Annotated in this window: 50 protein-coding genes and 2 tRNA genes (2 of these 52 running past the window's edge); 23 read left to right on the forward strand and 29 right to left on the reverse strand. The window is 62.1% G+C overall.

Annotated elements, in window-relative coordinates:
• Nucleotides 1–395: the 3' end of an aminotransferase class V-fold PLP-dependent enzyme gene (locus CEW89_RS00260; protein ID WP_096804471.1), read on the forward strand. The gene continues 736 nt to the left of window position 1, outside the view; 395 of the gene's 1131 nt are visible here — the last part of the coding sequence; its start codon lies off the left edge, out of view; its stop codon occupies nt 393–395.
• A gap of 100 nt (nt 396–495) precedes the next feature.
• Here CEW89_RS00260 and CEW89_RS00265 read toward each other — a convergent pair whose 3' ends face one another.
• The 3 genes from CEW89_RS00265 to CEW89_RS00275 all read right to left on the reverse strand — a co-directional run bounded on the left by CEW89_RS00265 (nt 496) and on the right by CEW89_RS00275 (nt 2890).
• Nucleotides 496–1710, reverse strand: a complete 1215-nt coding sequence (locus CEW89_RS00265) for an FAD-dependent monooxygenase (RefSeq protein ID WP_096804472.1) — start codon at nt 1708–1710, stop codon at nt 496–498.
• 119 nt (nt 1711–1829) lie between these two features.
• On the reverse strand, nt 1830–2060 hold the full coding sequence (locus CEW89_RS00270; protein ID WP_066705460.1) for a hypothetical protein: 231 nt from the start codon (nt 2058–2060) through the stop codon (nt 1830–1832).
• A gap of 176 nt (nt 2061–2236) precedes the next feature.
• On the reverse strand, nt 2237–2890 hold the full coding sequence (locus CEW89_RS00275) for a pyrimidine 5'-nucleotidase (protein WP_096804473.1): 654 nt from the start codon (nt 2888–2890) through the stop codon (nt 2237–2239).
• Between the two features lie 130 nt (nt 2891–3020).
• Between CEW89_RS00275 and CEW89_RS00280 the strand changes: the two genes are divergently transcribed.
• The gene (locus tag CEW89_RS00280) at nt 3021–3665 is read left to right on the forward strand and encodes a GntR family transcriptional regulator (RefSeq protein WP_066705458.1); all 645 of its coding nucleotides are present in this window, start codon (nt 3021–3023) and stop codon (nt 3663–3665) included.
• A gap of 124 nt (nt 3666–3789) precedes the next feature.
• Here the strand turns inward: CEW89_RS00280 and CEW89_RS00285 are convergent, their stop codons facing one another.
• Nucleotides 3790–6285: a glycosyltransferase family 2 protein gene (locus tag CEW89_RS00285; RefSeq protein WP_096804474.1), complete on the reverse strand. Its 2496-nt coding sequence runs from the start codon at nt 6283–6285 to the stop codon at nt 3790–3792.
• Between the two features lie 254 nt (nt 6286–6539).
• Nucleotides 6540–7709, reverse strand: a complete 1170-nt coding sequence (gene carA / locus CEW89_RS00290) for a glutamine-hydrolyzing carbamoyl-phosphate synthase small subunit (protein ID WP_096804475.1) — start codon at nt 7707–7709, stop codon at nt 6540–6542.
• A 199-nt stretch (nt 7710–7908) separates the two neighbouring features.
• Between carA and CEW89_RS00295 the strand changes: the two genes are divergently transcribed.
• Nucleotides 7909–8367 (forward strand): GatB/YqeY domain-containing protein, encoded by a 459-nt coding sequence (locus CEW89_RS00295; RefSeq protein ID WP_066705454.1) that lies wholly within the window; start codon nt 7909–7911, stop codon nt 8365–8367.
• A gap of 86 nt (nt 8368–8453) precedes the next feature.
• Here CEW89_RS00295 and CEW89_RS00300 read toward each other — a convergent pair whose 3' ends face one another.
• A complete protein-coding gene (locus tag CEW89_RS00300; RefSeq protein ID WP_096804476.1) occupies nt 8454–8978 on the reverse strand; it encodes a DUF2244 domain-containing protein in 525 nt (174 codons plus the stop codon).
• Between the two features lie 7 nt (nt 8979–8985).
• Here CEW89_RS00300 and CEW89_RS00305 point away from each other — a divergent pair, with 7 nt between their 5' ends.
• From CEW89_RS00305 to CEW89_RS00315, 3 genes are read left to right on the forward strand one after another with little or no spacing between them, the layout of a single operon-like run.
• Nucleotides 8986–9333 carry a hypothetical protein gene (locus CEW89_RS00305; RefSeq protein ID WP_096804477.1) on the forward strand — a complete coding sequence of 116 codons (348 nt, stop codon included), beginning with the start codon at nt 8986–8988 and terminating at the stop codon, nt 9331–9333.
• Nucleotides 9314–9559: a hypothetical protein gene (locus CEW89_RS00310; protein WP_157779717.1), complete on the forward strand. Its 246-nt coding sequence runs from the start codon at nt 9314–9316 to the stop codon at nt 9557–9559. The genes CEW89_RS00305 and CEW89_RS00310 overlap by 20 nt, the downstream gene beginning before the upstream one ends.
• A gap of 20 nt (nt 9560–9579) precedes the next feature.
• Complete coding sequence (locus CEW89_RS00315) at nt 9580–9774, forward strand: hypothetical protein (RefSeq protein ID WP_096804479.1); 195 nt, start codon at nt 9580–9582, stop codon at nt 9772–9774.
• On the opposite strand, the gene CEW89_RS00320 is transcribed toward CEW89_RS00315, so the two are convergent.
• The 6 genes from CEW89_RS00320 to lipB all read right to left on the reverse strand — a co-directional run bounded on the left by CEW89_RS00320 (nt 9771) and on the right by lipB (nt 16403).
• Nucleotides 9771–10220, reverse strand: coding sequence for a hypothetical protein (locus tag CEW89_RS00320; RefSeq protein ID WP_096804480.1), 450 nt, complete (start codon nt 10218–10220; stop codon nt 9771–9773). The two genes, CEW89_RS00315 and CEW89_RS00320, sit on opposite strands and share 4 nt — an antisense overlap.
• A 164-nt stretch (nt 10221–10384) precedes the next feature.
• Complete coding sequence (ctaD, locus tag CEW89_RS00325) at nt 10385–12076, reverse strand: cytochrome c oxidase subunit I (protein WP_066705432.1); 1692 nt, start codon at nt 12074–12076, stop codon at nt 10385–10387.
• 257 nt (nt 12077–12333) lie between these two features.
• Nucleotides 12334–12975, reverse strand: a complete 642-nt coding sequence (locus CEW89_RS00330; RefSeq protein ID WP_096804481.1) for a hypothetical protein — start codon at nt 12973–12975, stop codon at nt 12334–12336.
• Between the two features lie 239 nt (nt 12976–13214).
• Nucleotides 13215–13724 (reverse strand): c-type cytochrome, encoded by a 510-nt coding sequence (locus CEW89_RS00335; RefSeq protein ID WP_244906121.1) that lies wholly within the window; start codon nt 13722–13724, stop codon nt 13215–13217.
• Nucleotides 13725–13896: 172 nt separating this feature from the next.
• Nucleotides 13897–15576, reverse strand: coding sequence for a hypothetical protein (locus CEW89_RS00340; RefSeq protein ID WP_096804482.1), 1680 nt, complete (start codon nt 15574–15576; stop codon nt 13897–13899).
• Between the two features lie 104 nt (nt 15577–15680).
• Nucleotides 15681–16403: a lipoyl(octanoyl) transferase LipB gene (gene lipB / locus CEW89_RS00345; RefSeq protein WP_274377274.1), complete on the reverse strand. Its 723-nt coding sequence runs from the start codon at nt 16401–16403 to the stop codon at nt 15681–15683.
• Nucleotides 16404–16528: 125 nt separating this feature from the next.
• Here lipB and CEW89_RS00350 point away from each other — a divergent pair, with 125 nt between their 5' ends.
• On the forward strand, nt 16529–17848 hold the full coding sequence (locus CEW89_RS00350; RefSeq protein WP_244906122.1) for a peptidoglycan-binding domain-containing protein: 1320 nt from the start codon (nt 16529–16531) through the stop codon (nt 17846–17848).
• Nucleotides 17849–17994: 146 nt separating this feature from the next.
• Nucleotides 17995–18081, forward strand: a tRNA-Leu gene (locus CEW89_RS00355).
• 49 nt (nt 18082–18130) lie between these two features.
• On the opposite strand, the gene CEW89_RS00360 is transcribed toward CEW89_RS00355, so the two are convergent.
• From CEW89_RS00360 to CEW89_RS00390, 7 genes are all read right to left on the reverse strand, one after another.
• Nucleotides 18131–18403, reverse strand: a complete 273-nt coding sequence (locus CEW89_RS00360) for a hypothetical protein (RefSeq protein WP_096804483.1) — start codon at nt 18401–18403, stop codon at nt 18131–18133.
• A gap of 162 nt (nt 18404–18565) precedes the next feature.
• Complete coding sequence (locus CEW89_RS00365) at nt 18566–19555, reverse strand: formylglycine-generating enzyme family protein (RefSeq protein WP_096804484.1); 990 nt, start codon at nt 19553–19555, stop codon at nt 18566–18568.
• On the reverse strand, nt 19552–21375 hold the full coding sequence (locus tag CEW89_RS00370) for a hypothetical protein (RefSeq protein WP_096804485.1): 1824 nt from the start codon (nt 21373–21375) through the stop codon (nt 19552–19554). The genes CEW89_RS00365 and CEW89_RS00370 overlap by 4 nt, the downstream gene beginning before the upstream one ends.
• A complete protein-coding gene (locus CEW89_RS00375; RefSeq protein ID WP_157779718.1) occupies nt 21372–22388 on the reverse strand; it encodes a DUF4123 domain-containing protein in 1017 nt (338 codons plus the stop codon). The genes CEW89_RS00370 and CEW89_RS00375 overlap by 4 nt, the downstream gene beginning before the upstream one ends.
• A 296-nt stretch (nt 22389–22684) precedes the next feature.
• Entirely contained in the window at nt 22685–23716 is a 1032-nt protein-coding gene (locus CEW89_RS00380; RefSeq protein ID WP_096804487.1) for an Ldh family oxidoreductase, read from the reverse strand.
• 406 nt (nt 23717–24122) lie between these two features.
• A complete protein-coding gene (locus CEW89_RS00385) occupies nt 24123–25052 on the reverse strand; it encodes a dihydrodipicolinate synthase family protein (RefSeq protein ID WP_066705408.1) in 930 nt (309 codons plus the stop codon).
• 284 nt (nt 25053–25336) lie between these two features.
• Entirely contained in the window at nt 25337–26053 is a 717-nt protein-coding gene (locus CEW89_RS00390; RefSeq protein ID WP_066705406.1) for a GntR family transcriptional regulator, read from the reverse strand.
• 170 nt (nt 26054–26223) lie between these two features.
• Here CEW89_RS00390 and CEW89_RS00395 point away from each other — a divergent pair, with 170 nt between their 5' ends.
• The 10 genes from CEW89_RS00395 to CEW89_RS00440 all read left to right on the forward strand — a co-directional run bounded on the left by CEW89_RS00395 (nt 26224) and on the right by CEW89_RS00440 (nt 39806).
• Nucleotides 26224–27471 (forward strand): NAD(P)/FAD-dependent oxidoreductase, encoded by a 1248-nt coding sequence (locus CEW89_RS00395; RefSeq protein ID WP_096804488.1) that lies wholly within the window; start codon nt 26224–26226, stop codon nt 27469–27471.
• The gene (locus tag CEW89_RS00400) at nt 27468–28481 is read left to right on the forward strand and encodes a 4-hydroxyproline epimerase (protein WP_096804489.1); all 1014 of its coding nucleotides are present in this window, start codon (nt 27468–27470) and stop codon (nt 28479–28481) included. Before CEW89_RS00395 ends, CEW89_RS00400 begins: the two co-directional genes overlap by 4 nt.
• A gap of 48 nt (nt 28482–28529) precedes the next feature.
• Nucleotides 28530–30044: an aldehyde dehydrogenase (NADP(+)) gene (locus CEW89_RS00405; protein WP_096804490.1), complete on the forward strand. Its 1515-nt coding sequence runs from the start codon at nt 28530–28532 to the stop codon at nt 30042–30044.
• A 197-nt stretch (nt 30045–30241) separates the two neighbouring features.
• Nucleotides 30242–31993, forward strand: a complete 1752-nt coding sequence (locus tag CEW89_RS00410) for an ABC transporter substrate-binding protein (protein ID WP_198403469.1) — start codon at nt 30242–30244, stop codon at nt 31991–31993.
• A gap of 127 nt (nt 31994–32120) precedes the next feature.
• Nucleotides 32121–33986, forward strand: a complete 1866-nt coding sequence (locus CEW89_RS00415) for a dipeptide ABC transporter ATP-binding protein (protein ID WP_096804491.1) — start codon at nt 32121–32123, stop codon at nt 33984–33986.
• Entirely contained in the window at nt 33983–34969 is a 987-nt protein-coding gene (locus tag CEW89_RS00420; protein ID WP_096804492.1) for an ABC transporter permease, read from the forward strand. Before CEW89_RS00415 ends, CEW89_RS00420 begins: the two co-directional genes overlap by 4 nt.
• Nucleotides 34966–35919 carry an ABC transporter permease gene (locus tag CEW89_RS00425; RefSeq protein ID WP_096804493.1) on the forward strand — a complete coding sequence of 318 codons (954 nt, stop codon included), beginning with the start codon at nt 34966–34968 and terminating at the stop codon, nt 35917–35919. The genes CEW89_RS00420 and CEW89_RS00425 overlap by 4 nt, the downstream gene beginning before the upstream one ends.
• Nucleotides 35920–35926: 7 nt before the next feature.
• Nucleotides 35927–37210, forward strand: coding sequence for an alpha/beta fold hydrolase (locus CEW89_RS00430; protein WP_096804494.1), 1284 nt, complete (start codon nt 35927–35929; stop codon nt 37208–37210).
• Entirely contained in the window at nt 37207–39024 is a 1818-nt protein-coding gene (locus tag CEW89_RS00435; protein ID WP_096804495.1) for an aminopeptidase P family protein, read from the forward strand. The genes CEW89_RS00430 and CEW89_RS00435 overlap by 4 nt, the downstream gene beginning before the upstream one ends.
• Nucleotides 39025–39416: 392 nt before the next feature.
• A complete protein-coding gene (locus tag CEW89_RS00440; protein ID WP_244906123.1) occupies nt 39417–39806 on the forward strand; it encodes an acyl-CoA thioesterase in 390 nt (129 codons plus the stop codon).
• 10 nt (nt 39807–39816) lie between these two features.
• Here the strand turns inward: CEW89_RS00440 and CEW89_RS00445 are convergent, their stop codons facing one another.
• From CEW89_RS00445 to CEW89_RS00490, 10 genes are all read right to left on the reverse strand, one after another.
• Nucleotides 39817–41688: an FUSC family protein gene (locus tag CEW89_RS00445; RefSeq protein WP_096804496.1), complete on the reverse strand. Its 1872-nt coding sequence runs from the start codon at nt 41686–41688 to the stop codon at nt 39817–39819.
• A complete protein-coding gene (locus CEW89_RS00450; protein ID WP_066705822.1) occupies nt 41685–42146 on the reverse strand; it encodes a MarR family winged helix-turn-helix transcriptional regulator in 462 nt (153 codons plus the stop codon). Before CEW89_RS00450 ends, CEW89_RS00445 begins: the two co-directional genes overlap by 4 nt.
• 100 nt (nt 42147–42246) lie before the next feature.
• A complete protein-coding gene (locus CEW89_RS00455; protein WP_096804497.1) occupies nt 42247–44880 on the reverse strand; it encodes a Hint domain-containing protein in 2634 nt (877 codons plus the stop codon).
• A 280-nt stretch (nt 44881–45160) separates the two neighbouring features.
• Nucleotides 45161–46099 carry an AEC family transporter gene (locus CEW89_RS00460; protein WP_096804498.1) on the reverse strand — a complete coding sequence of 313 codons (939 nt, stop codon included), beginning with the start codon at nt 46097–46099 and terminating at the stop codon, nt 45161–45163.
• Nucleotides 46099–46899 carry an MBL fold metallo-hydrolase gene (locus CEW89_RS00465; protein ID WP_425321015.1) on the reverse strand — a complete coding sequence of 267 codons (801 nt, stop codon included), beginning with the start codon at nt 46897–46899 and terminating at the stop codon, nt 46099–46101. The genes CEW89_RS00460 and CEW89_RS00465 overlap by 1 nt, the downstream gene beginning before the upstream one ends.
• The gene (locus CEW89_RS00470; RefSeq protein WP_096804500.1) at nt 46896–47684 is read right to left on the reverse strand and encodes a TatD family hydrolase; all 789 of its coding nucleotides are present in this window, start codon (nt 47682–47684) and stop codon (nt 46896–46898) included. The genes CEW89_RS00465 and CEW89_RS00470 overlap by 4 nt, the downstream gene beginning before the upstream one ends.
• Nucleotides 47685–47729: 45 nt before the next feature.
• Entirely contained in the window at nt 47730–48890 is a 1161-nt protein-coding gene (locus CEW89_RS00475) for a DNA polymerase III subunit delta' (RefSeq protein WP_096804501.1), read from the reverse strand.
• Entirely contained in the window at nt 48887–49498 is a 612-nt protein-coding gene (gene tmk, locus CEW89_RS00480; RefSeq protein ID WP_066705376.1) for a dTMP kinase, read from the reverse strand. Before tmk ends, CEW89_RS00475 begins: the two co-directional genes overlap by 4 nt.
• A gap of 30 nt (nt 49499–49528) precedes the next feature.
• Nucleotides 49529–50698, reverse strand: coding sequence for a D-alanyl-D-alanine carboxypeptidase family protein (locus tag CEW89_RS00485; protein ID WP_096804502.1), 1170 nt, complete (start codon nt 50696–50698; stop codon nt 49529–49531).
• A 74-nt stretch (nt 50699–50772) separates the two neighbouring features.
• Entirely contained in the window at nt 50773–51618 is an 846-nt protein-coding gene (locus CEW89_RS00490) for an SPOR domain-containing protein (protein WP_096804503.1), read from the reverse strand.
• A gap of 285 nt (nt 51619–51903) precedes the next feature.
• Between CEW89_RS00490 and CEW89_RS00495 the strand changes: the two genes are divergently transcribed.
• The 5 genes from CEW89_RS00495 to CEW89_RS00515 form a co-directional block, all read left to right on the forward strand.
• Nucleotides 51904–51991, forward strand: a tRNA-Ser gene (locus CEW89_RS00495).
• A gap of 451 nt (nt 51992–52442) precedes the next feature.
• Nucleotides 52443–52817 (forward strand): hypothetical protein, encoded by a 375-nt coding sequence (locus CEW89_RS00500; protein WP_096804504.1) that lies wholly within the window; start codon nt 52443–52445, stop codon nt 52815–52817.
• 248 nt (nt 52818–53065) lie between these two features.
• A complete protein-coding gene (locus tag CEW89_RS00505) occupies nt 53066–54976 on the forward strand; it encodes a hypothetical protein (protein WP_096804505.1) in 1911 nt (636 codons plus the stop codon).
• 246 nt (nt 54977–55222) lie between these two features.
• Entirely contained in the window at nt 55223–55897 is a 675-nt protein-coding gene (locus tag CEW89_RS00510) for a BapA/Bap/LapF family prefix-like domain-containing protein (protein ID WP_096804506.1), read from the forward strand.
• 20 nt (nt 55898–55917) lie between these two features.
• On the forward strand, nt 55918–56433 hold the 5' end (the start) of the coding sequence (locus CEW89_RS00515; protein WP_096804507.1) for a TolC family protein. The gene runs 750 nt beyond the window's last position; only the first 516 of its 1266 coding nucleotides appear in the window; it begins with the start codon at nt 55918–55920; the stop codon falls past the right edge of the window.

Raw genomic sequence — 56433 nt, forward strand, 5'->3', positions numbered from 1 at the left:
CCTATCACGCCACCATGCCGACCGATGCGCTGCGGGCCTTCCGGGACGCGATGCTGGAGACCAAGGATTACGGCTTTGCCAAACTCTCCGAGGCGCAATGGGAACTGGGACGCCGGGTGCGTCACCTGTTGGCCGGGCGTGGGTTCAAATCCGTCGCCGCCGAAGGCGTCGAGGCGCCCGGCGTGGTGGTCTGCTACACCGACGATCCCATGATCAGGACCGGCGCGGCCTTTGCTGCCCATGGGGTGCAAATCGCCGCCGGAGTGCCGCTGCAATGCGATGAGGGCGAGGGGTTCTCGACCTTCCGTCTCGGCCTGTTCGGTCTCGACAAACTCTACGATGTGGACGCAACCGTCGCGCGCCTGGAGGCTGTTCTGGACGACGTTCTCGGCTGAGTTTCCTCCGATGTTTCCTTTGCTGCCCCAAATACTCAAAACGGCGCACGGATGATCGCCCGCGCGCCGTGAGTATTTAGAGGCACAAAGGAAACGGCGATCAGATCGGTCCCAGCCCGGCCTGCATGACCTTCATCCGCACGGGTTTGACGTCATGGACGGCCTTGAGCCCCCAGAGCCGCACCATTTGCAGGATGTCGCTTTCGGATCGCGTCACCCGGTTGAACAGATCGACCACGCGGGCGCGTTTGGAAATGTCGTTCAACCGGGTGCGCGCGTAGGTGTCGAGCATGGCTTCGGTGCCGGGGTCAGAGCGATGCGCTTCGGCAAGTGCCAGCAGTTCGGCCAGATCGTTGAGCGAGGTGTTCAGCCCCTGCGCGCCGATGGGCGGCAGGGCGTGGGCGGCTTCGGCGATGATCGCGACGCGCTCGGAGGCGAGGCGCTCGGCGACGCGGGTGATGATCGGGAAGATCGCGCGCCCGGAGGCCAGTTTCATCTCGCCAAAGAGGCCCGCGGCGCGTTCGGTCATCACCGCGTTGAACGCCTCGGGCGGCAGATTGAGAAGCTCGGTCGCATAGGCGCCCTTGTTCATCCAGACGATGGCGGAGGCCGGTTTGCCGTCGATATCCGGCAGCGGCACCATCGTGAAGGGGCCGCCTTCGCGGTAGATCTCGGTGGAGACATTGTTGTGCGGCAGGTCGTGGGTGGCGGTGAAGGCCAGAGATTTTTGGCCGTAGCGCGTGGTTTTGACGCCGATTCCGGCGGCCTCGCGTACCGGGCTGTCGCGCCCGTCGGCAGCCACCACGAGTTTCGCGCGCACCATCGTGCCGTCGGTCAGGGTCACCATCGCCTCGGAAGAACGTGTCAGCAGGCTCTTGAAGCCGACGCCATAGCGCAGCTCGACATTGGGAATGTCCGGCACGGCACGGGCCAGTTCGCGACGGATCACCCAGTTGAGGAAGTTCCAACCGAAGGGCTCGTCGCCCGTCTCCCGGCCTTCGAATTGCCGTTCGGTGCGGATTGTCGCGGGGCGACCCACGGTGTCGACGATGCGCAGGGCTTCGAGCGGGGTGGCATGGGGCGCGAGCGCCTCCCAAATGCCGATTTTCTCGAAGAGGTCGCGGGCCGGGCGCAAAAAGGCGGTGGAGCGCAGGTCCGAACTCGCTTCGTCGCCGGTGACAACCGGCGGGGTCGGATCGACCATCAGGGTGCGAAAGCCCGAGGCGCCAAAGGCCGCAGCCGCGATCAGACCGGCGATGCCGCCGCCTGAAACGAGGATGTCAACGGTCTGCGGGGATGTGCTTGGATCGGACATGAGACCTCCTTTGCGCTGCGGTCGCTTTTCAAGCGTATCCAAGAGATAGGCGCAAAGGAGGGGAATGTCCAAGGGGCAGGCTGTCTCAGGCGTTTTCCGGGCGCCGGGACAGCGCCGCTTTATTTTCCGACGGTGAGGACGAGCAGGACGATGTAGATCAGCGGCACGGTGGCCACGGCGGTGACGCCCAGCACCCAGGGGCCGATGGCGAACATGCCGTAGATCACGGCGGCGATCACGACGACGACGAACAGAAGGAAGAGGACGACGCCACGGGTGGTGGCAAGGCCTTCTTCGTGGTGGTCGTGAGTGTCGATAGCGTTGGTCGTGTCGAGGGCGGCGTCGGTCATGTGCGTGCTCCGGCTGTGAGGTCGTGTGTGATCTGTAGAAGTCAGTGCGAAAGGTTTGTGCGTGGGGCTGCGCGGGTTTGTGCGCATTTGTGTACCGGAGACAGATACAGGGCTGTGTGCGCTTCGGTCACGGCGGCGATTTGTCGCAGTTTGCGTTAACCGTCGCCCGCCGGGTTTCAGCCCGTCACGGCCCTCAGGAAGGCCGACAGATCGTCGGTGTGATGATGGATATGCGGGGCGGGCGGATCGAGCGGCAAGGGCGCGACATGCACGGTCTTCATCCCGAGCGCATGCGGCACTTCGAGATTGCGCGGATCGTCCTCGAACATGGCGGCGGCTTGCGGGTCGATCCCATCGCGACCGAGTACGGTATCGAAGGCGGCCGCCTGGGGCTTGGGGTGGAAATCCGCGTGTTCGATGCCGTAGACTGCGTTGAAAATCCCGGTCAGCCCGCGCGCCTCCAGCACGCGCTCCGCATAGGGCGCGGAACCGTTGGTGAAGACGATCTTGCGCCCCGGCAGGGCCGTGATCGCGGCTTTCAGCTCGGCATCGCGCGACAGCCCGGAGAAGTCGATGTCATGCACATAGCTGAGATAAGGCAGCGGGTCGGTGCCGTGTTTCGCCATCATGCCGGAGAGCGTCGTGCCGAATTCGCGCCAGTAGGCGTGCCGCAGCCGGTTCGCCTCCTCTGAAGTGACGTTCAGTTCGCGGGAGACCCAATCGGTCATCTTGACCTCGATCTGCGCGAAAAGTGCCGCCTCGGGCGGGTAAAGCGTGTTGTCGAGGTCGAAGACCCAGGTTCTGACATGGGAAAAATGATCGGCTACCATGCCTCCCTGTTAGGCGCAGCCTGCGGCACATGCAAGCAGATGGCTGGCGGAGGGGATGTTAGCGCTTGATCGCGGGGGGCGGGGCTGGCTATGGTCAGGTCCTGATCCCGATTGAGAAAAGTGACGTCCGATGAAAGACCAGCGTGCCAGCCAGAAAGACGCTTATGAGATGATCCTCGAGGCGATCGACACCGGGATTTACCGCCCGGGCGACCGGCTTGTGGAAAGCGAGCTGGCGGAGCGCTTCGGTGTGTCGCGCACCCCGGTGCGTGAGGCCTTGCAGCGGTTGGAGACCCAGTCGATGCTGAGCCGGGACGGGCGCTCACTCATTGTGGCCTCGCTCGATCACAATCAGATGGCCGATCTCTACGTCGTTCGTACCGAACTCGAAGGGCTGGCCGCGCGTCTCGCTGCCCGGCATGCGACCCCCGAGGAGGTCCGTGTGCTGCGCGATATGGTCGAGGACGACCGGGCCCTGATCGGTCACCCGGACGATATGTCCCGTGCCAACCGCCGCTTTCACAAACAGATCCATCTGGCCTCGCACAACAAGTATCTCGTGCAGCAGCTCGACTTGGTGCACCGATCCATGGCGCTTCTGGCAAGCACGTCTCTGGCGGCCGAGGGTCGTGGCGAGGAAGCGATCAAGGAGCACGACCTGATCGTGTCCGCGATCGAGGCGGGCGACGGCGAGGCGGCGCACAAGGCATTGTCGGATCACATTTCCAAGGCCTTTATCACCCGTCTGAAAATCGACGCGGACAAGGAACGCTAAAGCGTCACGCCTTTAAGCTTTCGGCACCGGATGAAGGCACTGGATACAGGTAAGGCGCGTGCAGCGCCCGTATCTTGTCCTGAGGTCCTGCAAAAGCGGTGTCCCAATGGCTTGGCGAGCCACTTTAAACCGTCATCCCTCTTAACCGGGGCGCTGGCATCAGGCTCCCCTTTTCGGCGCGCGCAATGAAGACGGGCCTCTCGGCGAAGGCGGCGATATGGGCCCAGTCGGGCGCGCCGGGGGCGTTGACGGCGGCGGGATGTGTGACCTCGGTGCCGTGCGGGGCTGCGGCGGGTTTGGGTTTGGGAGTGGGACGCAGGCGCTCCGGCTCAAAGGCGATGGCGGCCGCATTCAGGGCGCGTCTGAGCGCCGGGCTTTCCGGTTTGTGCGTCATGTCGAGCCCGAATGTGAGCCGTCGGCCAGGCACAGGCAGGGCTCCGAAGGCCTGTTGTTCGATCCGGGCGCTGTCCGCGAACCCGGCCCTGAAACCGGCACTGAATTCCGTACTGGGCTCGGCAAAGCCGCGCGGCGCCTCGGCGGCCTCGGCAAGGGCGACGGAGGCGGCCGTGGGATAGAGGATCAGGGGGCGGCTCATGGGAGGATGTGACGTCTTGGCGGCGGCACTGCTTGTGCCGGTCAGCAGCAACGGTGCGGGGCGATCCGGGCTGTGCGATGGCGGAGGATCGGGCATGAGTTCTTCCTCGGGCAGATCTTCATGAAAGCCGAGATCATGCACCCCGTGGGCGGTCTTGTCCCAGTAATAGGGTTTGGTGATCATCTCCCAGAGCCCTTTGAGCGCCGCAAGCGTGGCGAGCGGATAGTAGAGATGCAGAGTCGGCACCCAGGGCCAGAGCCATTTGTGCTTGGGTGTCGAGGTGGCGACCATACCGGTGGCGACGGTGATCGCCTCCGACAGGAGGAAAATCCCGCCCAACCCGACAAGAAGGTCGTGCGGCAGCACCGCACGCATCGGATGCGGCAGGCCCAGAGGGAACATCCAGAAGGACCACAGGAAGGGCGCGAGGACGAACTGGCTCAAGGTGCCGAGAAATAGCGCCTGAACTCCGAAGAACCGCCACGGACCGAGATCGGACCAGAGGCGGCGCGGGCTGCGCATATGGACGGCGTAGGTCATGGCATAGCCTTTGAGCCAGCGCGAGCGCTGCTTGATCCAGGGCCAGAAACGGCAGTTCGCCTCCTCCTCGGTCACCGTGTGCAAGAGTTCCGTGCGGTAGCCGTGCCGGGCCAGACGAATGCCGAGATCGGCGTCTTCGGTGACGTTATGGGCGTCCCAACCGCCCAGTTCCTCAATCGCCTCGCGGCGGAAGAACAGCGTGGTGCCACCCAGGGGGACGGTCAGGCCAAGTTTTTCGTAACCGGGCAGGATCACCCGGAACCAGCTTGCGTATTCCACGGTGAAACAGCGGGACAGCCAGTTGGTGCGGGCATTGTAGAAATCGAGAATCCCTTGCACACAGGCGACTTCCGGCCCGGTCTGGGCGAAATGGGCGACGATCTTGTGGATCTGGTCGGGTTCGGGGGCATCCTCGGCGTCATAGATGCCGATGATCGAGCCACGACAGAAGTCGAGGGCGAAATTCAGCGCCCGCGGCTTGGTCTTGACCCCACCGCGCGGCACGATGATCTGCCGCATCCAGCGCGGCAGGTCGGTATGGGCGATGGCGTCTTGTGTGACTGTGTCATCCTCTTCGACCACCAGGCAGATGTCGAGCAATTCACGCGGATAATTCAGCCGGGATACACGTTTGATCAGTCGTGTGGCGATCTCGCGCTCCTTGAACAGCGGCACCATGACCGACACAATGGGCAGGGCGTTGCGGGCGCGGCGTGTGGCGAAGGTGGATTTGCGGGAGCGCGCGGTCCGGGCCTGTGCGAAGGCGGCGGCAAGGCGCAGGCCGGTGGCGACCAGCAGGGTCAGCACCGCCCAGCCGGTCAGCAGGATCGAGGCCATGAGCGGCGACAGCAGAAACAGCAGCAGGCCGAACATACCGAGCGAGGAGAGTACGCCGGTGAGCTTGCGCACATCCATTTCGCGGCAGCTCTCATGGGCGGCAACGCGGGTTTCCGCCGCGCTTGCCAGACGTCGCTGACGCGAGCGTAACAGTGCCTCGTGCAGCGAGGTTTCCGAGGTAACCGCCATGCGCACCGGTCCGAAGATTGCGGTGAGCCGGGGGCGCATTCCTTCGAATTCTTCCGGGCGGCAGGAGGCGATGATCACCGTTCCACCGGCCTGGCGCCAGGGCAGGAGGCCCTTGCGCAGGCAGACATCGGCGCCCAGACGGTCGATCAGCCGCACATCGGGGGGGCTACGCATCAGATTGGCGACCTCGGCGTGATACTGATGTCCGAGCGCTTCATACAGCGTGGCTTCGTTCACCATGCCGTGGGCCAGAAGGATGTCGCCGATCCGCGCATCCTCGCGCTGGCGCAGCACGGTGGCGCGCAGCAGGTCCTCGGCGGCGAGTGCCCCCATGTCGACAAGAACCTGCCCGATCGGTTTTCGGTTCGGTCGGGGGGAGGTGGCGGCAGGGGCCGCATCGCAGCGCTGCGATGCGTGCAGGGTCAATGTCGGAACGAGAGGATGCCTGTCGAAGGACATCGGATGCCGTACCCCGGTTACGACCGTCTGAAAACAGGGCTGTCTGAAATCAGGACCGTCCGAAATCGGGACTGTCCGGAATGCCCCCGATCAGGTTTATTCCCAGCCCCTTGTGGGCAACTTGCGTCACGGAGGGTTAACAAGGGGTTAACCACGTCTTTAAAACGGGTAAATCAACCGCTCGCGTCACAAAAAAGGCGGGGAGCTCCCCGCCTTTTGCATCCTCTTGTGCCCTGTTCTGCGCTCTGTCGCGCTCAGGCCGGAGCGCCTGCGCGCTCGGCCATGGCGGCCGCGAAGCGTTCGAACAGGTAGTAGCTGTCCATCGGGCCGGGGGAGGCCTCCGGGTGGTATTGCACGGAGAACACCGGTTTTCCCTCGACCGCAATGCCGCAGTTCGAGCCGTCGAACAGCGAGACATGGGTTTCCTTGACACCGGCGGGCAGGGTCTGGGTATCGACGGTAAAGCCGTGGTTCATCGAGGTGATTTCCACCTTGCCGGTGTCGAGATCCTTCACCGGGTGGTTGGCGCCGTGGTGGCCGTGGTTCATCTTGATCGTCTTGGCGCCGAGCGCGAGCGCGAGCATCTGGTGACCGAGGCAAATCCCGAAGACCGGCAGATCGCGCTCCAGCACGCCCTTGATCATCGGCACGGCATATGCGCCGGTCGCCGCCGGGTCGCCCGGACCGTTTGAAAGGAACACGCCATCGGGATCATGCGCCAGAACCTCTTCGGCCGTGGCGGCGGCCGGAAGGACGGTCACATCGCAGCCCGCCGAGGCGAGGCAGCGCAGGATGTTGCGTTTCGCACCGAAATCGACGGCCACGACCTTGAAGCCCTTGCCTTCACGCTTCGGAAAACCGTCCGGCCAGGACCAGCGCATCTCGTCCCATTTGTAGCTCTGCGCACAGGTCACGTCCTTGGCCAGATCGAGCCCGACAAGGCCGGAGAACTCGCGCGCCTGTTTCACCAGAGCCTCGATGTCGAAATTGCCTTCCGGGTCGTGCGCGATGGCGACATGCGGCGCGCCCTGCTGGCGGATCGCGCGGGTCAGGCGACGAGTGTCGATTCCGCCCATGCCGATGCGACCGTGCCTGGCAAGCCAGGGGCCAAGCTCGTCCTGCGCACGCCAGTTAGAGGGCTCGGTCGGGTCCCATTTCACGATCATGCCGGCGGCCACCGGATCGGCGGTCTCCTCGTCTTCGCTGTTCACGCCGACGTTGCCGATGTGCGGGAAGGTGAAGGTCACGACCTGCCCGGCATAGGAAGGATCGGTCATGATTTCCTGATAACCGGTCATCGCGGTGTTGAAGCACAGTTCGGCGGTGGTGGTGCCCGTCGCGCCGAAACCCTTCCCATAGAAGATGGTTCCGTCGGCCAGGGCCAGACAAGCGGTTGGTTTTCCGGTGGTTTGACCAGATGCCATGACACGACTCTCCTATATGGGCAAAATTGGCCGGAACCTAAGGAAAGGCATCTCCGGCGTCAAGCGCAGCCGGACGGGTTTTTCCGGCATTTCTGCGACGCAGCGTTTTCAGGATGTTATCGCTCTCATCGGTGGTTGAGAATGTGTTGGGCTTTCGCTATGTTGACCACTTGCGATGTCATCAGGGGATGAGGCCCATATGGATATGCGAAGCCGGCTAAGCGCCGCACTGAAAACGGCGATGAAGGAAAAGGACAGCGAGCGCCTCGCGACGCTGCGCCTGATCAACGCCGCCATCAAGGACCGCGAGATCGCCAATCGCGGCGAGGGCGACGATGTGGCTGTCACCGACAGCGATATTCTCGCCATCCTCGGCAAAATGGTGAAACAGCGCCAGGAAAGCGCCAAGGCCTTTGAAGAGGGCGGGCGTCTTGAACTGGCCGAAAAGGAGCGCTCCGAGATCACCGTGATCGAGGAATTCCTGCCGCGTCAGCTCTCCGAGGTTGAGGTCAAGGCCGCAATCGAGGCGGTGATCAATGAGACCGGGGCCGAGAGCATCCGTGACATGGGCAAGGTCATGGGCGCGCTCAAGGCGAAATACACCGGTCAGATGGATTTCGGTGCCGTCGGTGCGCTGATCAAGGCGCAGCTGAGCTGAGCTGTCCTTTCGGATTGAATGAATTGAGAGCCGCCCGGTCGTTTTGATCCGGGTGGCTTTTGAGTATTTGGGCCATCAGAAAAGCCTCAGCGATTGAGCTGTGCCAGCACGCGCGTGAGGTTCCCATGCAGGACCTTGCGCTCTTCGGGGCTGAGAAAGGCGCCGAGTTCGACCTCGCGATGGTCCCCTGCGCCCTTGAGTGTAATGTAATTTTCGACCTTGCCGTCTTCGGTATTGAGCGAGACGCGGACCCAATAGGGATTGGCCTCCCATGTGAGCGGCGCGCCCTTTTCCGGCCAGTGGGTGAGGGTGACGCGGTCGGTCCAGATCAGCATTTCCTCGTGTAGCCGGTCGCGGTCCGAGCGCCGAAGTGCTGTCCAGAGCGCGGTCAGGGCGATCAGCATGAAACCCAGCAGCACCCAGAAAGCCATGGTGCCGATGAATGGTACGATGGGAATGAGACCGCCGCCGAACATGATCCAGATCGCGGCGGAAAAGCCTTTGCCCTTCAGACTGCGATAGGGCCAGAGTTCGAGCCGCCAGAGCGGCGTGCCGGTCTCGGGGGAGCCGGTCGGAACGGTGTCATGGGGCGGGGTCCAGAGGTAGGGCATATGCGTGATGAGGGTGCGTTTTTATCAGTGTAAAACCTTTGTGCATGTCTTTGAAGCACGCGATGCGATAGCATGGCGCCATGCCGAACGATCTTTCCGACTGGCCTCCCTAAGCTCTGACCTTGATCTGGCCGAACGGCTTTATGGTGTCGAAGGCGAGGGGCGTGTGGCCGACTGGATTGCGGAGCAAGGTGCGCGGATCGACGGTTTGGCCTTCGCACGGCTGTTTTCCGATCATATCACCCTGCCGGGGATCGCCCTCTCGACTATGCGCATCGCCTTGTCACGTCGGGCGGGGTCGGTTGATCGGCGGCATCCGGTTTTACGCACAGGATGTGACACGGCCTTTCGTTGAGGTGATTGCACATGATTTCTCGGATCTGAACGAGCTGGCGGAGGTGGTGGCCGGGGAATGGTGCGGCTTTCATCCGGGCGCGATGCGGCTGCGGCAAAGCACCGGCGCGCCTCTGGGGGCGAGGTGGATCGACACCAGCCTCTATGCCGGGCGTATGAGCGAGATGGCGCGTGACCCGCAAGTCGATCTCTGCCTTTCGAACTCCCGGAAGACGCGCTTGCGCTGATCCGTGCCCGGTTCGCCCGCATGGCGCAGCATCAGCCCGGATTGTGCCGCAATGTCTCGCCGCTTGAGGAGGACGAACTGGCCCGGCGGCTCGGCACGGATTGCGATCGGCTGATGATCGGAACCATCGACGGGCAGAACATCGCTTCGCGCAAAACTGCCGTGCGGTCGGGGCGCAGGACGGTGCTGGATTACGTATTTCAGGGTTTGCCTTAAAGTGTGACGCATTGAGCGGCGGAGGTATCGTCGAACGCCCGTCCGCGCGGCACCAGATCGCCGATGCGGGTTCCGTCGAATTCGTAATAGGCCTTGACCCGTTGCTCGGGGGCTGCATAGGCGCCTATGGCGGTGTGTTCGAGTACCGCGACGAAGCTTGTGGTTTCGTCTGTGCCGAAGAATCGCGTTACCCGTTCGGCTTCCCGACTGGTCCATTTCGCGCGCACGATGCGCTCGATCTCTTCGGCCAGTGCGTCGATGCGGGCGGGGTCGGGGGGATGATTTTCGAACAGGGGCTCGGGGCAGGCGATCAGCATCGCCACCCGGGTCTCGCGCACCCGGGCGTCAAAGATCTTCGAGAATTGTGGTACGTGCCAGCGGTCGGAAATCTCCGTCGCGCGGGGCAGCTCGCCGCTGTCTCTGGGTTTGAAGAAAAAGGTCAACATGGGTGCTCCTGCTCATCCCTGTTGTCAGGCTAACGCGGGATTGGGCACAAACCGTGGCTGGGACAGGGCGGAGCGTGTCTTATGTCTTAACTGGTTAACGTGGGCTTGAGGCCAACATGAAAAAGGCCCCCGGTCGGGGGGCCTTTCGAGTTGGTGTAGTCCGCTCAGTGCGAATGCTGGTGATCCCAGTCTTCGCGCTTGGGGAGCTGTTCGAACGTATGCTCCGGCGGTGGGCAGGGCAGGGTCCATTCCAGCGTATCGGCATATTCGTTCCAATAGTTGTTTTCGGTCACACGACGCCCGGCCAGAAGCGTGTAGGCGACGATGCCGATGAACAACAGGAAGGAGGCGAAGGACAAAAGCGCACCATAGGACGAGATCTTGTTCCAATAGGCAAAGGCCTCCGGATAGTCGATATAGCGGCGCGGCATGCCTTGGCGGCCGAGGAAATGCTGCGGGAAGAAGGTCAGGTTCACGCCGATGAAGAACAGCCAGAAGTGAATCTTGCCCGCAAGCTCCGGGTATTGCCGACCGGACATCTTGCCGATGTAGAAATAGATCCCGGCAAAGATACAGAAGGCCGCGCCCATCGACATCGTGTAGTGGAAATGCGCCACCACGTAATAGGTGTCATGATAGGCCCGGTCGACCCCCGCCTGAGACAGCACGACGCCAGTCACGCCGCCGATGGTGAAGAGGATCAGGAAGCCGAAGGCAAATAGCATCGGCGTCTTGAATTCGATGGACCCGCCCCACATGGTCGCGATCCAGGAGAAAATCTTCACCCCCGTCGGCACCGCAATGACCATGGTGGCCATCATGAAATAGGTCTGCTGCGAGAGCGACAGCCCGACCGTATACATGTGGTGCGCCCAGACGACGAAGCCCAGAACCCCGATCGCGATCAGCGCCCAGACCATCGGCAGATAGCCGAAGACCGGTTTTTTCGAGAAGGTCGCGATGATGTGGGAGATCAGGCCGAAACCGGGCAGCACTACGATATAGACCTCCGGATGCCCGAAGAACCAGAGGATGTGCTGGTAGAGGATCGGGTCCCCGCCGCCTGCGGGCTGGAAGAACGATGTGCCGAAATTGCGGTCGGTCAGAAGCATGGTGATCGCGCCCGCCAGAACCGGCAGGGACAGGAGGATCAGCCAGGAGGTGACGAAAATCGACCAGGCGAAAAGCGGCACCTTGAACATGGTCATCCCCGGGGCGCGCATGTTCAACATGGTGGTGATCATGTTGATCGCGCCGAGGATCGACGAAGCGCCGGAAACGTGCACCGCAAAGATCGCCAGATCGGTGGAATAGCCCGCTTCCGAGGTCGAAAGCGGCGGGTAGAGCACCCAGCCGATGCCGGAACCGGCCTGATTGTTGCCGCCGGGGGCAAACAGGGACGCGATGCCGAGCGCCACGCCGCAGACATAGAGCCAGTAGGACAGGTTGTTGAGGCGCGGGAAGGCCATGTCCGGCGCGCCGATCTGGAGCGGCATGAAGTAATTGCCGAAGCCTCCGAACAGGGCCGGAATGACCACGAAGAACATCATCAGCACACCGTGATAGGTGATCATCACGTTCCACAAATGACCATTCGGTGCGCAGTCTTCCGCCCCGAAACCGGACAATAGCCGTGCGGCGGCCTCACCGGATTCGTTGAGGCACATGAACTGTACCCCCGGCTCCATCAGCTCGAGCCGCATGTAAACGGTGAAACAGACCGAAATGAACCCGACCACGGCCGCCGTGATCAGGTAGAGAATCCCGATATCCTTATGATTTGTCGACAAGAACCAGCGGGTGAAGAACCCGCGGCTGTCCTCATGGCCGTGGCCATGAATGGCGGCGTCTGCCATGCTTTCCTCCCTATTCCTCCTCGGGGTTGCCCCCTGGACGTGCGTCCGCGCCGTCCTGCCTGCCCCGTTTTCGGGGTCTGTGCGACAGATTGACACATACAGTCTTAGAGAGGAACAATCCCGAGAGCAAATTTTTTGCGCAATGTGACAGAGAAAATATCTGCTGAGACATATGCGGCTGTAAAATATGCGCATTTCTGGATGCGCGGGGGCGCCCACGTTTCTGTCGGGGGCGCCTGAGGCTTGATCGGGACGGTTCAGATCAGAATATCCGTGACGGTGTCGAGAACCCCGCCGACGACGCCTCCCAGAAGACCGCCCAACAGATCGCCGCCGAGCAAATCGCTGACCAAGGGAATCTCGATGCTCTCGAGCACATCGTTGCCATCTGGCCATTGGAAGCTGTCGTAATCCTGCTGAAGTCCTTCGGCGAATTCCTCGGCTTCCTGCGTGAATGCTTCAATATCCTCCTCGGTCAGGTCGTAGCCGACCAGATCCTTGAGAGTGAGATTGGTGATGTAATCCGCACCGGCGATCAACAGGGTGCTGTTGAGCAGGCTGCCCGCAGTGCCGGTCCCGACCAGCCACCCGTTCGCGCCGCCTGCGGGTGCGCTCACAGCCGGATCGTTCATGGCACTCAGTGTCACGGGCACCTCCTCCTCGTAGAGCAGTGCGAAGGGGTCTTCGAGCGGGTTTTCCGTCAAAGGTTCTATCGTCGGCTCTATACGTTCGTCGGCGAGGGGCATCGGTTCGTCAAGAATGTCCGCCGCGGCGGTTTCTGTGGCGGGCGCAACCGGTTCCGTTGCGAGTGTGGCCTGTTGCAAGGCCGCCACGAGGCTTTCAGTCAGTGGGTCTGTCAGGCGGGGAAATGAGCTGGGGAGGCTGAAGAAGCTAAGCATGATGTCTCTTGTCTTTTCTTGGGGAAGGTCTTGGGAGAAATAGTGGCAAACCTATACAAAAGAACAAGTCGAAAGGGTGTGTTTCGTGGCGGGCCACACAAAGATTTTCAGTATGACTGTTTTGGGTGACTCGAGAAGTCTGATCGTTTTTTTGAATGATAATGCGTGGATAGGGACGTCGGTCATAAAAAAGCGCCGCCCTAAAGGGGACGGCGCCTGATCTGACCTCGAAATGCGGCTTATTCGGAGGCGGGGGCCTCTTCGGCGGGCATTTCTTCCATGGCTTCGCCACTTTCCTCTTCCGTAGCTTCCATTGCTTCCGGAGCGTCGGAGAAGGTGGCGAGATAGGCCACGACGTCGGAGGCGTCTTTCAGCTTGAACGTCATCTTGGAGCGCCCGGAACCGCCATGGGTGTCGATGAACTTGGTCGGGTCGACGGCATATTCGGTGATCAGTTCCGGGGTCCAGACCATGCCGGTCGCGCCCACGGCAAGAATGCCGTCGCCATATTTGAAGTCGGGGTAGGAGGCGACGGGGCGCCCGACGACGCCGAAGAGGTTCGGACCGGTCTTGCCGCCCTTGACGATGGTTTCACCCGAATCCGACACGATCGTGTGGCAGGCCTTGCATTTGTTGAAGTCCTTGGCGCCTTTGTCCGGGTCGCCATGGCCATGCCCGTGGCCATCGGCAAACGCGGCGGCGGAGGTTGCCAACAGGGCGGCGGCTGTGAAGGCAAAAAGCTTGGTCATTCGGTTCTCTCTCCCGTGTGATTCATGTGTCCCGGTCTCAGCATAGTGACTTCGGATCGTGATACCAGCCCGCGATGGTCGTACTTTGATCATGCTCAAATGCGGGGTGCGACCTGAAGTTGACCTGTGGTGTGTCCGGCTCTCGGCAGATTATGCGCGCATCCCTCCCGGATCAGTCCTGCGGCATCTTGCCTGTTGTCTGATGCCAGTAAAAGCCCGCCCTTATCAGATCGCCATGGTCCCGTGACGCGAGTGCGGCCTCTGCAAGACGGCTCAAGGCCTGCCGTTCGATGTCCTGATCGCCCAACTGGGCGCCGAGGCGCGCCAGCGTGGCGTAGATGACCCCCGCGCGCGCTTCGTCAAACCGCTTCGCCTCAAGCAGGTCGTGTGCGGTTGCGCGCGCCCAGGTCCGCATGAGTTCAGTGTCTGAGCGGCTCAGCAGCCTCTGCGCAAGTTGCGCACGCAGATAGGCCTGTCCGTCATCGGGCAAGATATTCTCCGATGCGGCCAGAAGATCGTTCAGAGCGTCGAGAGGAATATCAGCGCTCAGCATGTCATTCCATGCGAATACAGGCTGGTCGATCCCTTCCATGATATGAACCGCTTCGGAAACATCGCCCAGCCGTGCTTGCATGGTGGCGATGTCGCGACGGGCCTCAGACGCGAGCCCCGATTTCCCCCAGCGATACGCGCCGCCGATGGCGCCGACCGCCACGACCTTGTTCGGGTTTCCGGGAATCGCCGCCTCAGCGCGTGCCAGACTGGCGCGGACCTCTGCCTCGGGGGCCTTTGCGCTCAGAAGGGCGCGGGCGGCAGTGAGGTGCGGAAAGACCGGCAGCGCGGAGGGCGCCGTTTGTGCCTGTTCCGCGAGGGCGCGCGCGAGCCGGAGCGACAACGCGTCCAGCCCGAGCGCCGCCGCGCGCTCCACAGTGTTTTCCATGCCTCGAAAATCGGGGAAAATCTTTTGGGCCTGAAACTCGGAAAATGCCTGTTCCAGAACCTTCGTGGCGCGGGTCCCGTCGGTTTCCGCCTCGGCAATGGCCAGCAGGAAGGACGTGCGTTGCCCTCCGGCATCGCGGTACATCCTCAGGGCCTCGGGGGCGCCGATGATCCGGATCAGATCTTCGCTCATGATCAGGAGAGGATTTTCCATGTTTTGGGGCAGGGCCGCGAGCACTGCCATGGCGCGGTCACGTTGGCCGAGTGCGGCGTGCAGTTCTGCGGCATGGATCAGCGCGTTCGCGCGGGGCTTTTCCGGTTGTTGCGCCAGCGTCGCGATGGTGGCGGCGATCTCGGAAACGACAGCTCGCGTGCGGTCGGCGGGGCGCTCTTCGGGGGCCGTATTTGTGTCGTAGGGGTGACGACCGAGCAGATCGAGCGCGCCGATATACAAGACGCCGGTGTCGACGCCGGGCGTGTCCGCCATTGCTGCCTGCAGATTTCCGCCACCGCGCAGAGCGGCGGCCAAAAGATGCGGGGCGAGCCTGCGGTTGACCGAGGCCTCAATCGTCTCCGGCGGGATTTCCTGCGCGCGTTGCTTCCCGCTTTCCACGCGCATTGCCAAAGCGCGTGCCTCCTCGAACCGGCCCATCTGGGCCAGTATATCGACTTCGCGCAGATATCCTGGCAAAGATCGGCGGTGCATAGCCTGAGCGACTCCGAGATCGGTGAGGCACTGGGCGGAGGGCACGCGGCGACAGGCGGCGAAGGAGGTTTTATCGTGCCGGGATGGCTCGGTTTGGGGCAGATGGGGCTGGGACAGATGACGGGGCGGGGCGGAGGTCAGCAGGAGCAGGGCGATGACACCCGCCAGAGCGCCTGCCGTCAGATATCTGAAAATCGCCCTGAACAAGGAAGGCCCGTCCTGAAATCTTCTGGAAATATGGACTTTCCTAACACGCCTTTGCGCAGTTCGGCAAACCTGTCGCGGGGCTTCTCACAGAGCGACCGTCGAGATCAGTCGCCGAACACCTCGTCAAAGGCACGCCTGAGTGCAATGTCAACGTCCTCCATCGTCACCGGCAGGCCGAGATCGACCAGCGACGTCACGCCATGGTCGCGGATGCCGCAGGGCACGATGCCGCCGAAATGGCTGAGATCCGGCTCGACATTGATCGACAGGCCATGGAACGACACCCATTTGCGCACCCGCAAACCGATGGCGGCGATCTTGTCTTCAGGTTTGGCGCCGGTGATGGTCAGCGGCTTGTCCTCGCGCACCACCCAGACGCCGACGCGGCCCTCGCGGATCTCGCCCGTCACGTTGAACTCGGCCAGCGCCGCGATCACCCAAGCCTCCATATCGGCGACGAATTTGCGCACATCCTTGCCACGCGTGTTCAGGTCGAGCATGGCATAGGCCACACGCTGCCCCGGCCCGTGATAGGTATACTGCCCGCCGCGTTTGCTCTCATAGACCGGGAAGCGGTCGGGATCGACAAGGTCCTCGCGCTTGGCGGAGGTGCCCGCTGTATAAAGCGGGGGGTGCTCCACCAGCCAGATCAGCTCCTCGGCCTCTCCCCTGGCGATGGCCTCGGCGCGGGCCTCCATTTCGGCCACGGCAAAGTCGTAATCGGTCAGCCCCTCGGAAATCCGCCATTCCACCATATCATGCCTCCGCGCGTTCGATCTCTGGCGAGATGTAGCCCTTGCCGCGTGCGGGGGAAAGGGCGTTGGCACTGCGGCATGCGCCCAAAGAAGATGCAAAGCACCTGTCTTTTACCTTTGCAGGAAAAAAATCCTACGAATCTCACGATCGCGTGATAGGCTTTTCCCAGTTTTTTTATATGTAACGGGGGAATCCGATGCGATTCAAACATGTCATTTCCGCAGCTCTGGCCGCCGTCCTGGTGATGGGGACCACGTCACGAGTTCAGGCCGATGGCGGCGATTTTATCGCCGGGGCCGTGATCGGCGGGTTGCTTGGCGCTGCCAGCCAGCAACCGAAGCGCAAAACCACCACCACCTCGTCCTACCGGCCGCGCCTGCCCTCGACGCAGGAGGGCAAGGAAATCCAGGCCTCCCTCAATTATTTCGGCTTCAACGCCGGCACGGTGGACGGTCAGCTCGGGCAAAAGACCCGCAATGCCGTGTCGTCCTATCAGGCCTATCTCGGCTATCCGGTGACCGGCCAGCTCTCGCCCTACGAGCAGGAACTGCTGATTTCGTCCTATAACAGGGCGCAGGCCGGGGGGGCACAGACGGCCCAGCTCGTTGCCGCCAACCCGGATGGCACGCGTGGTCTTCTTAAGCAGTATCGCACCGAGATGGCCAGTGGCGGTGCGACCATGGCAGCCGCACCGACGACCACCGTCGTGGTCAACCCGGTGATGCCGCAGACCATGCCCGGCACGACGGCGCAGCAGGGCACGATGCCGAGCTTTGCCGCCGCCGCTCCGGCCGCTCCGGAAAGCGCGATGCCCAATTTTCTCGGCAATGGTGCGACCGTGTCGCTGGCATCGCATTGCAATAAGGTCTCTCTGCTGACCAACACCAACGGCGGGTTCGTGACCGAAGCGTCGATGTCCGATCCCAACCAGGCGCTCAACGAACAGTTCTGCCTTGCGCGCACCTATGCGATTTCGCAGGGCGAAGACATGATCTCGAAGGTTCAGGGCTTCACCCCGCAGCAGATCGCCGCCCAATGCGAGGGGCTGGTGCCCTCGATGTCGACACAGATCGCGGCGCTGTCGCTCAAGCCGCGCGATCAGGTTCTGATGGACACGTCCTCCTTCGTGTTGGCGTCCGGCATGTCTCCGGCACAGATGTCGGGCACGGCGAAAATCTGTCTCTCCGTTGGTTATCGCACCGACAAGATGGATGTGGCGCTGGCTTCCTCGCTGCTTCTGGTGGCGCTGGGCGAGCGTGCCTATGGCGAGCTTCTGGGCCATCACCTGAGCCAGGGCGTCGGTGTCAGTCAGCGTCCCGATTTGGCGAAGGCCTGGTATGAGGACAGCCTGACCGCCGTTGAAAGCGGTGTGCCTGCGGTGTTTGCTCCGGGGCAGCCGGAACGCACCGGGCTGTTGCGCAAGGCGGCCTTCGCGGTGTCTGGCGCTCCGGCTCCCGCCACGCTGACGCCGGTTCCGGCCAGCACCACGTTGCCGAGTTTTTCGGTTACGGAATGAGCCTTTGACGAGGCCGGGCAGGGGGGCAGACCTCCCTGTCACAACAGCTTTCGGGGGAGGCGGAAAAAAATTCGCCTCCCCCTTCATTTTCCTCTTCACTTCCCCGAACCGCTTCGCTACATAGCCCCTCACCAAGCCTAGACAGTGCGGTCGTGGCGGAATTGGTAGACGCGCAGCGTTGAGGTCGCTGTGGGGTAACTCCCGTGGAAGTTCGAGTCTTCTCGACCGCACCACTCTTCTTTTGAAGGTTATAAACACCCCCAAAAGCCTTAAATTGTAAGGCTATTTCCGGGGTTCTGGCACCCAGTTTTCGATCATAGACAACGCGCTCTGCAAAGGCCAATTTCGCCACCAGTCTGCGCGCGTGGTATGACCCGTTTCCCAGAGTTTCCAAGGGTTTGCGAAGAAGGTCAGGACTGGTTCTAGCTTGTCTTCGAAGCTGTCCGGTTTTTGCGGCTGAGAATGCAGCGTTTCAGCCACCAAAGCCTTTTGCTGTTCCAGTTCTTCGATCTTGGTTTCATAGCTCTGAAACACGATGTGATTGCTCGCCGCCATGATGCGGTCCAGCAGCGTGGCGATTTCTTTATCAATCGTCGCAATCCGCCCTTTGGCGGCATGGATGATATCCTGCGCCTGATCGCCGGTCTCTCGAAGTGCTCTTTCCCGCTCTCAAGGAAAAATCCTGGACTCACACTGAAGTCCCTCCAGAACAATCGCTTAGTCGGTGCCCCACCCCTCGGGGGACGTCGCGCGATAGGGCGGACTGAGCAGGATCGGCCCGGGCACAGTTCCAAACCCGGTCTCGGAGGGCCTCTGATCCAGTTCGACAACACATCGCGCGCCGACATGAGTGGGAGGGAGCCCGTAAAGCTGTCCCATCTCCTCCATCTCTGCCGACTCATACGCGCCCGTCAACATGGCCTTCAGCGTAGCTTCGTATGCCCTGCCGGTGCTATCGGACATGCCGCGTGTTGGAATGGTTTCGTAAAGGGCAGATGAGTAGTCGCTGCCGCCTTTGAAGATGATTGCCTCTTCCGGGTCCGTAGCTGCGCGGTCGCTGACCCAGTCGTAGAGGCCGCCAGACAGATCATAAATCCCCAAGGGGTTGGGCGGGAAACTCGCCACATCGGGGCGATCCTGACTCATCCGGGGCAGCGTGCTTAGATCGAACACGTTGCGCCCATATTCGAAACTGCCGTTATCTGTGGGCCAGAAAGGCGTCTGCCCCCGGCTACGCGCCATATATTCCCATTCTGCCTCTGTTGGCAGACGCATTGGTAGGCCCGCCGCGTCTCCGAGCCAGGCACAATACGCTGTTGCCTCCTGATGGCTGAACGCGGCAGGTCTATTTTCCATTCCCGCCGCGACATCGCGCGCCCTGCCCTGCGCCCGGTCAAAAAGCGCGGCTTCCGATTGGGTGACCTGACGCGGCGCGATGTAAAAGCTGTCGACTGTCACCTGACGCGTTTCCGATGTGCTGTGATCCGCCACATAGGTCTCGATCACGGTGCCATCCTGCCTCTGCAAAGGGGCGCGGTAATTGCCCATTGTGAATGTGCCGCCTTCGACGAAAACCATCGTGGCGCGGGTGCTGTCGATCAAATTCGCACGCGCACGTTTCTCGTCGATCGTTTTGAACGTCAGGCCACCGGCGGCGACCAGCACCGTGGCCCCGGCGATGAGCAGAGTGAGAGACTTGCGTGTCATGCGACATTCCTCACGTGGACAGGTTCACCGGCAAGCATGGTGTTGGTCGGCAAAGAATTGATGGCGCGCACCAGCGTTTCGAATTTGCGTGCAGAGCCACCATCGAGCACAGCGCGCAGACGGGCATAGCCAGAGGCAGCCGAGGATTTCTTGCCTGTCACAGTGATACGCTCAACGACCTGCGCCCATTCGCGTTGGCTCTGCATCGTGCCGACGACGGTGAGAATTGCAGCTTCCTGATGTTCTTCGAAGGAGAAGAGATAGCGTTCGGAGAGTCTGTAGAGAATGGCGCCTTTGGCCTCCGGTGTCGCAAAGATCAGAGCGGTCGGGCGGGCCTTGACCTTACGTGCGAAATCTTCTGCGGCATTGGCGCTTCGGATCGGTTCGAGCGCGGCCTCAAGCGCGGCCCCAAACGCGATGGAGCCTTCGGTGATCAGGGAAATCGTGACCTGAACGAGCGCCTCCCATGCATCCTCGGCGACGAAATGCAGGAAAGCAAAGTCATTGTCCTTGAGCTGGCAGTAGATGTATTTGATGAATTCCAGAATTTTCGCGAAATCCACCTCTCCCAGAAGCCCACCCTTGGCACCGACGCCGAGCACGGCACGGGCCTCGCAGCGGAACATGAATTTGAGGTCCGCATAGGTGATCTTGAGCACCCCTTCGAGACCGGCCCCGGCGTTTGCGGCCACAGTCGCCCCGACGGACACGAAGGCTGCCCATTTGGGGCTTTCGACCACTCCGCCTGCTTCGACAAGGCCCGGATTGTACCATTCGAAAGCGCCTTTGACACTGCCACCCGCCTCAAGCCCGGCAAACAGTCCGGCGGCCACTTCCCCTTTGCTGTCGGCGGCGGAGGGTTTGACGAGGACCTTCCCCGCAGGCTCGGTTTTAAATTCAAGACCTGCGGTGGCATAGACCGAAGCTCCCAACATGGCATTTGCGGACACCGTGGCATTGAACCGGAAATAGCCAAAATCGAGACGCGCCTGCGTGCCCGCCTCAGAGGCATCCTGTTCGGACAGCTCAATCAGAGCGTGCCAGCCATCCCTGTCGACGAAATAGCCGTTGAACGTCGCTTTTGCCTCTCCCAGAATGGCGCGCGCTTCGGCATTGCCTTTCAGAGAGTAAGCGCCTTTTTTCGGATCATAGCCCAGCTGCACGCCAAACCCGGCATAGCCACGCATCAGTTGCGCACCAGCGGAAAGATCGAAATGCGCCCCGCTCGCGGAATAGCTCAGGCTGTCGTTGACCGCATCGACCCATTTGAGCCAATTGGCGTCCCAGACGTCGGTGATCGACCCGGAGGCCTTGCCTTTTGCGATCTGTTGTTTGTAGGCGATCCCGTCCGAAAGATCGGATTTGATCTTGTCGCGCACCGAGGTGAAGGCCTGACGCAGCTTGCCGCGATCAAGCTCCGACGTGCCCGCAGCCCCGGTTTGGGCTTGCAGGAGGGATGTGTCGATTTTGTAGCTGCGCCAATGATTGCGCATCTTGTCGGACCGAATCCGGGTCCATTTTTTGCCCCGGATGGAATAGGCCTGCACCAGATGTTTGTCCGGCAGGCGTTCGGTGGGTCTGACATATCCTTTGAGCATATCGGCGAGATGCTCCTGCGCTTCGATGACGGCTTCGGGATCGCCCTCGACCTTGGCCCGATCCAGGGCGCCAAAGGCGGCATCCATATCGCGGATTTCCTGATTGAGCGCTGTCAGCTCCTCACCTGCGTAAAGGAGAACGTTGCTTTCACCGACAGCCGAGTCGCCGCAAGCCAGCACATAAAAAAGTTCGAATTCACCGCATTCAACACAAATACTCATACATTCTCTCCATCGAGAAGCTCAAGGCAACCATATCTATTCGCATAACGTAACAGCAAGGGGCGCGGAGAAAAAACACCGCTTTCCGCATCGGCCCAAAAGGCAGTGCGGGCCTCTTCAGGGAGGGCGCAAAGAAGCCGGTGCGTCTCCAAAAGACGCGGGGCATGATCGAAACCGGCCTGCATCATTCTGGCAAAGACATAATGGGCAAAGGGGCGCGCATCGGGGGCTGAAATGGCTTCGGCTGCAAGGTTTCGGGCACGGGTGTCATTGACGAAAAGCGCCAATGCGATCCGCGCCGGGCGATCAAGGCGGGGTATGGCCGCCCCCTCGGTTCCTGATCGACCGGCTGTCAGAGCGACGAACTCCCACAGGCCCGGTTCGAGCGCCGGGCGGGGATAGACAAGCTGCATCCCGGCCTGAAAGAATTTCGTCACTGCGGCGGGATCGCTGACACATAGAAGCGCATCAAGCATTCCCGGCTCCTGCAGACGAAAATACTGTGCGATCCCAGCTTCGTCCGACAGTTTGGTGTAATGTTTGAGATGACGTTTCATCGCGTCGGGCGGCAGCGCAGAGGCAAGGAAGATCCCGGCACCGAGCATTTTGCGGGGGTCGTCCCTTTCGGGGTCATGTGCAAAACAAGCGCCTGTAAACGCGGCCTCGCGCGTCAGTTCGACAAGCCATGGCGCGCCATCGGCAAGCTGGGGCGCATCCTTCAGATCGTAGAGACAGCTATGTGCAAGATCACTGCTGTCCAGTCGGGCGGGCAGCCCCTGTGAGCGCGCCGCATCCAAAAGCGCATAGACATGCCAGGTCTGGTCGGGATCTGCGGGCGAAGAGAAAAGCGCATCCAGCACATCTTCTATGGGCTGACGCTCCTCAGGCGCTTGCAGGCCGGTCAGAAGCGGCGGGGCTTCCGCCAGAATCCGGTGCGTCACGGTCTCGTTTTCTTCAGGGTGCAAAAGCGCTTGTGCGATTTGCCAAGGCTCAACCGTTTTTGAAAGGGCCATACCGCGCCTCAATTCGTCGTCTGAACAGGAAGGGTCTCGCCGTATCGGGCGGCACCTCGTTTGGGCGATAAAGTCTTCTGTCGTGCCCGGATTTGCAAACGGAAATATCGGGGGCATTCGGGCGGCGCCGATTGAGGTCTTCGGTGTGCCGGAGCTGCGGTTCGACGCTCCGCACCATGTCGAACCGCAAAGATTTCTTTCCGGCCTGTGGAACATTTCCGCGGGCAACAGCAAAGGTTGGGGGAGACAGCGGGAGGGGATCGTGTCCCGCGCCTTTCCATCGGATGTAGCCGGGCTTAGAGCGCGGCAAGCCCCTCGGCCTCGAACCGGTCGAGCTGTGCCAGTTCCGCCTCGCTCAGGAAAATACCGTCCCGCAAGGAGGAGACGCGTGCCTTGAACCGCCGTTGCGACGGAAGCCGCGCGCCCTGTCCGGCAATCGCGGTCAAAAGCCGTTCGCCCTCGGCCAGCGGATCGCGGCCGCTGCGCGCGGAGAAGGTCGCCGGATCGAGTGCCAGGATCAGCGCGCCATGGCGGGGCAACAGATGCGTGCCGCCGGAGAACTCAAGCGCCTCCTTGCTCATGAACTCGCCCAGAAGCGCACCGGCGAGCAATTCGACCATGGTGGAAATCGCCGAGCCCTTGTGCCCACCAAAGGGCAACATCGCCCCGGCAAGCGCGGCATCCGGGTCCGTCGTGGGCTTGCCGTCGCGGTCGATGGCCCAGCCTTCGGGGATTGGCGTGCCTGCGCGGCGGTGCAGCTCGATCTCGCCTCTTGCTGCCACCGAAGTGGCGAAGTCGAAGACATAAGGGTGGGGGCCCGGGCGCGGCCAGCCGAAGGCAAAGGGGTTGGTGCCCAGCAAAGGCTCGGTGCCGCCGGTGGGGGCGACCGAGGCGTAGCTCGGGCACATGGACAATGCGGCGAGGCCTTCTTCGGCCAGCGCCTCGACATCGTGCCACAGCGCCGAGAAATGCAGACAATCGCGGATCACCAGAGCGGCAATTCCGGTCTCTTTCGCCCGTGCCACAAGCGTGTCCTTGGCGGCAAAAAACGCTGGATTGGAAAACCCGGCATGGGCATCCACCTCGATCACGGCCTTGCCGCTGTCATGGAGCTCCGGGATGGCATCGGGTTTGACCATGCCTGCCTTGATCACGCGCAGACAGCCTTCGATCCGGTAAATCCCGTGCGATTTGCAATGGTCCCGCTCGCCCGCGACGATCACGTCGGTGACGGCACGGGCATTTTGCGGGGTGAGGCCGCAGGACTGGAAAATCGACTGGACACGTGTGTGCAGGGTTTCAACGGAAATCGGGGCAGGGGTGCTCATCTCATAGTCCTTTGGTCCGCAGGGCGAGGCCTGCTTATGTGGTGATGTCGGTGGCGGTGCAGGCGCGGACACTCCGTGAGACAATGTGCTGTCCGAAACAGGCGCAATCTTCAGACCCGGACCGGCGGCCTGTCGGGCGGTTTTGCTGCGGTTGTCGGGGTCGGCACGCAGGTGCTGCCGTTCCGCTTTCCGCCCGTCATCGGCGCTTTGATCCGTGGCTGTGTCCATGCGCACCGTATTTTTTACTATGTTTTCTCGTTAAAGCATGTATTTGCGTCCGCAACAATGAGAGCAATCCCTGACCGACAAGGGCGGCACGATGCACTCTCGATGACGTGCGCGCTGGCATGGAGAAGGCGGGCCACTCAAAGCGCCCGCCTTTGTCCTTCAGAGCGATGTCAGGCGATCAGGCCCAGGCGTCATACCAGGCGCGGAACAGCGCGTATTGGCTGTCGACATGGGCTTGCTGCGCGGGCGAGAGCATATCGGTTTCGTTGAAATGCAGCTCATATTCCGCATCGCCCGCGAGAACCATGAGGCGCTTGTAGAACAGGACAAGTTCCGGGCCTTCGTCGAAGGTCGACAGCACCATCAGCGCGTCTTCCAGCTCTTTGGCTTTCTTGCGGGCCTCGATGTCGCCGGTGGCGGCTTTCTTGCTCAGCGCGACGAGGTGCAGCACCTCTTTCGGAAGCGCGTTGCCGATGCCGGTGATCGCGCCCGTCGCGCCGCAGTTGATGAAACCATGGCAGACCTGAGTGTCGACGCCGACCATGAGGGTCAGGTCGTCATTGCCCGAGGTGATGGTCTCGGCCGCGTAGGTCAGATCCTTGGCGCCGCCGAATTCCTTGAAGCCGATGAGGTTCGGGTAGGCGGCGTTCAGCTCGAAGAACAAATCGGCGCGGGTGGCGAAGCCGTAATAAGGGCTGTTGTAGATCACCGCCGGGATGTCTTTGGCGGCGTCGAGAATGGCGGCGAAATGCGCCTTTTGGGCCGGGACGGACGCGCCGCGGGACAGGACGCGCGGGATCACCATCAGACCTTTGGCGCCGACTTTTGCGGCATGGGCGGCGTGGGCGACGGCGGATTTCGTGTTCACGGCGCCGGTGCCGACGATGACGGGCACGCCGGCCTCGACGAGGACTTCGACGCCCTTCATGCGCTGCTCGTCGGTCAAAAGCGGCCAGTCGCCCATGGAGCCACAGTAGACCACGGCGGACATGCCCGCTGCGATCAGCTCCTGACCCTTGCGGGCCAGAGCCGCGTAATCGGGCTCGCGCGCCTCTGTGCAGGGGGTCATCAGCGCGGGAATGCAGCCGGTAAAGATTGAGTCGCTCATCTGCGGTCCTTTCAAAATGTTCCTTGCAGAGATGCGGTCATGGGCCGGACCTCCTGCGGTGTCATGTGATCCGTGGCTGGACGGTCCGACGTATTTCCCGGGTGCGTCCAATCGTGTCGATTTTTGAAATACCATTTGGATTAGCAATTGTCGACAAATAAAATTTAAAAATGAAAGCCGAAGTGAAAATGATTAAAAAGCAATCGGTTGTTGGTGATGTTTGTGCCGGAAATGAAAAAGAGCGGCCCTGAAAGGCCGCTCTCGTAAAGGGGATGTGCTGCCGTTTAGAGCGACAGGGTCGCGTTCGGGCGCGTATCTGCGGAGATATAAGACTGGATCTGCAACACGATCTGGTCCGCATGGATTCGGGCCAGCTCATCCGCGCGGCTCACGTCCCGGGCGACAATGGCGGCAATCATGTCTTCGTGCTCGGTGACATATTGTTGCGGCAGCTTGTCGTTGAAAGAAGAATAATACAGCCGCAAGATGCGTCGGCCTTCGTCCAGCAGCCGGGTGAACAGTTCGATGTAATAGCGATTGCCACCCGCCCTGGCGATGGCGACATGGAAATCGCGATTGCTGGCAATCATCCCGAGCACATCCTGTTCGGCGACGGTCTGGGCAAAGGCGTCCTGAAACGCCTGAATTTCCGCGATATGCTCCGGGCGATGCTTCTGCGCGGCAAGGCGGGTGGTGACGCGGTACATCAGTGTGAGCGCGTCAAAGAAGTCGGCCAAATTCAGAAAGTCGATGTTGGAGACGATCGTGGCGCGGTTGGTCAGCGTGGTAATAAGCCCCTCGGCTGCCAGCCGCACAAGCGCCTCCCGGATCGGCGTGCGCGACAGCGAAAACCGCTCGGACAACTGAACCTCGTCGATCGGGCTGCCGGGGGTGAGTTTTAGCTCGATGATCTCGTTGCGCAGGGTCTCATAGACATGCGTGACCCCCGATCCACGCTTTAGCGGAGGGTGATCGGCTTTTTTTTCTTTGGTTTTTGTCATGAGTTGGATGTCCTCTGCTCAACGTGAAATATGTTTGCATAAACGGGGAATACGGCGCCATACCCTTTTAAAAATTTTTATTGTCGACAAAGCAAATGCAGAGTGTTAGCGTTCCGGCCATGAGATTAGGTCGTGAGATCTGGCCGTGAGATCAGGGAAGGGCTCTCTTCATGAAGGTTTGTGTTATCGGAGCGGGAATCATCGGCGCAAGCGCCGCGCTCGATCTGGTGCGTGACGGTCATGCCGTGACGCTGCTCGACCGCGACGGCGTGGCCGCCGGAGCCTCGCAGGGCAATGCCGGTGCCTTTGCTTTTGCCGATGTGATTCCGCTGGCGACGCCGGGGATCATGAAGAAGGCGCCGAAATGGCTGCTCGACCCGCTCGGGCCGCTCTCCGTGCCGCCCGCCTATGCTTTGACAATCGCTCCCTGGCTCATCCGGTATTGGCGCGCGAGCTGGCGGGACCGCTATGTCGCAGCACTCAAGGCGCAGTCCGACATGATGCGCCTGTCGCAAGAGGCGCTCGATGCGCTGGTGGCCGATTTCAATCTCTCCGATCTTATCCGTCCCGAGGGACAGATGCAGCTCTACGAAGGAGAGACCGCGTTTCAGGCCAGCCAAAAGGGCTGGGACGAGCGCCGCAAGGCCGGGGTGAAATTCGAATTCCTGACAGGCCCGGAGGCGATTGCCGAGATTCAGCCCGGCATTGATCCGCGCTTTACCCATGCGGGGTTCACGCCCGAGTGGAAAAACGTCACCGATCCGGCAGTCTGGACCCGTCGCATCGCTGAAGAGGCGCAGCGTCTGGGCGCCACTTTCGCCCGCCGCGATGTCACCCGGATCGAACCGGCAGAGCAGGGGGCTGTCGTGCATTCTGAGGAAGGCGCGGAGCGGTTCGATAAAGTTGTCCTGGCCGCAGGGGCCTATGGCAATCCGCTTCTCAAGACCCTCGGCCTCAAGCTGCCGCTCGAAACTGAGCGCGGCTATAACACCACACTGCCTGCCGGCGCGTTCGATCTGAAAACCCATCTGACCTTCTCCGATCATGGCTTCGTCGTCACGAAAATCGGCGAGGGCGTGCGGGTCGGCGGTGCGGTCGAACTGGGCGGGATGACCCTCGCCCCGCGCATGGCCCGCGCCGAGGCGCTTTTGACCAAGGCCAAGCGCTTCCTGCCGACACTCGACACCGAAGGCGGCACACAATGGATGGGGTTCCGCCCCTCCATGCCGGACTCCCTCCCTGTCATCGGCGCACATCCCGACACCTCTTCCGTGGTGTTCGCCTTTGGCCATGGCCACCTGGGTCTCACGCAATCTGCGGGAACCGCCCGGGTGGTCTCTGATCTGATCGCCGGGCGCACACCGTCCCTCGATCTTACCCCGTTCCGTCCCACCAGATTTGCCGGATATCGCGCATGAGCAATCACACCTTCACCTGTATCGACGGCCACACCTGTGGCAACCCCGTGCGTCTTGTGGCGGGGGGCGGTCCGCGTCTCGAAGGCGCGAACATGATCGAAAAGCGCGCGCATTTCCTGCGCGACTTCGACTGGATCCGCACCGGGCTGATGTTCGAGCCGCGCGGGCATGACATGATGTCCGGCTCCATCCTCTACCCGCCGACGCGCGAGGATTGCGATGTCGCCGTGCTGTTCATCGAGACCTCCGGCTGTCTGCCGATGTGCGGGCACGGCACCATCGGCACGGTCACAATGGCGATCGAGAACGGGTTGGTGACGCCGAAAGAGCCGGGCAAGCTCATGCTCGATACGCCCGCCGGTCCCGTGTCCATCGACTACCGCCAGGAGGGCCGTTTCATCGAGGAGGTGCGCCTCACCAATGTGCCTGCCTTCCTCTATGCCGAGGGGCTGATCGCAGAGATTGACGCGCTGGGCGAGGTGACGGTGGATGTGTCTTATGGCGGCAATTTCTACGCCATCGTCGAGCCGCAGGCCTGTTTCAATGATATGGCCGATTTTACGGCGGGCGAGTTGATCGAAATGAGCCGGGCGCTGCGTCGGGCGCTCAATGAGAAATACGATTTCGTGCACCCCGAAAAGCCCGAGATCAACGGGCTGTCGCATATCATGTGGACCGGCAAACCGACGATCGAGGGCGCGACGGCCCGCAACGCCGTGTTCTATGGCGACAAGGCCATCGACCGCTCGCCCTGTGGCACCGGCACCTCGGCGCGCATGGCGCAATGGGCCGCCAAAGGTCGGCTCAACGTGGGTGATGAATTTATCCACGAAAGCATCATCGGCAGCCTGTTCAAGGGCCGCGTCGAAGCCGCCGTCAAAGTCGGTGCCAAGGACAAAGAGCGCGATGCGATCATCCCCTCTATTGGCGGATGGGCGCGCCAGACCGGCTTCAACACCATCTTCATCGACGACCGCGACCCCTATGCCCACGGGTTTACCGTGGTGTGAGGTGTCGTGCGCGGCGTCGGCTGTTCTGAGATTCTGAAAGGATACGACATGACATTCACCCCGCATGGGAAACATTTGATTGCAGGCGCATGGGTTGCGGGCGCGGAGAGCTTTACCTCCACGCCGACGACCGGCGAGGGCCAGAGTTTTTCCAAAGGCACGCCCGCGCTGGTCGACCAGGCCGTGCAGGCCGCAGAGGACGCGTTCTGGACCTATGGCTACACGACGCGCGAAGAGCGCGCGGCGTTTCTCGAAACCATCGCCGCCGAGATCGAAGCCCGCGCCGATCTGATCACGCCCACTGCCATGGCGGAAAGCGGCTTGCCCGAAGCGCGTCTTGTGGGCGAGCGCGAACGCACCACTGGCCAGCTCAAACTTTTTGCCGATCACATTCGCAAAGGCGACTATCTGGACCGCCGCCATGACGAGGCCCTGCCGAATCGCGCGCCTCTGCCGCGTCCCGATCTGCGTCTGATGCAGCGCCCCATCGGGCCGGTCGCGGTGTTCGGCGCGTCGAACTTTCCGCTCGCTTTCTCGGTCGCGGGCGGGGACACGGCCTCTGCCTTGGCGGCGGGTTGTCCGGTCGTTGTGAAGGGCCACGAAGCCCACCCGGCCACCTCCGAGATCGTCGCCGACGCCTTCAAAGCCGCAATTGAAACATGCGGCTTGCCTGCGGGCGTCTTCTCAATGGTGCATGGCGGCGCGCACAAGGTCGGCGCGGCTTTGGTCCAGCATCATCTGATCAATGCCGTGGGCTTCACCGGCTCTCTCGCTGGTGGCCGCGCGCTGTTCGATCTCTGCGCCAAGCGGGTCAACCCGATCCCGTTCTTTGGCGAGCTGGGCTCGGTCAACCCGATGTTCCTCTTGCCGGAGGCGCTCTCGGCACGCGGTGAGGAGCTTGGCAAAGGCTGGGCCGGGTCGCTGGCGATGGGGGCGGGGCAGTTCTGCACCAATCCGGGGATCGTCGTGGTTATCGAAGGCGCCGAAGAAGAGGCCTTTACCAAAGCGGCGCTCGCGGCGCTCACCGCCACCGGGTCACAGGTCATGCTCACCGAGGGCATCGCCAGCGCCTATGTCAAAGGCGGCGCCAAGATCAAAACCCAGCCCGGCGTGCAGGAGCTTTTGACCCAGATGTGCGACCGCCGCGAGGCGAAACCCTTCCTGTTCAAAGTGAAGGCCGAAGATTGGCTGACGAATGAGACCCTGTCGGAAGAGGTCTTTGGTCCGCTCGGTCTGATCGTCACCGTGAAGGACGCGGCGCAAATGATCGAGGTGGCGAAATCCTTTGAGGGCCAGCTGACCGCGACCCTGCATATGGATGAGGCCGATATGGCGCTTGCGGGTCAGCTCATGCCCATTCTCGAACGCAAGGCGGGCCGCGTCATGGCAAATGGGTTCCCGACCGGCGTCGAGGTGTGCGACAGCATGGTGCACGGCGGGCCTTACCCGGCCTCGACCAATTTCGGGGCGACCTCCGTGGGGACGATGGCGATTCGTCGCTTCCTGCGTCCGGTCTGCTATCAGAACATCCCGTCTGCCGTTCTGCCGCTGGACCTCGTGTAACCATCACATCCCGCGCCCTGATCTGTTGTTTTGACAGGTCAGGGCGTTTTTCGTTTCTGCTTATATTTTGCGCATATGTTAAAAAATGCGCATAAAACATTTTTAATCTACATTAAAAATACAAATAGTATTTTATACTGGATTGCGAGCGATGCTGTTGCTAGCGTGGCTGCATAATGAACAAGCAGGGAAGTCACATGAAACTGATACAGCTCTCGAAGCACGCGTTCCGGAACACAGCGGTCTGCACGGCCATGACGCTTGCACTGGCGGGTGGAGCACTGGCCCAGGATGCGCAAAAGGGCGGCACGCTCAGGATCGTCGGCACAGCCGATCTGGATCACTTCGACCCGACGAGTGGGGCGCTGGTGACCACCAACAATTTCCTGCGTGCGACGCAACGCACGTTGATCAGCTATCACGCCTCCACCGACGAAGAAGAGCGCATTCGCCCCGTCGGCGATCTCGCCACCGAAGTGCCTCAGCCGACGAACGGGGGGCTGACCTACACCTTTCATCTGCGCGAAGGAGCGATGTGGAACACGCCGGGCGGCGCGCGTCAGATCACCTCGACCGATTTCGAGCGCGGCGTGAAACGCATGTGCAATCCGGCGCTGGGGTCCGCGATGCTGACCTATTTCGTGTCGCTGATCGACGGGATGGACACGTTCTGCGACGGCTTCGCCGAGGTGGAACCGACGGTCGAAGCGATGAAGGCCTATATCGAGGAGAACGACATCTCGGGCATCACCCAGCCTGACGATCTGACCGTTGACATCACACTGTCCGAGACCGCGGGCGATTTCATCTACATGGTGTCCCTGCCGACCTCCGCGCCCGCACCGATCGAAGTGCTCGACTATATGCCGGATGGGCCGGAGTATCGCGAAAACTTCATCGCATCCGGGCCTTACACGCCGGTGGATTACGTCCCCGACGCCTCCCTGACCCTCGCGCGCAACCCGGCCTGGAGTGCCGAGGCGGATCCGCTGCGCGCCGCCAATGTCGACAATATCGAAATCACCTTCGGCATTCAGCCGGATGCGGCCATTCAACAGCTTCAGGCCGGCGACGCGGATATGGTCTATGACATCACCATCCCACCCGCGATCCTGTCGCTTCTGACCGCGACGGCGGACGACAAGGTGATGACCATGTCGGCCGGGCGCACCGCGTTTCTGTTCATCAACACCGTGTCCGACAACAATGGCGGCGCCTTGAAGGATCTGCGCGTGCGTCAGGCTCTGAACTACGCCATCGACAAGACGGCTCTGGTGCAGCAGATGGGCGGGCCTGCCATGGCACAACCGCAAAGCGGCATCTTCGGCGCTGGTGTTCTGGGCTATCACGACTTCGATCTCTACCCCTCCGAGGGCGATGCCGGGGATCCCGAGAAGGCGCGCGCGCTTCTGGCCGAGGCGGGCTACCCGGATGGCATCACGCTTAAGATGCCGTATCGCAATCAGAACAACCAACCGGAGATCGCCCAGACCATTCAGGCCGCTATGGCGGAGGCGGGGATCACGTTGGAGCTCACTCCGGTGACGGCCTCGGATTACTATTCCAAATTCATGACCAATCCGCGCAACACCGAAGAGGGGGCATGGGACATCGCGCCGGTCGGCTGGGCGCCGGATTGGGTCGGCGGCGCTGCGCGGTCGGTCTTCCAGCCGCAGTTCACCTTTGATGGGCGCCACCAGACCTACAACTACACCGACTACAACAATCCGGAGGCCAATGAGGTCGCCAAACAGGCGATCAACGCCACCACGCCCGAAGAGGCCGCGCGGCTCTGGGCCCAGGTCGACGAGCTGGTCATGGCCGATGCGCCGGTGGTGCCCTACTACTCGGAGCAGGTCGTGCTTTATCGTGGGCCCGCGGTCGAGAACTTCCAACCCTACGCGTTGGGCGGGCAGGGTGATTGGACCAATGTCTGGCTGAATCGCTGACACACTGAGCCATCGCTCTGAACACTGGATTGCAGCCGCTTCCCCTTGGCTGCAATCCGAACCGACTTCCAAATGCACAACAGAGTTCCGTCCGGCCATGGGCCGCGGGACCACAAATGGACCTGAAATGCCCCTGATAGAAGCGCGCAACGTCACCATTCGTATCCCAACCGAAGACGGGGGGATCCATGCCGCCAATTCGGTGTCCTTTTCCGTCGAAGAAGGCGAACTTTTCGGCATTGCGGGCGAGTCCGGGTCGGGCAAAAGCGTCCTGATGCAGGCCATCGCGGGGTTGTTGCCGGGCGCCGAGATCGAGGGCGAAGTGCTGTTCAACGGGCGCGACATGCTGACGATGAGCGAGGCGGAGCGGCGTGCCCTGCGCGGGGCGCAGATCGGCATGATTTTCCAGGACCCGCTCTCAAGCCTGCATCCGTTTTACACCATCGGATCGCAGATCGCCGAAATGATCCATGCCCATGAAAAAGTGGACAAAGCCGAAGCGAGACGGCGCGTGGTCGAGATGCTCGAACGGGTCGGCATTGCGGAGGCGGACAAAAGATACGATGCCTATCCTCACGAATTTTCCGGCGGCATGCGGCAACGCGTGATGATCGCCATGGCGCTGATCCTGCGCCCGCCGCTGATCATCGCCGACGAGCCGACCACCGCGCTCGATGTGACAGTTCAGGCTCAGATCGTCGAACTGCTGGACGAGATGCGTCGCAGTTTCGGCACGACGGTGATCATGATCACCCATGATCTGGGGCTTTTGTCTTCGGTCGCCGATCATGTGATGGTGATGTATGCGGGCACCCGGCTTGAGATCGGCGCGACGGAGGCGCTGTTTGCCATGCCGGCGCATCCCTACACGTTGGGCCTGTTGCGTTCTTCGCCCGCCGCCGACAGCAATGGCAGCCCGTTGATCCCGATTGCCGGCAAGCCACCAAGCCTCTTGGCGCGACCCCGTGGATGTGTTTTTGCGCCGCGCTGTGCGCAGGCCAGCGACCTGTGCCACACGACGCCCCCGCCGCTGCGCCGCTATAGTGACGCGACCGAGGCGCTGTGCCATTTCACGGCCAGCCTTCCTGAGGATGAGCCTGTGACGGAGCAAACGACCCCGCCTGCCGCATCGCGCACATCCGCGCGCTATGTGGTCGAGGCCTCCGGCCTGTCGCTCACCTACCGCACGAAAAAGGGCTTTGGCCGGGCAGTGGAGAACCATGTTTTGAACGGCGTGGACCTGACCGTGCGCAAGGGCGAGACGCTGGGACTGGTGGGCGAATCCGGCTGTGGCAAATCCACACTCGCCCGCGTTTTGGCCGGTCTTGCGGTGCCGACCGATGGCGAGGTCAAAATTCAGGGCGAACCCATCGCCAGCCTCACCGCCGCACGTTGGCGCGAGATGCGGCGGCGGGTTCAGATGGTGTTCCAGGACCCTTTCGGCTCGCTCAATCCGCGCCGTCGTGTCGGTGCGATCATCAGCGATCCGATGCGCATCCACAACATCGGTACGGCGGCCAGCCGCAAGGCGCGGGTGCAGGAACTCATGGAAATCGTCGGGCTGAATCCCGAACATTTCAACCGCTTCCCCTCCGAGTTCTCCGGTGGCCAACGGCAAAGGATCGGCATCGCCCGTGCGCTGGCTTTGGAGCCTGCGCTGATCATCCTCGATGAACCGGTCTCGGCGCTTGATGTCTCGATTCAGGCGCAGATTCTGAACCTCTTGCAGGCGCTTCAGCGCGAACTGGGTCTGACCTATCTGTTCATCAGCCATGATCTCTCGGTGGTGCGCCACATCTGTGACCGGATCGCCGTCATGGACAAGGGCCAGATCGTCGAAAGCTCCACCTCCGAGCAGCTCTTCCGCGCCCCCGCACATCCCTTCACCCGCGAACTTTTGGGGGCCACACATCATCCCCCGGCTCTGACTGGAGTGGACACACGCCATCTGATTTCGGAAACGCCCTTTATGACACAGGAGGCCCAGGCATGAGCAACGCCCCCTCTTCGACGTCCTTCTCGGATGCACCTGAGATCGTCCAGCGCGGTGCCTTTGCCCTAACCATGCGGCGCTTGTTGCGAGATCCCGCGACGCTGATCGCCTTCGCCTTTATCGTGCTGCTGAGCCTCTTCGCCATTTTTGCCCCGCTGACCGAGATCTGGACCGGCCACAGTGCGATCGAGCAATATCGCGAGACCGGCATGACGCCGATGGGCCTGCCCGTCGGGCCGAACGGGTCTTTTCTGATGGGCACCGATCAGCTTGGTCGCGATGTCTTTGTACGACTGGCTTACGGTGCACGAATTTCCCTTGCCGTGGGTGTTTTGGCCTCGCTCGCTGCGGCGACGATTGGCGTGACCATCGGCATGTGCGCGGGGTTCTTCGGCGGTTGGGTCGATACGGTTCTGGGCCGGATCATGGATCTGGTGATGAGCGTGCCGTTCCTCCTCTGCGCACTGGCGCTGGTGTCGGTCTTCGGCCCGTCTCTGAGCCTGTCAGTCTCGGTCATCGTGTTCTTCAGCTGGACGACCATCGGGCGGGTGATCCGCGCCGAAAGCGCCTCTATTGCCAAGCGTGAATTCATTCAGGCCAGCCGCTCGATGGGGGCGTCGAACCTGTCGATCCTGATCCGCGATGTACTGCCCAATCTGGCGGTGCCGATCATCGTCTACACGACGATGATGATCCCGTCCTCCATCGTGTTCGAAGCGACGCTGTCCTTCCTTGGCCTTGGCATCGTGCCGCCGACGCCGAGCTGGGGCGGGATGTTGGCCGATGCGGGGGCGAATTCGATCTACCTCGTGGCCTGGTGGCTGGTGGTGTTCCCGGGCTTTGCGCTTTTGTTCACGACGCTTGCCTTCAACATTCTGGGTGACGGGTTGCGCGATGCTTTGGACCCGAAAGGGCGCAAGATCGTCCGCCGCCGTAAATCCCGCAAAAACCGCACTACAACTCGCAAGGAGACCGCGCAATGATCGCCTTTCTGACCCGTCGTCTGTCTTTTGGCGTTCTGGTGCTCTTCACGCTCAGCGCCTTCGTCTTCCTGCTGTTCTATGTCGCGCCGGGTGATCCCGCGCGGATGATCGCGGGCGAAAAGGCCACCGCGCAGCAGCTTGCGCAAATCCGCGAAAACCTCGGACTCGACCGCCCCATTCTGGTGCAATACGCGTCGTTTCTGGGCGATGCGCTGCGGGGCGATCTGGGGTTTTCCTATCGCAATCAACAGCCTGTCGTGGATCTGATCGTGCGACGCATTCCAGTCACTGTGTCCCTGGTCTTGGGCGGTGTCGTGGTCTGGCTTGCCATCGGCATTCCCATCGGCATCATGTCGGCGCGGTTTGCCGGCGGGCTGCGCGACCGTTTGGGGCAGGTGTTCATCCTGATCGGGCTGAGTTTTCCGACCTTCGTTTTGGGCATGCTGGCGCTTTACACGCTGTATTTCCTGCCGCGCAAAAATGGCTTCGTGCTGTTCCCGCCCGGCGGCTATGCGCCTTTGCTCGACGATCCGCTGAAATGGGCGTGGCATCTGACCCTGCCGTGGCTGACGCTGGCTCTGGTGACGGCGGCGATCTATGCCCGGTTGACCCGTGGCCAGCTTTTGTCCGTGCTGGGCGAGGATTACATCCGCACCGCCCGCGCCAAGGGGCTGAGCGAGCGTCGCGTGGTCTACAAACACGGCATGCGCGCGACCCTGACCGCTCTGGTCACGCAATTGGGCGCCGATATTGCCGTCATGCTGGGTGGCGTGATCGTCATCGAGCAGGTCTACGGGCTGCAAGGTGTCGGTTCCATGGCTGTGCAGGCGGTGCGCAATCAGGATCGACCGATCATCATCGGTGTCGTCCTTTTGGGCGGGCTGTTCATCGTTATCTCCAATATTCTGGTCGATTTGCTCTATGCGGCACTCGATCCACGCACACGCTGAGGGTTCCATGTCGTCTTTGTCTTATTCCATCCCCGGTCTGGTCCTCACGGATCACAGCCTTGCCGTGCCGCTCGATTGGTCGAAGCCGGAGGGCGAGACCATCACCTTGTTCGCCCGCGAGGTGGTCGATCCGATGCGCAAGCATGACGACCTGCCCTGTCTTCTGTTCCTGCAAGGCGGCCCCGGCGGCAAGTCCAACCGGCCTCAGGACGGCACGCCACCCTGGCTCGACGTGGCGCTCAAACAGTTTCGGGTGATCCTGATGGATCAGCGTGGCACGGGCCGCTCCTCGCCGGTCGAGGGACGTCATATGGCGGCGTTTGCGACGGCGGAAAAAGGCGCGGATTTCCTCTCCTGTTTTCGTGCCGACAGCATCATTCGCGATGCCGAACACCTGCGCAAAACCCTCTTTGGTGGGCGTAAATGGTCCACTTTGGGGCAGAGCTACGGCGGGTTCCTGACGCTCAGCTACCTGTCCTTCGCGCCCGAGGCGCTTGAAGCCTGTTACGTGACCGGCGGCTTGCCCGGTCTCACGGCCAGCGCCGACGATGTCTATGCCCGCACATTCCCGCGCGTGAAGGCCAAGACGGAGACCTTCTACGCCCGCTATCCGCAGGATGTCGAAACCGTTGCCCGCATTGCCGATCTTCTGACGCAAGAGGATGTCCGGCTGCCCGATGGCGACAGGCTGAGCGTGGAGCGGTTCCAGACGCTTGGTATGGATTTCGGCATGGCACCCTGTTTCGAAAATCTGCATTGGCTGCTGGACGAGGCCTTTGCCGCAGACGGCGTTTTGAGCGACACGTTTCTGTTCGAGGTCATGACCCGCACAGGCTTTGCCACCAATCCGCTTTTCGCCGCCTTGCAGGAGACGATCTATGCCCAAAGCGGCAATGTCTCCGCCTGGGCGGCGCAGCGGGCGCGGGAGGTGCATCCGGAGTTCGCCCCCGACCAGCGCCCCCTGATGTTCACCGGCGAAATGATGTTCCCTTGGATGTTCGAGGACATTCGCACCCTGCGCCCGTTCGCTGCGGCCACGGATGCGCTGGCCCGGCGCCGGTTCGATGCGCCGTTCTACGATCTGGCGCGGCTGCGGGACAATCAGGTGCCGGTGGCGGCGGTCGTCTACTACGACGATATGTATGTCGATGCCGGGCTGTCGCTGGACACGGCGGGTCGGGTTGGCAATCTGCGCGCCTGGGTCACGAATGAATACGAACACGACGGGTTGCGCCGCGATCCGCGCGTGCTTCAACGCCTGTTCGACATGGTGCAAAGGGGCCTGCAATGACACCCGCCGACAAACTCGCCACTCTGCGCGGCTGGATGGCCGATCATGGCCTTTCCGCCTATCTCGTTACCTCCGCCGATGCGCATCAAAGCGAGGATTGCCCGGAGCGCGACCGTTGTCTGGCGTGGCTCAGCGGGTTTTCCGGCTCTCTGGGGCGGGCCTTGATCACAGCGGATCGGGCGATCCTCTTCGTCGATGGCCGCTATCAGGTGCAGGCCACGCGGCAGGTCGATCCCACGCTGTGGCAGATCGCGCATTTGCACGATGCGCCCCCCGAGGCCGCTTTGCGAAGCTTCTCAGAGCCGCTGCGGGTCGGTTACGATCCGATGCTCTGGACCGTGTCGCAGATTGAGGAGATGACGGCGGCGATTGCGCCCGCCGGGCATGATTTCGTTGCGTTGAGCGTCGATCCCTTCGCCTTGATCTGGTCGGACCGCCCCGCCGCGCCGATGGGGGCGCTGCGGCGGATGCCGGATGAGGTCGCCGGGGAAAGCGGCGCTGAAAAACGCGCGCGTGTGCGGGAGCATTTGCGCGAACAGGGTCTTGCGGCCTGGGTCGTGACGCGTCCCGATGACATCGCCTGGCTGACCAACACACGGGGGCGCGATGTTCCGATGCATCCGGTGCCGCTGTCCGTCGCGATCCTGCCGGTCGATGGTCCGATGATCTGGGCCATTTTCAAAGACAAACTGACAGCCGGTCAGATCACCCCCGACCCGGATGTCGAGATCACGCCGCCCGAGCGGTTTCTCGATCACCTCGCGCAGATCGCCGAAGGCAATGCGATCGGGCTCGATCCCAATTTCGCGCCGCAGGCGGTCGAAGCGGCGATTCTCAAGGCCGGGGGCACGCCGGTGCGGAGCGACGATCCCGTCACGGTTCTGAAGGCCGCGAAGAATGCGGTGGAGCTTGCGGGCTATCGCGCGGCGCATGTCAAAGACGGGGTCGCCTGGACCGGGTTCATGGCGTGGTTGGCCGAGACTGTGCCCGCGCGGTTCGCCACAGGAAATCCGGTGACGGAATGCGAAGCGGCGGATGAAATCCTTCGGCTGCGCCAGCAACAGGACGGGTTTCTGGAGGCCAGTTTCAACTCGATCTCCGCCGCCGGGACGAATGCCGCAATGTGCCATTATGCGCCGAAACGGGCGGAGAATGTGCCGATCACCCCCGAAGCGCTCTATCTGCTCGACAGCGGCGGGCAGTACGTCAACGGCACCACGGACGCCACCCGAACCTTAGCCTTCGGTCCCGTGTCCGAGGATGTCCGGCGGATCGCGACGGCGGTACTCAAAGGCTTCATCGCCCTGTCCTCTGCACGGTTCCCGGAAGGCAGCTTTCCACATCATCTTGATGCTCTGGCGCGCGCGCCTTTGTGGCAGATGGGGTTGGATTACGACCACGGCACCGGCCATGGCGTGGGGCACAGTCTTCTGGTGCACGAACATCCGCACCGCTTCGGCAAACGTGCCAATCCCTATCCGCTCTTGCCCGGTCATATCATGACGATCGAGCCGGGGTATTACCTAGAGGGGCAGTTCGGTCTCAGGATCGAAAATCAGGTCGAAGTGATCGCCGACCCGGAGGTGCCGGGGTTCTGTCGCTTTGCGCCATTGACCATGGCGCCGATCCCGCTCGGGCTGTTCGATATGGCGCTCCTGACGGATCGGGAGCGCGGCTGGCTCGATCAGTATCACGCGCAGGTGCGCATGCGCCTCGCCCCCTTGCTGTCAGGGATCGCGCGGGATTGGATGCTGGCTCAGACCGAGCCTTCTGCCAAGGTGGGTCATTCGCAGGGGCTTCCGCGCAATGAATGACCCAATCCGCAAAGCGGATGTCTCGGCGTGCTCTGGCTTTGGTCATGCCCGGGAAGCTAGCGCGCTGCGACGATGCCGCCATTCGGCGCAAGGCCGGGTGTGCGGCTCGTCCGGTTTGGGGGCGATGTCAGCGGGCGGACCGCGCTCGGATGGACGTCCCAAGCGGATCGGGATTGGTGATCCAGATCGCTTCCGGGCCATCAGAGGCGGCATGTTTTCCGGCAGACGCAAGGTTCTGTTGCGCTGTATCCGGGTCCGCGCATCGTGGCTGGCCAGCTTGCCATGCGATGTGGTGAAAGCGGCTTTGCTTTCCGGATCAAGGGGTTGAGGTCGTCTGTTTGCTGTGCCATCTGGAAGACAGGGGGAGCAGTCAGAGAATGGAAGCCCAGATCATGTCAGATGCACATACACCCGACGGCATGGAGCTCACGCTTCGTACCCTTGCCATGCCAGCCGATACCAATGCCGCCGGGGACATCTTCGGGGGGTGGGTGATGAGCCAGATGGACCTTGCCGCCGCGATCCGCGCCAATGAGCGCTGCAACGGGCGCACGGTGACCATTGCCGCGAACGAAATCGTCTTCAAGCAACCGGTGAAAGTGGGCGATACGCTTTGCGTCTACACCGCCGTCGATCAGGTCGGGCGCAGTTCCATGGTGATCCGCATCGAGGTCTGGGCACGCCGGGCCTATACCGCGCAGCGCGAGCATGTCACCCAGGCCCGCTTCACCATGGTGGCGGTCGATGCGGAAGGCAAACCGCGCCCGGTGGACGCCGTCTGAGGCCGCGCCATCAGGCGTTGGTGAGGGCCGGTTTCAGCGTGTCCAGCCCTTCGAGCGCCTCGCGAAACAGCGCCGCTTCGGGTCCCGGGCGCTGGCTCAGCCGTGTGAGTGCGGTGAGGGCCTGTTGCGGGGCCGGCCCCATTCTGGCCAGTTCCTTGAGCGCCTCGCGTGCGGCGGCACGATCTTCCGCGCTCTGGGCCGGGTCGGCGGTGATCCGGTGACACCACATTGCCGCATGGCCGAGGTTCAACACCGCCAACCCCGCGTCCAGCGCCGCCAGATGCGCGCGGTTGGACCGTTCCGAGAGGCGCACCAGACGCAGGGTGCGGTGATACAGCCGGGCCTGCCAATGCGATCGCGCCCTGAGCGCTTTCGGATCGGCGGCCAGATCGCGCAGATCATGGATCATCGCCCGCATCACCGTGTCGGTGCGACGTTTGAGATTGGCGGGATAGACGGTAAGATAGGCGACCATCGCGGCAATCGGGGCGGCAACCACGGCCAGCCCCGCGGCGAAAGAGCCGCCAAAGCTGCCGGTGAGCGGCCAATGCGGCTGTGACATCAGCATCAGCACCATGTTGTAATCGAAACTCATCGCCACGGTGCGGCGGTGGCCGACAAAGACCGGGCCGATCAGGATGAAGGGCAGGGCGAGGAGGATCATCTGCGCCTCGCTCTGAGCGAGCGGCCAGACCAGCCAGCGCAGGGCGAGCGCACCGATGACCCCGGCGAGCTGGCCGTAGAACACCCATTTCATCATCTGCGCCGGGTTTTCGAAGGTCGAGAACAGCGAGATCATCACCGACAGCCCGAGCAACATGAACGGGCCGACGCTCCAGCCGGTGAACAGCCAGAGGCCGCCGAACAGGGCGATGGCGCCGAGTGCCCTCAAGCCGGCCTCGCGTGCGCCGACCCAGTCGCGATGAAGCACCACGGGCGGGGCGATCTCGCTCAGGCTGCGGCGTTTGTGCGATTGCGCATGCCAGTCGCCAAGCGCGGTTTCGACGGCGGTGAGTGTCTCGGAGAGGCGGGGGGAGAGGTTCTCGGTCGCGGCGGCCTGCGTGAGGGCGGCACGGGCGGCGGAAATGTCCTGATCGGCCAGTGCCTTGGAGGCCCCTGCGAGGCCTGCGCGGAAGGCGGGAGCCTGCGCGGGGCCGTGTTTCCAGAGCAGAAGCGGCGTGGCGGCGATCAGCAATGCGCGGGTGGCGCGAATGGTCTGGCGCGAACGGATGGACCCGGCGGCATGAGGGTCGAGCCCGTCCTCGACGGTGGCCAGTTCGTTCAGAAGAGCGCGTTTGTCGCTCTCGGTCGGTGTGGCGCTGGCGGCCTTGTCGAGCATATCGGACAGCAGTCGGCGCACCCGCTCGCGCAATTCTCCAGTGGCGGCGGCGGGAGCGAACAGAGACCCGACCAGCGTGGCGACGACCACCCCGGTGAGCACGGTGGCAAGCCGGTCGACGCCGAGGTGCAGCACCTGATCCGGGTGGGCGGCATCCAAGAGCGACACCATCGCTGCGGTGTAGCCCGCAAGCACGGTGCCATAGGCCACGAAGCCGCGTTGAAGATTGCCGATCCAGGTACAGGCGCTGACCCAGAGCGCCAACCCCACGACCAGAAGCGCCGGGTGGATCTGCATCGCCAGCACCAGAAGCACGCCGACGATTGTGCCGCTCACGGAGCCCAGAAGGCGGAACAGGCTTTTCTCCCAAAGCTGGCCACGGGTGGGTTGCGAGGCGGCCCAGACCGTCATCGCAGACCATTGCGGGTGTTCGAGCCCGATCAGCCAGGCGAGGACGAAGGCGGCACAGGCGGCAAGCGCGGTGCGGAAGGCAAAGCCCATCCGAACAGTGTCGAAACCGCGGGCGGTCAACCAGGCATTCATGAGGATTTCTGCTCCAGAGTGGCCTCGACACGGGCCGAGATTTTCGCGAACCCGGCGAGCAGGGCGGTCACATCCGCCTCGCTCAAGCCGGTGAGGAGTTCGGCCTCGACCGCGCTCAGGTGCCGCTTGATGCGCTGCACTTCCGTGCGGCCCTGCGGCGTCAGGACGATCAGCCGTGCTCGCCGGTCCTGCGGGTTCACCCGCCGCTCGATCAATCCGCGCTCCGCGAGAATGTCCAGAAGCCGCACCAGCGTCGAAGTGTCGAGGGCGACGCGTTCGGCCAGTTCCGTCTGGCTGATACCGTCGCCATCGGCCTCGAGATGCACGAGCGGCGCCCATGTGGCGTCGGTCAGCCCGGCGCGGGCAATCTCGGCATGGATCACCTTGCGCCAGCGGCGGGAGAGCTGGATGAACTGAAAGCCGAACAGGGTTTTGGGGGAGGAGTCATCTTGCGCCATGATTTGCATGTGCATCAAAATGATTTGGTATTCAAATTAAATGCACGCAAGCCGGGATTGCACAGCATGCAAGCCTCGGCCCCGGGTCATGCCTGTCGGATCACGCCACCAGAAGCTCGGCCTCATGCGCCTTGAGACATTTGCGCGCGGTGTCGCCGTGGCGTGTCGGCATGGAGCGCAGCTCGGGGAAGAGACCGAAAAGCTCGTCACGTGCCGCATCCGCCACGCCGGTCAGCGAGTGATCGGAGACGTGGAAGCTTTCGGTCGCCGCGCCCTCGGCAAAGATCACTTCGTGGCGGTCGAACATCAGGTGGTAATAGCTCACAAGCCCCCCCGGACGCGCGCGGATGGTGGTGCCGTTGACAAGATGCTTGGCGGCGGAAAACACCTCCGAGGCGCCGAACAGCATTTCGGAACGCCAGCCCTGCAACAACATGCGGTGCTGCGGCGAGACGATGAGATCGGCCTCATTGCCAAGCGCGCCTTTCGTGATCTCGATGGGCGCAAAGCGCCCCATGGCGGGCACGGTGCGCGCGCCGACCCAGCGCAGCGGCTGGATGCCGTTGTCCATGGTGATCACCAGATCGCCGGGTCTGAGATCCTCGACGGGGCGGGCGCCATAGGGCGTGGCGATCCGGGTGCCCCTGGCGAAACAGATGATGGTTTCGATGTTGGAGAAGGTTATGACGGTGCCATCCGTCAGCGTCAGCGTGCCGCTTTCCGGGTCGTTTTCGTCATAGACGATGGAGCCGCGATGGTAGAGGTCTTCGCCCAGAGCCGAGAGGTCGAGCACATCTCCCGTCTCGTCGCCGGTCTCTGAGCCGACGATGGTGATCGCATTGCCGTCGAGTTGGGAGGGGTCGATGACGATGGTGTCGTTGCCCTCGCCACCGGTGACCGTGTCGCCTCCACCCGCGTAGATCGTATCGTCGCCGTCACCGCCGTCGATGATGTCGGCGCCCGCGCCACCATAAAGCGTGTCATTGCCGGTGCCACCGTCGATGACGTCGTCGCCGTCGCCGCCATAGATGGTGTCATCACCTTCTTCGCCATAGAGCCGGTCATCGCCGCCCGCGCCGTCGAGGGTGTCGTTGCCCGCACCGCCGTAGAACACGTTGGTATAGGCGTCCGTTCCGGTGCCCTGACCGTCGAAACCGATCAGCGTGTCGTCGTAATCCGACCCGATGATGCCGTCGACGCCCGAGAGCGTGTCGCCCTCGGCATAGCCGCCCGAGGCCGTGCCATCGGCAAGATTGACGGAGACCGCCGCATCCGAGCCGGAATAGTCGATCATGTCCATCCCGGAGCCGCCGGAGTTGACGTCCGCGCCTTCGCCGCCGATCAGCGTGTCATCGCCTGTGCCGCCCGACAGCATGTCGTCGCCTTCGCCGCCGTCGAGCGTGTCGTTGCCGTCTTCGCCATAAAGAGTGTCATTGCCGGTGCCACCGTTAATCGTGTCATTTCCAGTGCCGCCATAAACCACGTCGTCGCCAAGCCCGGAGGCGACGATGTCGTCGCCGTCACCGGCTTCGACCGTATCGTCGTAATCGGTGGTCTGGGCGTCGAACTGGACATCGGAAATCCACACGCCCTGGGTGTTCACGCCTTCGTTGTCGTAATCGACGACGATTCTGGACACCGGGCCGGGGATCTCCACGAGAAGCGAGCCGCTGCCATCGGTGCTGGCCGTGGCGGTGATACCGGTCACGGTGTTGCCGTCGACGGTCATGGCGCTGCCACCGGTGAGGGTGACCGTGACTTCGTTGCCGTCGGCGTCATAGGCTGTGATCGTGATCACATCCACGAAACCGCCGGCGGCGTAATCGAGATCGTTGATCCGGAACGAGACGTTATAGACCTCGTCGCTCACTCCGCTGGTGCTGTCGGTGGCGGCGAAATCCATGGTCATGGTCATGGTGTCGCTGCCCTGATCGGCGACACCGTCGTTGTTGGCGTCATTGTCGCCAAAGAGGAAGAACGAACTGCCGGAATCGAAGGTCTCGCCATTCGCCGTGTCGACATAGACGCTGGCGTCGTAGCTCGTGCCCGTCGGGTCATAAGCCGGCCCCCCGGCACCATCGTCAGTGACGGTGAAGGTCATGGTGACGCCGGCATCCGACAGCGTGCCGGAGCCGTTCATGTAATCCTGACCGTTGCCCAGGTTGTCCCAATGCATCGTGCCGGAGGTATAGCTCTCCGTGTCGATGGTATCGCCGTCCGTGTCACTATAATTTGTGTTGATCGTATCATTGCCGGAGGTGCCGGAGACAATCCCGTCGGCCAGATCCGCAGTCGACACGTAATCGGCATAGGTGAAGCTCGGTGTCGTGCTGCTTCCGCTCGCGGTCCCCGGATTGCTGCTATAGGCGGTGACCTGATACTGGTGACCGTCGATCAGAGGCTGTTCGGAGAGCGTGTATTTGCCCTGGGCACCACCGCCCTCGACATCGAGCTGGACGATCTGAAAGCTTTCGCCCGTGGTCAGGTCGGTGACGGTCCAGACCTGTTCGGCGTCGACATTCACCCCTGTCGAGCTGGTGCTGCCGATGGTGATGTTGCCGGTCGCGGTTTCACGATCGCCCTGAGCACTGTCGTCGGTCAGGGCGCCATTGCTGTCGCTGATGGTGGCCGTGCCGGTCGGGCCGCCACCGGAATAGGTGAAGGTGGACCCCGTCGTGGTGCCGATGACCCCGGCAGGGTCGAAATCGTAAAGCTCAATATCGTAAACGGCCATGATCCTGCACTCGTTTGGCCGGGTCTGTCGCAGGGAACAGGAGACAGCCCGGGCGTCGGTTTTCTTGGTTAACGATTTGCCCGGGCATTGCGGCGGGATTGCGGCAAGAGCGGGTCGAAGCTGTGAAAACCCCTGCCGGGGCCGGGGCGGCTTTGCTGCGAGACAGGATGGATTTCCTTAAAATGCAACCTGAGACCTTTGCCGCAACGCTCTCCTGGGGGGGCGGGCAGGCAAGGCGGTGCCGGATTCCCGGGCTTCGGTCGTGTGATACAGGCCCCGCTCAGGGCAGGAATGCGAGCCAGCACCAGATGGTGAGAATTGACAGCCCGGTGCCGATCAGCACCGAAGAGGCGGCCACACGTTTCGCGACGCCGTACATATTGGCGAAGAGATAGGCGTTCACCCCCGGCGCCATGGCGGCGGTCATTGTGGCGGAGCGCAGCGACGGGGTGGGCAGTTCGAAGACGAAATGCCCGAGCCCGTAAGCGATGGCCGGGTGCAGCACCAGAGAGGCGAAGACAGCCCAGACGATGATCCGCATGTCGCCCTCGGGTTTGTAGCGCAACAGCACGCCGCCGAGGCCGAAAAGTGCCGCCGGGATTGCCGCGCGGGTCATCAGCCCGACCGCATCCCAGACGGGGGCGGGCAGGGGGATATGAGCCAGATTGACGATCCAGCCCGCCGTGATGCCAAGGATCAGGGGGTTGCGCAGCACGGAACGCGCGATCTGCCGCATCAGGCCGAAGCCCGACAGGCCCAGCCCCCGCGTTCGCGCGATCTCCATCGCGGTGATACCGATGCCGTAAAGCAGGGGCGAATGGATCGAGATGATCGCGAAATTCCCTGCGAGCGCCGCCTCGCCATAGGCACGTTCGGTGATCGGAATGCCCAACAGGAGTGAATTGGAGAACAGACCGATGAAGCCGATGGCTACGGCATCCGTCAGGTCGCGGTCAAACAGATAGCGCGCGCCCAGAAAACAGAAAAGCCCGCCCGAGAGCGCGCCTGCGTAAAAGGAAATCAGGATCGGCGGGTGAAAATTCTGGCCGAGATCCATCTTGGCAATGCCGGAGAAGAGCAGGAGCGGCACGGCGAAATTCTGGGCGAATTTCATCACGCTGTCGACCAGCTCGTCGCTGACCCAGCCTTGCCGGCGCGCCAGATACCCATAGCCGATGACGAGAAAAACCGGAAGAATGACCTCGATCAGCGCCTGCATCAGAGCGCTCCTGTGATCTCGATCACCATCCCGTCGTAAGCGGGGGTGACGTGATCCGGGGTCTCCTCAGCCACGGTCGCGTAATCAATGTCGATATGCATATTGGTCAACACGCCCTGCCTTGGCGCGGCGCGTTCGATCCACTGAAGCGCCAACTCAAGATGCGCGTGCGACGGGTGCGGCTTGTAGCGCAATGCGTCGATCACAAACGTGTCGAGCCCTGCCATGAGCGCCCAGGTCGGCTCATAGATGTCCAGCACGTCGGGGATATAGGCGAGATCGCCGACGCGGAACCCTTTGGCGTCGATCTGGCCGTGATTGACCTGCAACGGCGTCAGCGTCACCGGCCCGCCGGGGCCGTCGATGGTGACCGGTCCGCGAATGGCATGCAGATCCAGAATGGGCGGGTAGTTCGACCCTTCTGGCTGGACAAAGGCATAACCGAACCGGGCGATCAGATCGTTTTCCGTCTCGCTGTCGGCATAGACCTTCACCCGCTCGCGCATGTTGAACACGATCTGGCGCAGGTCATCGAGCCCGTGCATGTGATCGGCGTGGGAGTGGGTGAACACCACCCCGTCGAGCCGCGACACGCCGGCGTTCAATAGCTGTTGGCGCATGTCCGGCCCGGTGTCGATCAACACGCTGGTGGTGCCGTCCGGGCCGTCGCGTTCGATCAGTGCGGAGCAGCGCAGGCGGCGGTTCTTCGGGTTCTGCGGGTCGCAATCGCCCCAGATATTGCCGATCCGCGGCACACCGCCCGAGGAGCCGCAGCCCAGAATGGTGAAACGTGCGCTCATAATTTGGCTTTCGTGAAGAGGCGTTCGAAATTCGCCTCGGTCAGCGCCGCGAATTCGGCATAGCCCATCTCAAAGGTCTCGGCAGCGCGCGCCGCTGTGTGCGCCGTATAGGCCGGTTCATTGCGTCGACCGCGATGCGGCGGGGGCGCAAGATAGGGGCTGTCGGTCTCGACAAGAATACGGTCGCGCGGCACGGCGCGGAAGATGTCGCGCAGCTCTTTTGAGCGCGGAAAGGCCGTAATGCCCGACATCGAAATGTAAAACCCCCAGTCCATTGCCGCCAGCGCAAACTCTTTCGAGGCGGTGAAGCAATGCAATACGCAAGGATAGGCGCCTTTGCGATATTCTTCGCCGAGAATCTCCATCGCATCTGCATCGGCGTCGCGGGCGTGGATGATCAGCGGCAACTGCGTTTCGCGCGCCGCTTCGATGTGGATGCGCAGGCTTGTCTTCTGAACCTCCGCGCTCTCGGCGGTGTAATGATAATCGAGCCCGGTTTCGCCGATGCCGACGAATTTCGGATGTTTGGCCAGCGCGAGCAACTCGTCCACCGTTGCCATCGGCTCCTCTGCCGCCGACATCGGATGCGTGCCCGCCGCCCAGAACACCGGACCGAAGCGCTCGGAAATCGCGCGCACCTGATCGACCTGCCGCAGCCGCGTGCAGATCGTCACCATGCGGTGCACACCTGCGTCGACCGCGCGGCTGACCACCTCGGGCAGTTCGTCGGCGAAATCGGGGAAATCCAGATGGCAGTGACTGTCGGTAATGTGGGGAAGGCTCATCGGGTGGTGCTCTGTTCTGCTCTGGCCCTGCCCAAGATCGCCCTGCTATTCGCGCGCGATGCGGCTGGCCGTGTCGTTGATCTTGAATACCATATCGAGGATCAGCGCCGCAGGGTCAAGGTTGACCGCCTTGGCGTGCTGGGCGCGGGCCGACAATTCCTGTTGCAGAACCGCCCAGTCGCGCGCGGCATAGGTGTCGGGCGACAGCCGCAGCATCAACGCCGCCTCGCCGGGCGCGGCCTCGACGATCGGCGGATGCCCCGCGCCGGTGCGCGCCAGACGGGTGAGGAAACGGTCGATCAGCCCGAGAGTCAACTCATAGCGGTCGCTGTTCGCTGCACCGACACAGGCCTCGGCAAGCTTGAGCGCCTGCGAGCGGTCGAGCCGGGGCAGGGTGGCGAACAGCGCCACGATGTCATGATAGGCCTCAAGCCCGCCCAGATTGGTCAAACGCAATGCCTCCCCCACGGATCCGGCGGACAATTCCGCCAAAGCATCCGAGCGGTCTGCCGCATTCGAGCCCGCTGCGTCAAGGGCGCGACCGAGATCTTCGGGCGAAAGCGGGCCAAGGCGCAACTCGCGGCAGCGCGACCGGATGGTGGGCAAAAGCCGGGAGGGCTGGTGCGAGACCAGCAGCAGAAAGGCGTGTTTCGGCGGTTCTTCGAGGGTTTTCAAAAGCGCGTTGGCGGCCGAGACGTTCATCTCGTCAGCGCTGTCGACGATGACGACGCGGCGCCCGCCATCGGTGGCGGACATGTGGAAGAAGGAGTTGAGCTTGCGCACCTCCTCGACGGAAATCACCGTGCCGAAGCGGGATTTCTTGTCGTCCCATTCGCGGCGAATGAGGCACAGACGGGGCTCGGCCAGTTGCGCGGAGCGGCGATAGACCGGGTGCTCGTGGCCCAGTTCCAGCGTGTCGGGGGCAGATGGAGCCTCGCCGAACAACCCGCCGCCCTCTTCGATCGGCTGAGCGAGCAGAAACCGCGCGATGCGCCAGGCGAGCGTGGCCTTGCCGACGCCGCGCGGGCCGGTGATCAGCCAGGCGTGATGCATCCGGTTCGAGTTGAACGCGTCAAGAAAGCTTTCCTCGGCGAGGTTCTGGCCGAACAGCGTGGCGGTCTGGCGCGGATGTGGCGCACCCGGGGCGCAATCCGCCTCTGGGCCCATGTCGATTTCGCCGAGTGCGGAGGGAGATCTCGGGCTCATGCCTTGAGCCTTGCGGTGACAAGTGTCGCGACCTCCGCGGCCACAGGCCCGATGTCGCGCGCTGCGTCGATCACGGTGAAACGCGCGTATTGATCGGCCAGAGCGAGAAAAGCGGCGCGGCATTTCTCCTGAAATTCCAGCCCGAAATCCTCGAAGCGTTCTTCCGAGGTCTGCCGCCCCTTGGCGCGGGACAGGCCGATCTGCGGGTCCATGTCGAACAGGAGCGTCAGATCGGGTTCGACCCCGATCATCTCGTCATGCAGCCGGTTGACCTTGTCCTGCAAATCGCCACGGGTGACGCCCTGGAACACGCGGGTACTGTCCGCAAACCGGTCGCAGATCACCACCTTGCCAGCGGCCAGCGCGGGGCGGATGGTCTTTTCGAGATGGTCGCGACGCGCGGCGGTAAACAGCAGAATCTCGGTTTCCGCCGACCAGCGGTCGGGATCGCCTTCGAGCACGAGGGAGCGGATCTCCTCGGCGCCCGGCGATCCGCCCGGTTCGCGGGTGTGGATCACGTCCACGCCGTCCCTGCGCAGGGTTTCGGCCAGAAGCCGGGCTTGCGTCGATTTTCCCGACCCGTCGATGCCCTCGAAGCTGATGAACATGGCACTCCCGTCAGGCTTTTCAGCGGTTGGTCATTCGGACACGGCCAGACCCGTTTGTCCCTCCAGCTTGTCCTTAAGCACCAGAAACGCTGTGCGCAACCTCGGAGCGATGCCGCCACGGGCAATCGAGCGGTCCGCGACCAGCGGAATACGTGCTTCGGGAAGGTCCTCGCGCGGGATCACAAGTTCGGCCAGCGTGTCGCCCTGGGTGATCGGCGCTTCGAACGGACCGGTGTAGACCACCTCGCCTTTCAGCTCCTCGAGCTGGGCGCCGGGCAGCAGGATCGAGACCTCTTCGGGCGCGACGAGACCGACCTCGGTCTGATCGCCCATCCAGACTTTGGCGCGGGCGAATTCATGGCCTTTTTCCGCTACGGTTTTTTCGGCGAACTGGCGAAAGGCCCAGTTGACGATGCGCTCTCCTTCCTGGGCGCGGTCGGCATCGGTCGCCAGCCCGGAGATCACGAAAACGACGCGGCGCGTGCCCTGGGTGGCGGAGCCGACCATACCATAGCCCGCCTCCTCTGTGTGCCCGGTCTTGAGCCCGTCGGCTCCGATCCCGAGTTTCAGAAGCGGGTTGCGGTTGTGGCGGTTCTGCGGCGCGCGGTTGTCATAGGGGAACTCCTGCTCGCCGAAATAGCCGTAATATTCCGGGAATTCGGAGATCAGGCGCACGGCGAGGATGCCGAGGTCCTCGACCGACATGCGCTGGCCGGGGTTGGGCCAGCCGGAGGCATTGGCGAAGGTGGAGTTCTCCATGCCGAGCGCCTTGGCGCGTTCGTTCATCAGCCGCGCGAAATTGTCCTCGGTGCCCGCAAGCCCTTCGGCCACGGTGACACAGGCGTCATTGCCGGACAGCACGACGATGCCCTGAATGAGTTCCTCGACGGTCGGGCGGTCGGTCTCGTTGAGGAACATGGTCGAACCACCCATGTTCTTGGCCCGGGTCGAGACGGAAAACCGGGTGTCGAGCGTCACACGCCCGTCGCGCAGGGCTTCGAACAGCATGTTGATCGTCATCAGCTTCGACATGGACGCGGGCGGCAGCGGCGTTTGTGCATCCTTTTCCATCAGCACCGTCTGCGTGGTCAGGTCATAGACCCAGACGGCCCGCGCCGCACTTTCAAAGGCGTTGGCGGGCAGGGCAAGGCCCAGAAAGGTGAACAGGAAGGCGAAGCGGAGGGCAAGAAGGCGCAGCATGGAAACGGGCAGGTCCTTATTCGTGCAGATGGTTCGGGCGATTCATGTGAAAAGGGGGCTGTGCGCCCCCTTTCTTAATGCGTGACGGCATAGGCGTCCGTGAAGCCCGCCTTTTTCACTTTTTCGAGAAGCGCTTTGCGCTCGGCACTCGATCCGGCGGGGCCGACGATGACGCGCCAGAAGGATTTGCCGTTCGAGGTGCCGGGTTTGACCATGGCGACGATGCCCTGCGAGCCGAGCATGTCGACCGTGCGCTTGGCATTGGCCTCGACCGAGAAGATGCCGATCTGGAGGAAGGGTTTGTCGAGCGAGGAAGCGGCTTTCGGCGCGGCGGGAGCGGCCGGTTTCGCCGCCGGGGTTGCCTGCGCGGCGGGGGCGTCCATCGCATCAAGCGCGGCGGCGGCATCGGCAATCGGATCGTCGAGCGGCGCTGCGGCGATGGTTTCGGTCTCCGCAATGGTCGCGACGGTTTCGGGCTCCTGCGCCACTTCCTCGCGGCGCAGCGCCGTGACGTTGAGTTCGACCGGCGATCCGGCCAGCATGCCGAGCGCTTCGGCGGCGTCCGACGACACCTGAATGCCCGGCCCGGGGGCCGTGGCTTCGCGTTTGAACAGCGCACCGATGACGAATTTTCCATTGGTCTCGTTGCGGATGATCACGCGCTCGGGGTCGGTCACGTCGGAATGTGCAACCCAGACACCGCCGAGCGAGGGACGTCCGTCCCAGAGCCCCTTGTCGGTTACCTGGAACACATCCGGCGCCTCGACGTCACGCTCCACCAGCTTGGTCGACGTCGCCGTGCTGCCGCTTTGCGGTTTCTTGAAGCTGTCGAGAAAGGATTGTCCGTCCTGACATGCGCCGAGCGCGAGCGTGGCGGTCAGGAGAAGCGCGAGACGCTGTCCGGTCCCTGTCTGTCGCATGATCTTGCCCCTTCGTCGTGCCTTTTGGTGCGGCACGGATTTTATATGTGGTTTATTGGTCTGCTCATGGTTGCACCAAGGCGGAAGGGGCACATGGGCGAACCCGTTGGACACACCTTCCCCGGCGTCTTGCGGGCAGTCTAGCGTTTCGGTCGGAAACAGGAAAGCCCCGCGTGTGCCAGACGGCGAAAAACGGCAAATGCCGGGGCGTGGTCTGTCACATCCCGGGTTTCAGAATCGTAACAAGGGCGCTAAGGCTCTGCGGATCGCAACGCATGCGCTCACGGAGGAGTGGCAGAGTGGTCGAATGCACCGGTCTTGAAAACCGGCGATGTGCAAGCATCCGTGGGTTCGAATCCCACCTCCTCCGCCACCTCATTTTTCACATCATGCAAAAACAATGACTTAAGCGATTTTTGTGCACAAATTTGTGCGACAAATTGTGAAACGTCGTCGACTGTCTCTTACGGCGCCTCAATCGCTCCCATCTATGCGGATTTGAGAGGAGGGGCGGCGTGACCGGGCGCCAAGACACCGGCCTTGAAATACGATGGGCTCAAGCAGAGCAAATCCTAGGGAGCAGAAGGTCGCTGAGCCGCGGAAAAGTCTCCTTGAGGTACTTCGGCACGATCAACACAAGTGGGCCCGGACACGTACTCTGATCTTGCCGACGAGCTTCACTGTGTGGCTGAAAGGGCCGATCTATTGTCCATGTTGAAGGAAGTTCGGATTCGTCTGACATCGCCAAATTATGAATTGCTTGAATGTATACTTTAGTTGTAGCGTTATCTTTAGTTTGTATTTTGCTGAGGCGGTGATCTTCGATGACCTGGTTGAAGAGCGGTCTTTCCTCCCGGGATGATAGGGGGGCTGAGGGCCATGATGTTCTTGTGAAAGCGAAAATCCTTTACGGATGTATGGCGATAGGTCTTGTGATCCCGGTTTTCGCAATTGCCGGGGTGATATCGGCCTATTGGTCTCAAAGAGAAAATTCGATATCCGATGCCCATTTTCTCTATATTATTCGAACATTCTGGATTGGGGCGGCCTTGTTTGGACTCGTTGCACTGGGGGCTTTCGGGAGCGCGCGATTTTACGTTGTGGCGGGCGCAATGGTCTGGGTGGTAACTCGTATCGTCGTGGGGTTTGTGGCGGCATGTTTGGGGCGATACCCATCGGGTGCTGTCGCATTTGCATGATAAAGATGACGTTTTCGGCTCTTCGTCTGTTTTCTCGAAAGGCACTAAGCTTTATGCGCTTGTGGTCTGGATATGCTCTGGTCGAGCATGATGTTGCAAAGGGATAGATTTATACATACTATCGGTGGTAATAGGTCTGCGTTTGCCGCTTTCGGATTCGTTCGTGGTGTGCAATTGCGCGTAGGGCCGGTCTTGTCTTCGTCGTGAGTGCGACAAGATGCGATCACTTAGCATGGAGAGCCTGGAGAGTGGCGAAGGATAAAACTGCGAGCGACGTTGGGGGGCGCAAGGGGGCGGGTGATGCCGCCTCCAGTTTCAGCGCATCCATTCCGAGCGCTTCGAGCGTTTCTTCCTCGAATGGTTCCGGGCAAACCGGCTTTTCCGTCGCAGCCAGTGCGATCGGCATGGGCTTGGCTGCGCAGTCCGGCGGGCTTGGGGCTCAGGCGGCCCCTGTCGCGACCGGGGCCGGCACGTCCAATGCAGTGATCTTTTCCACCGACCAGGGGGCCGTGTCGCCACTGCTCGCCTCTGACGTCACCGTCGAAGACGGTGTTCGTGTCCTGTCCGATTTGAGTGACGGGGCGCTGGTGGCGGGCTTCGAGAGCGACTTGTTCGATGAAGCGAGTCTGGCGGATGTTCTGGATGCGGCGGCAGATGGTGTTGCGCTGTCCGGAGGCGCGATCAAAACGGCCGCCGACATTCCCGTCGCGACCTCTTTGCCGGAAGATGCCAGCGAAGACGGGGTGGCGTCCACCCTGACCGCGGTCACATCCTTGACGCAGACTGCCACGGAAGAGGGTGTCGATCTGCTGGACAGTCTTACGGCGGATGACGGTGTCGTGGGCGGGTTGCTGGACGGCATTGTCGGCGAAGACGGTTTGCTGGACAGTCTGCTGGGCGATGAGGGGTTCATCGACGATCTGCTCGACGCGCTTCTTGGCGAAGATGGTCTTCTCGGCGGTCTTCTGGGCGAGGATGGGTTGCTTGGCGGTCTTGTCGGCGACGAAGGGCTTTTGTCCGGTCTGCTCGGTCAGGATGGCGTTCTGGATTCACTGGTGGGCGAGGGCGGACTGCTGGAAAGCCTTGCCGGAGAAGATGGGCTGCTCGACGCTCTGGTCGAGGTTCTCATCGGGGACGATGGTCTGTTGGGCGGGCTCTTCGGCGATGACAGCATTCTGGACGATCTGCTCGGAGACGTTCCTCTTGTGGGTGATCTCCTTGGCGATGATGGTCTTTTGACGGGCCTTCTTGATCCGCTGCTTGGTGAAGACGGTGTCGTCGCCGGGTTGGTGGGGGAGGACGGCCTTGTGGCGGGCGTGCTCGATGAAATCGTCGGTGAAGACGGTCTTCTCGACGAGTTGGTCGATGATGTGCCGCTTCTCGATCCGTTGCTTGGCTCGGACGGCCTTGTCGGGACCTTGCTCGGAGAGGATGGGCTGGTCGGAACGCTTTTGGGTGGAAACAGTCTCTTGGGCGGTCTGCTTGGAGGCAGTGAAGACACCGCAGCCGTTGAGGACGAAGTCCTTGCCAGTGAAACGGCCGAGATCGCGAGCCCGGTCGACCAGGGGATTGAGGGTGTCGAGGCTGTACCCGAGGCCGTGGAAGCTGTTGTTACGGGGGCCGGGGAGGCTGTGGGTGCCGTTGGTGACGGCGTTTCCGATCTGGTGGACGGCGATGACGGCTTTCTGGATGGCTTGCTTGGCGGGGGCGCTGTCGAGGGCGATCCGGGAGCGGAAGACCCGCTCCTGGCCGGGCTTCTGGGGGATGACGACCCCTTCGGCCTTGCGCTCGATGACGCAACCGTGGGGGCAGGGGATGCCGTTGACGATCTCTTTGCCGGGCTCGCCGGGATTGAAAGTCTTGCAGGGATGCTTGTCGATGGTGGCATCATTGATCCGACAGACACTCACGGTCCGGCTGTGGAATACGACCCGGAGGTTGACGGCCTGTTGAGCGACATCCTTGGGCTCGGCATGGGGGACATTCTCGGTGCGGATAGTGAATTTGGAGCGCTTCTCGATGGGGATGAGGGGGCTGGTGATGGCGGTTCCGACGGCATTCTGGGTGACGCGGTTGTGGAAGAGGCGCTCGGCGCGCTCTTCGGCGATGGCGACGCTTTGCTTTCGGGGCTTGGCGTCGGTGATGAGGGAGACGTTTGAGGATCTGAAATTAAACTTACGTATTGGAATATAGTTCGCATAGCTCTTATCGTGTTGCCTTTGGTGAGGTTTTTGTGCCATTCTATGCAAGGTGTTTATATTCCATTCTTTAGAATAGTTTTCCTATCCCAAATGTGGTGGAAAGCTGTTAGTAGATGATTCCAAGATATACCTTTTATTTGTGCCGCATGGATGCGGGGTCGAGGATTGGGTGTGGCGTTGAAATTCTAGGGGTCGGAGAAATAAATGCCCGTTGAGGTTGTGTTGCGCAGTTATGGTGATGAAGGGGAGTCCCAGCGACAGGTCGCGTCACGCCTTTCTCTTGAGGAGCCGCAGCAACTCTTTCTGTCGGTGTCCGCACAAGATATTTCCGGATATGAAAAAATCGGCACGGATCTGACGGTCGAGTTCGCCTCGGGAGACTCTCTCTACGTCGACGATTTCTTTGTCATGGGCGAGAACGGAGATTACAGCCGTCTGGTCACTCAGGCCGGAGATGTCCTGGTGACCGGACTGATGGCCCCCGAGCCCGAGTTGCAGGCAGGTGCCGATGTCGCAAGCGAAATGTCGGTGTCTGACGCGCCTCAGGCGCCATCAGAGGCGGGCGAGGGGATCGCGCACGAGGGCACCGATCCGCTTTTGCTGGTGGGGGCCGGATTGGCCGGCCTGGCGACATCGAGCGCCGTGGACTTTTTCGACGACAGCTCCTCGCAGGGCGGCAGCCCGAAGAACGCGGCTGTCGATGCGCTTGCGGCAAGCGAGCTTGAGGAGCGCCTGATGGCGATTGATGCCGATGAGGACACTGTCGCGCTTGGCGAGGCGGATGTCGAAACATCACCTGAAATCAATGTTTTGTTTGGCAATTTCACGGATGCCGGTTCCGACCTGCTGTCTGATCTGTTCGCGGAAAATACCTTATGAAACGAGATAGCAGTTCCCGGATGTTCCGTTCCTTTCGCTTGCGCATTGCGCTCGGTGTGCTTGCATCGTCGACTGTTCTGTTGATGTCGAGCGCGGGGTCTTTCGCACAGATGTCGCTTCAGGAAGCCACCCTGATCGCGACCGAACAGGACCCGCAAGTGAATGCGCTGCGTCAGCAGGTCAGCCGCAGGACCATCGAGATTCAGGCTGCGCGAGACGCATATTTCCCTTCGATCAGCCTCTCGGCGGAGAGCAGCACGACCGATGGCGATGGGGCGGGCGTTTCGCTCACTGTCACGCAGGTTCTGTTCGACTGGGGGCTGATCCGCAGTGAGATCAAGGCCGCGTCTCATGTCCGGGTTCAGGCGATTTCCGATCTGAAAATGGCGGTCGAGGATCTGACATTCAACCTGGCGGGCTATTTCCTCGATGTCGAGGTGATGGACCGCAAGATCGCGCGCACCCGCGACTACCTGTCTTTTGCACGCCGGATTGCCAAACAGGCCGAAGATCGGGCCCGCGCAGGTGTGAGCGAT

Origin of the sequence: Celeribacter ethanolicus (assembly GCF_002407265.1) — a bacterium.
GTDB classification, from domain to species: domain Bacteria; phylum Pseudomonadota; class Alphaproteobacteria; order Rhodobacterales; family Rhodobacteraceae; genus Celeribacter; species Celeribacter ethanolicus.

What these genes read in the sequence shown, in the direction of transcription:
- CEW89_RS00265 (WP_096804472.1), bottom strand. Translation starts at nt 1,710, where the DNA reads ATGTCCGATCCAAGCACATCCCCGCAGACCGTTGACATCCTCGTTTCA.
- CEW89_RS00270 (WP_066705460.1), bottom strand. Translation starts at nt 2,060, where the DNA reads ATGACCGACGCCGCCCTCGACACGACCAACGCTATCGACACTCACGAC.
- CEW89_RS00275 (WP_096804473.1), bottom strand. Translation starts at nt 2,890, where the DNA reads ATGGTAGCCGATCATTTTTCCCATGTCAGAACCTGGGTCTTCGACCTC.
- CEW89_RS00280 (WP_066705458.1), top strand. Translation starts at nt 3,021, where the DNA reads ATGAAAGACCAGCGTGCCAGCCAGAAAGACGCTTATGAGATGATCCTC.
- CEW89_RS00285 (WP_096804474.1), bottom strand. Translation starts at nt 6,285, where the DNA reads ATGTCCTTCGACAGGCATCCTCTCGTTCCGACATTGACCCTGCACGCA.
- carA (WP_096804475.1), bottom strand. Translation starts at nt 7,709, where the DNA reads ATGGCATCTGGTCAAACCACCGGAAAACCAACCGCTTGTCTGGCCCTG.
- CEW89_RS00295 (WP_066705454.1), top strand. Translation starts at nt 7,909, where the DNA reads ATGGATATGCGAAGCCGGCTAAGCGCCGCACTGAAAACGGCGATGAAG.
- CEW89_RS00300 (WP_096804476.1), bottom strand. Translation starts at nt 8,978, where the DNA reads ATGCCCTACCTCTGGACCCCGCCCCATGACACCGTTCCGACCGGCTCC.
- CEW89_RS00305 (WP_096804477.1), top strand. Translation starts at nt 8,986, where the DNA reads ATGAGGGTGCGTTTTTATCAGTGTAAAACCTTTGTGCATGTCTTTGAA.
- CEW89_RS00315 (WP_096804479.1), top strand. Translation starts at nt 9,580, where the DNA reads ATGGCGCAGCATCAGCCCGGATTGTGCCGCAATGTCTCGCCGCTTGAG.
- CEW89_RS00320 (WP_096804480.1), bottom strand. Translation starts at nt 10,220, where the DNA reads ATGTTGACCTTTTTCTTCAAACCCAGAGACAGCGGCGAGCTGCCCCGC.
- ctaD (WP_066705432.1), bottom strand. Translation starts at nt 12,076, where the DNA reads ATGGCAGACGCCGCCATTCATGGCCACGGCCATGAGGACAGCCGCGGG.
- CEW89_RS00330 (WP_096804481.1), bottom strand. Translation starts at nt 12,975, where the DNA reads ATGCTTAGCTTCTTCAGCCTCCCCAGCTCATTTCCCCGCCTGACAGAC.
- CEW89_RS00335 (WP_244906121.1), bottom strand. Translation starts at nt 13,724, where the DNA reads ATGACCAAGCTTTTTGCCTTCACAGCCGCCGCCCTGTTGGCAACCTCC.
- CEW89_RS00350 (WP_244906122.1), top strand. Translation starts at nt 16,529, where the DNA reads ATGCGATTCAAACATGTCATTTCCGCAGCTCTGGCCGCCGTCCTGGTG.
- CEW89_RS00360 (WP_096804483.1), bottom strand. Translation starts at nt 18,403, where the DNA reads ATGGCGGCGAGCAATCACATCGTGTTTCAGAGCTATGAAACCAAGATC.
- CEW89_RS00365 (WP_096804484.1), bottom strand. Translation starts at nt 19,555, where the DNA reads ATGACACGCAAGTCTCTCACTCTGCTCATCGCCGGGGCCACGGTGCTG.
- CEW89_RS00370 (WP_096804485.1), bottom strand. Translation starts at nt 21,375, where the DNA reads ATGAGTATTTGTGTTGAATGCGGTGAATTCGAACTTTTTTATGTGCTG.
- CEW89_RS00375 (WP_157779718.1), bottom strand. Translation starts at nt 22,388, where the DNA reads ATGGCCCTTTCAAAAACGGTTGAGCCTTGGCAAATCGCACAAGCGCTT.
- CEW89_RS00380 (WP_096804487.1), bottom strand. Translation starts at nt 23,716, where the DNA reads ATGAGCACCCCTGCCCCGATTTCCGTTGAAACCCTGCACACACGTGTC.
- CEW89_RS00385 (WP_066705408.1), bottom strand. Translation starts at nt 25,052, where the DNA reads ATGAGCGACTCAATCTTTACCGGCTGCATTCCCGCGCTGATGACCCCC.
- CEW89_RS00390 (WP_066705406.1), bottom strand. Translation starts at nt 26,053, where the DNA reads ATGACAAAAACCAAAGAAAAAAAAGCCGATCACCCTCCGCTAAAGCGT.
- CEW89_RS00395 (WP_096804488.1), top strand. Translation starts at nt 26,224, where the DNA reads ATGAAGGTTTGTGTTATCGGAGCGGGAATCATCGGCGCAAGCGCCGCG.
- CEW89_RS00400 (WP_096804489.1), top strand. Translation starts at nt 27,468, where the DNA reads ATGAGCAATCACACCTTCACCTGTATCGACGGCCACACCTGTGGCAAC.
- CEW89_RS00405 (WP_096804490.1), top strand. Translation starts at nt 28,530, where the DNA reads ATGACATTCACCCCGCATGGGAAACATTTGATTGCAGGCGCATGGGTT.
- CEW89_RS00410 (WP_198403469.1), top strand. Translation starts at nt 30,242, where the DNA reads ATGAAACTGATACAGCTCTCGAAGCACGCGTTCCGGAACACAGCGGTC.
- CEW89_RS00415 (WP_096804491.1), top strand. Translation starts at nt 32,121, where the DNA reads ATGCCCCTGATAGAAGCGCGCAACGTCACCATTCGTATCCCAACCGAA.
- CEW89_RS00420 (WP_096804492.1), top strand. Translation starts at nt 33,983, where the DNA reads ATGAGCAACGCCCCCTCTTCGACGTCCTTCTCGGATGCACCTGAGATC.
- CEW89_RS00425 (WP_096804493.1), top strand. Translation starts at nt 34,966, where the DNA reads ATGATCGCCTTTCTGACCCGTCGTCTGTCTTTTGGCGTTCTGGTGCTC.
- CEW89_RS00430 (WP_096804494.1), top strand. Translation starts at nt 35,927, where the DNA reads ATGTCGTCTTTGTCTTATTCCATCCCCGGTCTGGTCCTCACGGATCAC.
- CEW89_RS00435 (WP_096804495.1), top strand. Translation starts at nt 37,207, where the DNA reads ATGACACCCGCCGACAAACTCGCCACTCTGCGCGGCTGGATGGCCGAT.
- CEW89_RS00440 (WP_244906123.1), top strand. Translation starts at nt 39,417, where the DNA reads ATGTCAGATGCACATACACCCGACGGCATGGAGCTCACGCTTCGTACC.
- CEW89_RS00445 (WP_096804496.1), bottom strand. Translation starts at nt 41,688, where the DNA reads ATGAATGCCTGGTTGACCGCCCGCGGTTTCGACACTGTTCGGATGGGC.
- CEW89_RS00450 (WP_066705822.1), bottom strand. Translation starts at nt 42,146, where the DNA reads ATGGCGCAAGATGACTCCTCCCCCAAAACCCTGTTCGGCTTTCAGTTC.
- CEW89_RS00455 (WP_096804497.1), bottom strand. Translation starts at nt 44,880, where the DNA reads ATGGCCGTTTACGATATTGAGCTTTACGATTTCGACCCTGCCGGGGTC.
- CEW89_RS00460 (WP_096804498.1), bottom strand. Translation starts at nt 46,099, where the DNA reads ATGCAGGCGCTGATCGAGGTCATTCTTCCGGTTTTTCTCGTCATCGGC.
- CEW89_RS00465 (WP_425321015.1), bottom strand. Translation starts at nt 46,899, where the DNA reads ATGAGCGCACGTTTCACCATTCTGGGCTGCGGCTCCTCGGGCGGTGTG.
- CEW89_RS00470 (WP_096804500.1), bottom strand. Translation starts at nt 47,684, where the DNA reads ATGAGCCTTCCCCACATTACCGACAGTCACTGCCATCTGGATTTCCCC.
- CEW89_RS00475 (WP_096804501.1), bottom strand. Translation starts at nt 48,890, where the DNA reads ATGAGCCCGAGATCTCCCTCCGCACTCGGCGAAATCGACATGGGCCCA.
- tmk (WP_066705376.1), bottom strand. Translation starts at nt 49,498, where the DNA reads ATGTTCATCAGCTTCGAGGGCATCGACGGGTCGGGAAAATCGACGCAA.
- CEW89_RS00485 (WP_096804502.1), bottom strand. Translation starts at nt 50,698, where the DNA reads ATGCTGCGCCTTCTTGCCCTCCGCTTCGCCTTCCTGTTCACCTTTCTG.
- CEW89_RS00490 (WP_096804503.1), bottom strand. Translation starts at nt 51,618, where the DNA reads ATGCGACAGACAGGGACCGGACAGCGTCTCGCGCTTCTCCTGACCGCC.
- CEW89_RS00500 (WP_096804504.1), top strand. Translation starts at nt 52,443, where the DNA reads ATGACCTGGTTGAAGAGCGGTCTTTCCTCCCGGGATGATAGGGGGGCT.
- CEW89_RS00510 (WP_096804506.1), top strand. Translation starts at nt 55,223, where the DNA reads ATGCCCGTTGAGGTTGTGTTGCGCAGTTATGGTGATGAAGGGGAGTCC.